Below are 56,889 nucleotides of genomic sequence, written 5' to 3'. Positions count from 1 at the left end.
ATTGAGCTTGTCTTGCATATAGCCTTTGAGCACGCCGTTTTCGATCAGGGTGGTGCACTCGGTCGCAGTACCCTCGTCGTCCACGCTCAGCGAACCACGACGACCGGCCAGGGTGCCGTCATCGACGATGGTGCACAGCTTGGAGGCGACCCTTTCACCCATGCGGCCGCTGTAGGCCGAACTGCCCTTGCGGTTGAAATCACCTTCCAGACCGTGGCCCACAGCTTCGTGCAGCAACACACCAGACCAACCCGAGCCCAAGACCACGGGCATGGTACCGGCCGGTGCTGGCACCGCTTCAAGGTTGACCAATGCCTGACGCAACGCCTCACGGGCATAGCCCATCGCACGGTCGTCACTCAGAAAATAACGGTAATCGGTACGCCCACCGCCGCCATGCCCGCCCCGCTCGCGGCGGCCATTTTGCTCAACGATCACGCTGACATTGAAGCGCACCAGAGGCCGCACATCAGCGGCCAACCCGCCATCAGTGGACGCTACCAGAATGCGCTCCCACACCCCGGCCATGCTCACGGTCACTTGCTGGATACGCGGATCAAGCGCGCGAGTGGCGGCATCGACACGCTTGAGCAGCTCGACCTTTTCGGCGCGGCTGATGACTTCCAGCGGGTTGTCTGGCGCGTACAGTTGCGCCACGTCTTGCGTGGTGAAGGCTTGCACGGTGCCGTTTTGACCAGCGCGCGAGATTGAGCGGGCAGCACGGGCGGCCAACCCCAACGCCTCAAGGGTGATGGCGTTGCTGTAGGCAAAACCGGTTTTCTCACCCGACTGGGCACGCACCCCTACGCCTTGGTCCAGGTTAAAACTGCCTTCTTTGACGATGCCGTCTTCGAGGGCCCAGGATTCAGAAATCTGGCCCTGAAAGTACAGGTCGGCGGCATCGATGCCCGGCCCGGCCAGGTCGCCCAATACGCTTTGCAGGCTTTCAATGGTGACACCGCCCGGTGCCAACAGGTGTTCGCTGACTGAGGTCAACAACTCGCTCATAGTTACTCCGTCTTGACCCCTGCTTCAGCCGCTGTGAGGGCTGAACGCACGGGCCTGAATTAGCCTTGCGTGGCAGGTCGCTGGGCGCCCTGCGAAAAAAATCGCCGGTGGTCTGTCACCGGCATGCGTGCCCTGATGGCCGCTTGTTCAACACTGTCGCGTTCGGCGATCAGCACCCCTTCGCCCTGTGCCTGCTCAGCCAGCACTCGCCCCCAGGGGTCGATGATGGCCGCGTGGCCGAAGGTCTCACGCGGCCCCGGATGCACACCACCCTGAGCGGCCGCCAACACGTAACATTGGGTTTCAATGGCCCGGGCACGGATCAGAATCTCCCAGTGCGCCGCCCCCGTGACGGCGGTAAACGCTGACGGTGCGCTGATCAACTCTGCGCCCGCAGCGCGTAACTCGCTGTACAACTCCGCAAAGCGCAGGTCATAACACACGCTCAAACCCAATTTACCCACCGGCGTGTCCGCCACCACCACGCGCTCACCTTGAGCATAGTCATCGGATTCACGGTAGCGCCCACGATTGTCAGACACGTCAACGTCAAACAAGTGCAGCTTGTCGTAACGCGCCACCTGCTCGCCGTCGGCATTGATCAACAGGGAACAGGCGTTGGCCTTGGCATCCGGTTGACCCGCAGGGGGCAATGGCAACGTGCCTGCAACTACCCATAACGTGAGGTCGCGGGTGACCTGTTTCAACCATGGCAGGATTGGACCTTCGCCCAATGCCTCGGCCCGGCCCAAGGCGGCGACATCACGGCGGCCCATCGCGGCGAAGTTTTCCGGAAGTACGGCCAGTCGCGCCCCACCTTCGGCCGCTTTTTCAAGCAAACGACGCGCCTGTGCCAAATTGGCCAGCACATCGCTCTGGCTGACCATTTGAATGACTGCTAGCGACATGACGTGTTCCTCAATAGCCCGCCATTATTTCTTTTCAAATGGCTTGTCGAACGTGATTTTCGGGTCTTGCCACGGCCCTTTGATGCTGTATTGCACGCTGGCAAAACGCGACACCTGATCACCAATCAGCTTGTTGATCAAGAACAGCGCACCGCCCACTGCCGGAGCACCGACCAGCAATGCCGCTATCGGCAAGTTATTGGTCACGGGCAAAGTGACCAGCAGCCGGGCGTCGACCTGATCGGTGACCATGTTCAAGGTGCCACTCAATTCAAGGTTGCTCGACGGGCCGGTCATGGTGATGGGTTTATTGGCGCTGTACACCCCGCGATCAGCCTGCAACAAGCCTTTGACCCGGTCGTAACTCAAGCCTTTGCCGAACAGGTCGGAGAAGTCCAGACGCAAACGCCGGCCAATGGAGTTGAAGTTCAGCAGGCCAAAAATACGCAGGACCTGGGCACTGCCATCAACTTCGACAAACTGGCCTTTGTTCAATGACGCATCCAATGTGCCACTGAAGCGTTTGAGGCCAATCCACGCCGGTGAACCTGGCCACTTACCCTCCACGTCCAGGCGGAAATTATCGCTGGTCACACTGGGCGCAAAGCCCCAGTTCTTCAATACGTCCGCCAGATTACGGCCGCCCAGACGGCCCTTGTACCAACTGTTGCTGGCGCCGGCAAAACCTTCCCAGCCGCCCGCACCCTCTAGCAGCAAGCCTTTGAGCCCCAAGTTGAGGTTGTTGAGCAAAATGCCACGGCTGGTGGGGCGTATGTTGAGCGACCAGGCGCCAATCAGGTCCGGCCCCTGATAGAGCTGGCGAATGATGATGTCCAGCGCAGGAATGTTGCGCGGGTCAACCGAGGCCAACGGATCAGGCGCGTTGTCGTCCGCCACAGCCTTGGGATCAGCAGCGGGCAAGCGCACGATCTGCATCGTGATGGTGATCGGGGCGTTTTTCGCGTCCGGCAACGTGGCCGAGCCAACCGCTTGTTTGCTGTCGATTTTCAGCCCCCAGGACGCGGGGTAACGGTTCATCTGCAAGCGGACCTGATCGAGTTGCGTGCCCATCGCCGTCAGTTTGCCAATCTTGAAATCGGCGCTGCTGAGCAGTTGCTGCGCGCTGCCCCCTGCATCCTTGCCCGCGTAACGCTCGACCAATGCCTGCCAAGGTGCAACATCCAGCTCGGACAGCACGCCGCGCACACGCAGGCCCTTGGTGGTGGGTAACGTGGCCGCGCCTGCGCCGAGGAACAATTCACCGCGCCCGGCCTCAAGCTTGCCGTCCGGGGCGGCGAAGGTCAGGCTCGCCAGGTTGGCGTAATCAAACCAGTAGCGCTTCTCGGCGCCCTGCAAGGTCATGCGGAACACGCTGTCGCGGCTTTCATTGGCCGCAAGCCCAAACGGTGCCGGCAGATCAATCACCGCACCTTTAAGGCTGGAGTTGACACGTAACTGACTGTCGGCGCCGTCCAGCGTCAATTGCAGCTGGTAAGGCAAATCGCCCGAGACCGGGATCGGTTGATTGAATTTCAGCCAGTCCGTGAGTTTCTTGACCCCGACCTGACCATTAGCCACCACCCGGGTGCTGATCCTGCCGGGCCTGCCATCGGCAAAAATCTGCGCGTTGATCGGCCGGTCAAAAGCGCGGGCGGTGATGCTTTTGCCGCTTAATCCTTTTGCACTGTCAAAACGGAAGTCGCCTTTGAGCTGTGTCAGCTCGAACTCGGGTTCGCTGATTTTCAAGCGTGCTTTATCGGTTTTGAAATCCACCACGATTTTCGGTTCGACGCTGTGTTCCAGCGGGATATCGAGGTCTACCCGACCATTGAGCGAGCCTTCACCCTGCCAGCCGGCGAAGGTTTGAGCTGTGCCAATCGGCGCGTCTTGAAGGATCTTCAACCCATCACCCAGACCGCCCGCAAAGTTGCCCTGCAGTAACAGATGGCTGACTTTACCGCTCGGCACATGGGGGATGCTCACCGCAACGTCACGCACCTGGGTGTCGAGTAACTGCCCCTTACTGGCCATGATTCGCACACCGCTGTCTTCGATAAACACATCGCCAGACACATTGCGCACATGGGGCCAGCCCGGCTGAAAGTCCAACTCTGCGCCATGCACCTTAAAGAACAGGCTGATATTGCGAGCCGCCGCGACAGCGTCATGGCTCAGCGAGCCTTGGTACTGGAAGAATCCTTCTTCAACATCGCCCTTGATAATCGCGGTACTGAGCCATTCGGTCAGCGCCGGACTCAAGACTTCTGGCAGATATTTGGGGGTAAAGCGGCCATCGCCATCGGTCAGACCGACCCGCAAGTCCATGTAGTCTTCCTGGGCGTGGTCCATGTGGATACGGATCAGAAAGTCGGCCGCGATCTTGCCCTCCTCGCCCAACACCTTGATGTAAGGCGCGATCAGGGTGAAGGTGTCCTTGCTCAGCGTCCACGTGAGCAAGGCATTGGCCTGCTGGTACTGCCACGGCTTGGCGAAAATAGGGTCCAGGTGCAGCATGAAGTCCTTGCTGTCCAGACGCAGTTCGCCTTTACCCAGATCACCACTGATCAAACCGCTGACATTGCGCGCAGCGGGCGCGCCGTGGGTGGCGTTAAAACCGACCTGTTGCAGGTTGGCGGCGAAGCTGAGCTTTTGATCGTCTGTGGCGTGCGGGCGAAAGTCGGCCAGCACATTGCGCAGCGTACCCGTGACGTTGAGCTGGTCGATGACGCTGGCCACGCTGTCGGACCAGGGTGCGAGTGAGTCCAGCAGGGGCGTAATCGGCGTCAGGTTCAGGTGGTCGGCCTGAAAATGCCAACGTTGCGGGTCGGTATCGGTGGCCTTGAATTGCTGCACCTGCGCGCGCGTCTCCCAGCGCAGGTCGCCAATACTCATGGCCAGCGAGTCCAGCACCACGTTCACGCCTTGATCACCCCGTTCAAGCCAGGCATGCAGGGCGACATTTTCAAGCGTGCTGGGTTTGCGCTGTGCATAAGCGCCGCGAAACTTCGGTGCATTCAAACGCGCCGTCGCGCTTTGTACGGTGCCGTTGCCCCAGTTGAACCAAAGTTCACCGCCAGCCTTTAACTCGGTAATGTTCCAGCCTTGGGTGAGGTTGGAGGGTAGCCACTTGGCCCAGTCGCTTTGCGGCAGGCTGACATAGGCTTGCGCCGCGCCATCGCGCCAGCGGCTGGCTTGAATCTGGCTTTTGACACTCAACGCAACCGGCTGACCATCAGGCAACGTCAAGCGCGCATCAAGGCGCTGATCAGAGGCGCCGACATCAAGGCTCAGGCCAACATAGGTCAGGGTCATCGGAGCGGCTTTATACGGCTCAAGTGTGAGCTGGCTGTCGAGCACCGACAAACGCTCGACCCGTTGCAACTGATTCAGTAACTGCTCGGGGTCCAACGGCTTGTCATCCTGGACCGGCAAACCTTCGAGGGTCCAGTGACCGTCTTTGTCCTGACGCGCACTCAGTTGCAAGCCATCGAGCTGCACGTGGCCGATGCGCACTTCACGGGCCAACACGCTGCCCCATAGATCGGGCACCACTTGTACTTCGTCCAGGCGCAAGGCGCTGTTGCCTTCACCCACCATCACATCATGCGCCAGCAGCACCGGCGCCATGCCGCTCCAGCGGCCTTCAAGACGGCCAATGCTCAGCGGCATGCCCAAGGCTTCACGCGCCTTGCTCTGCACTTCGGCGCGATATTCAGCAATCAGTGGCGTGAGTTCGCGTCCCAGGCTGACGTACAACGCCGTCAGCACCAGCAGCAACGCACAAAGACTTAATCCCCAGCGGGTCAGCGCGGCAAAAAAGCGTGTCAGACGCTCCATGTCAGGTGGCCCCTTCAGTAATGATCGAAGGGGCTGGATTCAACCCCTTTGGTATATCCGTAAAGCGTGTGGTGCTTCAGAGCAGCACCACGTCGTATTGTTCCTGGGAGTACATGGTTTCTACTTGAAAACGAATCGTACGCCCGATAAAGCCTTCAAGCTCTGCCACATTGCCCGACTCTTCATCAAGCAAGCGGTCTACCACGCGCTGACTGGCTAACACGCGATACCCTTCGGCTTGATACGCACGCGCCTCACGCAAGATTTCGCGGAAGATTTCGTAACAGATGGTCTCAGGAGTCTTCAACTTGCCACGCCCCTGACAGCACACGCACGGCTCGCACAGCACTTGCTCAAGGCTTTCGCGGGTGCGCTTGCGGGTCATTTGCACCAGTCCCAACTCGGTAATCCCGATGATGTTGGTTTTGGCGTGGTCGCGTTCGAGCTGTTTTTCGAGGGTGCGCAGCACTTGGCGCTGATGCTCTTCGTCTTCCATGTCGATGAAGTCGATGATGATGATGCCGCCCAGATTACGCAGGCGCAGCTGGCGCGCGATGGCGGTGGCCGCTTCGAGGTTGGTCTTGAAGATGGTCTCTTCAAGATTGCGATGCCCTACGAACGCGCCGGTGTTGACGTCAATGGTGGTCATGGCCTCGGCCGGGTCCACCACCAGATAGCCGCCGGACTTGAGTGGCACCTTGCGATCGAGGGCTTTCTGGATTTCACCTTCTACGCCATACAGGTCAAAAATCGGCCGCTCGCCGGGGTAATGCTCCAGACGATCCGCGATTTCCGGCATCAGTTCGGCCACAAACTGCGTGGTTTTCTGGAAGGTTTCACGTGAGTCGATGCGGATTTTTTCGATCTTGGGGCTGACCAGATCGCGCAGTGTGCGCAAGGCCAGGCCCAGGTCTTCATAAATAACGGTCGGCGCACCCACGGTTTTGATTTGTGCACCGATCTGGTCCCACAGGCGACGCAGATAACGAATGTCCATCAGGATTTCATCCGCCCCGGCACCTTCGGCCGCCGTACGCAGGATAAAACCACCGGCTTCCTTGATGCCTTCCTGAGCCACGCAGTCGCTGACCACCTGCTTGAGGCGCTCACGCTCGGCTTCGTCTTCGATCTTCAGGGAAATACCGACATGCGCGGTGCGCGGCATGTACACCAGATAACGCGAAGGGATCGACAACTGCGTGGTCAGGCGCGCGCCCTTGGAGGCAATCGGGTCTTTGGTGACTTGCACCACCAGGCTCTGACCTTCATGGACCAAGGCGCTGATGCTTTCAACGGCCTGGCCTTCACGCAGGGAGATTTCGGAGGCGTGGATAAAAGCTGCGCGGTCCAGGCCGATATCAACAAAGGCGGCCTGCATGCCGGGTAATACGCGAACGATCTTGCCTTTATAGATGTTGCCAACAATGCCTCGGCGCTGGGTGCGCTCGACATGCACCTCTTGCAAAACACCGTTCTCTACCACCGCCACGCGCGATTCCATCGGCGTGATGTTGATCAGGATCTCTTCACTCATGGCTGGGTCTCGTTCAGGCGTCATCACATTAGTGCCACGTCTCGTAGGTGCGGTATTTAACGCACGGTAAGGTTTTGCCAACAGGGTATGCCGAAATGCGCCAGCACTTCTGCGGTTTCGCACACAGGCAAGCCGACGACAGCCGAATAACTGCCATTGAGCCCGGACACAAACACCGCAGCCAAGCCTTGAATAGCGTAGCCACCGGCTTTGTCCTGAGGTTCACCACTGGCCCAGTACCGCGCAGCTTCTTGTGTGCTGATGTGTCTGAAATGAACCGTGCTGCGTACAACGCGTGTCTCACAACGCTCAGCGTCCAACACGGCAACGGCGGTCAACACCTCATGCTCACGACCCGATAACGCCATGAGCATAGCCAAGGCATCGGCCTCGTCGACGGGTTTACCCAGAATTTGCCCGTCCAGCACCACGGCGGTATCGGCGCCCAGCACGCAAAAGGCGGCGTCAGGGACAGATGTGCGCAAATGCTCACGCCCGGCGCGTGCTTTTTCACACGCAAGGCGCTCGACATAGGCCGCAGGGGATTCATGGGCAAGAGGGGTTTCATCAATGCCAGCACTGACGGTGCTGAAAGGCACGCCGATTTGAGTCAGTAACTCGCGTCGGCGGGGTGAGCCTGAAGCCAGATAAAGCGAAGTCATCACGACATCTCCCTGTCAATGTGCACAAACCAGGAAATGGCTCGCGATCCGGTCAATTAATTTTGAAGCGTCGGGTCAATCCACGGAGTCCATAACTAACCCAGGGCCACAGCAACGCGCTGACCAAGGCTGGCAGCACCAGCGCCAGCGTGGGCTGGCGGTTGCCGGTCAAGGCACTGAGCCACAACTGCGCCAACTGCGCCAGGCCGAAGATCACCAACAGCACCAGGCTTTGCTGCCACATCGGGAACATGCGCAACCGCTGTTGCAGGGACAGCACCAAGAATGTGATGAGGGTCAGAATCAATGCGTTCTGCCCCAGCAACGTGCCGTACAGCACGTCTTCGGTCAGGCCCAGACACCATGCGGTGACCATGCCCACCTTGTGCGGCATGTACAGCGCCCAAAAAGCCAGTAGCAAGGCCAGCCACAGCGGGCGAAAGACTTCCATGAACTGCGGCATCGGCGAAACGCTGAGCAGCAGGCCAATGGCAAACGTCAGCCAGATCATCCAGCCATTGTGCGAACGGATACCCGCCATTATTGCCTCTCCCGAGTGGTGGCCGGCGCAGCGGCTGGCGGCGTGGCGGCGGCAGGGGTTACAACTGGAGCCGGTTTTTTAACCGCGCCGCTAGCGGGCGTTGGCGCCACAGGCTGGGTTGCCGTAGGCGCTGGTGTCACCGTTGGGGCAACAGCAGGCACAGCAACCGGTTTGGGCACGGTGGCGGGAATGATGGGTAGCGGTTCGCCGTTTTTCTCGGCCTCTTGCGCTTGAGCCGCGTCATTGGCCCGCTCTTCAGGGCTGCGGCTGTCACTGAACACCAACAACAGATAGCGGCTGCGGTTCAACGCCGCCGTCGGCACCGCACGCACGATGGCAAACGGCTGACCGGAGTCGTGAATCACTTCCTTGACGGTTGCCACCGGGTAACCGGCCGGGAATCGCTGGCCCAAACCCGAACTGACCAGCAGATCGCCTTCTTTGATGTCGGCGGTGTCTGCCACATGGCGCAACTCCAGACGCTCGGGGTTACCCGTGCCGCTGGCTATTGCCCGCAAGCCATTGCGGTTGACCTGCACTGGAATGCTGTGGGTGGTGTCGGTCAGCAACAGTACCCGCGAGGTGTAGGGCATCAACTCGACCACTTGCCCCATCAGCCCACGCGCATCGAGCACTGGCTGACCGAGCACCACCCCGTCGCGCTCACCCTTGTTGATGATGATGCGATGGGTAAAGGGATTAGGGTCCATGCCAATCAACTCGGCCACTTCCACCTTTTCGTTGACCAGTGCCGAGGAGTTCAACAACTCGCGCAGGCGAACGTTCTGCTCGGTCAAGGCGGCCAGTTTTTGCATGCGGCCTTGCAGCAGAAGGTTTTCGGTTTTTAGTTTCTCGTTTTCAGCGACCAGTTCCGTACGGCTGCCAAACTGACTCGCGACACCCTGAAACAGGCGCTGCGGCAAGTCGGTAATCCAGTAGGTCTGCATCAGCACCAGTGACATTTGACTGCGCACCGGCTTGAGCAACGTGAAACGGGCATCGACCACCATCAGTGCGACCGATAGCACGACCAACACCAATAGGCGTACGCCCAAAGAGGGGCCTTTGGAAAAGAGCGGTTTAATAAGCCGCTCCTCCGGGGCAAGTGTTCAATGTATTCATACGGCTTCAAGCGGCCTGGATGAAGATTGACAAAAGATAAACGCCAAAAGGCAGCACTGCAAAGTGCTACCTTCTGGTGATAACCATCGAACTGCGACCACCGATCTTATTCGCTGGAGAGCAGGTCCATCGTGTGTTTATCCATCATTTCCAGCGCACGGCCACCGCCACGCGCAACACAGGTCAACGGGTCTTCGGCAACAATTACCGGCAGACCGGTTTCCTGCGCCAGCAACTTGTCGAGGTCACGCAGCAAGGCGCCACCACCGGTCAGCACCAGACCGCGCTCGGCGATGTCTGAAGCCAGCTCTGGCGGGGACTGCTCCAGCGCGCTCTTCACGGCCTGAACGATGGTGGCCAGCGACTCTTGCAGCGCCTCCAGCACTTCATTGGAGTTCAGGGTGAAAGCACGAGGTACGCCTTCAGCCAGGTTACGGCCGCGTACGTCAACCTCACGCACTTCTCCGCCCGGATAGGCTGTGCCGATTTCCTGCTTGATGCGCTCAGCCGTCGATTCACCGATCAGGCTGCCGTAGTTACGGCGCACGTAGGTGATGATCGCTTCGTCGAAGCGGTCGCCGCCAACCCGTACGGACTCGGCGTAAACCACGCCGTTCAGGGAGATCAGCGCGATTTCAGTGGTACCACCACCGATATCGACGACCATCGAACCGCGCGCTTCCTCTACCGGCAAGCCGGCACCGATGGCGGCGGCCATTGGCTCTTCAATCAGGAAGACTTCACGGGCGCCGGCACCCAGTGCCGACTCACGAATGGCGCGACGCTCAACCTGAGTCGATTTGCACGGTACGCAAATCAGTACCCGAGGGCTTGGTTGCAGAAAGCTGTTTTCGTGAACCTTGTTGATAAAGTACTGCAGCATTTTTTCGCACACGCTGAAATCGGCAATAACGCCGTCTTTCATCGGACGAATGGCTGCAATGTTGCCCGGTGTACGGCCCAGCATGCGCTTGGCCTCGGTGCCGACGGCAACGACACTTTTCTGGTTACCGTGTGTCCGAATAGCCACAACCGATGGCTCATTCAGGACAATACCGCGCTCGCGCACGTAAATAAGGGTGTTGGCAGTGCCCAGGTCGATGGAAAGATCGCTGGAAAACATGCCACGCAGTTTCTTGAACATGGGAAAGGGACCCTAGGCAACGCGTGGGTAAAAAAGTGCGGCAAACTCTAACAACGACAGGGATTTTGGGCAAGGCGCCAATATGTTAAATTGGCCGCTTTTCCGAGCACCAGCCCCCACAATCGCGGCCATATGACCGTAGAAATGCGGTAGTGTTCCGACAATCTAACACACGGATAGCATCCGTCTTGTTTTCCACTGGAGAATCCCATGGCGCTTGAACGCTCCGACGTGGAAAAAATCGCTCATTTGGCCCGCCTGGGTTTGAATGATGCCGATCTGCCACGCACCACCGAAGCCCTTAATAGCATTCTGGGGCTGATTGACCAGATGCAGGCTGTCGACACCACCGGTATCGAGCCGCTGGCCCACCCACTGGAAGCCAGCCAGCGCCTGCGTGCAGACGTCGTGACTGAAACCAATCACCGCGAGGCTTACCAAGCCATCGCGCCAGCGGTCGAGAACGGCCTCTATCTGGTTCCCAAGGTCATCGAGTAAAAGGAAGAGCCTGCATGCATCAATTGACTCTGGCCGAGATCGCCCGCGGACTCGCCGATAAAAAGTTTTCGTCTGAAGAGCTGACCAAAACCCTGCTGGCGCGTATCGCCCAGCTCGATCCTCAGCTCAACAGCTTCATCACCCTCACCGAAGACCTCGCTGTAGAGCAGGCCAAGGCCGCCGACGCACGTCGCGCCAACGGTGAAACCGGCGCCCTGCTGGGTGCGCCAATTGGTCACAAGGACTTGTTCTGCACCTTGGGTGTACGCACCAGCTGCGGCTCCAGGATGCTCGACAACTTCAAGGCCCCGTACGATGCCACCGTGGTGTCGAAACTGGCCGCTGCGGGCGCTGTGAGCCTGGGCAAGACCAACATGGACGAGTTCGCGATGGGCTCGGCCAACGAGTCGAGCTACTACGGCCCGGTCAAAAACCCGTGGAACCTTGATCACGTGCCCGGCGGTTCGTCGGGTGGCTCGGCCGCAGCCGTTGCCGCTCGTCTGTTACCGGCTGCCACTGGCACCGACACCGGCGGCTCGATTCGCCAGCCCGCCGCACTGACCAACCTCACCGGCCTGAAACCGACCTACGGTCGTGTGTCGCGCTGGGGCATGATTGCTTACGCGTCCAGCCTCGATCAGGGTGGCCCGCTTGCGCGCACCGCCGAAGACTGCGCCATCCTGCTGCAAGGCATGGCCGGTTTCGACCCGCAAGACTCCACCAGCATCGACGAACCCGTGCCGGACTACAGCGCCAACCTCAATGGTTCGCTGCAAGGCCTGCGCATCGGCGTGCCAAAAGAGTTCTTCAGCGAAGGCCTCGATCCACGTATCGCCGAGCTGATCCACACCAGCATCAAAGAACTTGAAAAGCTCGGTGCCGTGATCAAGCCCATCAGCCTGCCCAACATGCAGCACGCGATTCCTGCGTACTACGTGATCGCGCCAGCAGAAGCCTCCTCCAACCTGTCGCGTTTTGACGGTGTGCGCTTCGGTCATCGCTGCGAAGACCCCAAAGACCTCACCGACCTGTACAAGCGCTCGCGCGCCGAAGGTTTTGGCCCGGAAGTACAACGCCGGATTCTGGTCGGCGCCTACGCACTGTCGGCGGGTTACTACGACGCGTATTACCTGCAGGCGCAAAAAATCCGTCGCCTGATCAAAAACGACTTCATGACGGCGTTCAATGAAGTCGACATCATCCTCGGCCCAACCACGCCTAACCCGGCCTGGAAAATCGGCGCTAAAAACAGCGACCCGGTTTCTGCCTATCTGGAAGACGTGTACACCATCACCGCCAACCTCGCGGGCCTGCCGGGCCTGTCGATGCCAGCCGGTTTTGTCGATGGCCTGCCTGTAGGCGTGCAGCTGCTGGCTCCGTACTTCCAGGAAGGTCGCCTGCTCAACGTTGCTCACCAGTATCAGCTCAACACTGACTGGCACACGCGCTCACCTGCCGGCTTCTGAGGAGAAACATATGCAATGGGAAGTTGTGATCGGGCTGGAAATTCACTCCCAGCTCGCCACCCAATCGAAGATTTTCTCCGGTAGCGCCACCACCTTTGGCTCGCAGCCGAACACTCAGGCCAGCCTGGTTGACCTGGGCATGCCGGGCGTGTTGCCGGTACTCAACGAAGAAGCCGTGCGCATGGCCGTGATGTTCGGCCTGGCCGTTGATGCCGAGATCGTTCAGCACAACGTCTTTGCGCGCAAAAACTACTTCTACCCGGACCTGCCCAAGGGTTACCAGATCAGCCAGATGGAGTTGCCGATTGTCGGCAAGGGCCACCTGGACATCACCCTTGAAGACGGCACGGTCAAACGCGTCGGCATTACCCGCGCACACTTGGAAGAAGACGCAGGCAAAAGCCTGCACGAAGATTTCAGCGGCGCCACCGGCATCGACCTGAACCGTGCGGGCACGCCGTTGCTGGAAATCGTCTCCGAGCCGGACATGCGCAGCGCCAAAGAAGCCGTGGCCTACGTAAAAGCCATGCACGCCCTCGTGCGCTACCTGGGCATTTGCGACGGCAACATGGCCGAAGGTTCGCTGCGTTGCGACTGCAACGTGTCGATTCGCAGATTTGGTGAGGCTGAATTCGGCACCCGCTGCGAGATCAAGAACGTCAACTCGTTCCGCTTCATCGAAAAAGCGATCAACAGCGAAGTTCAGCGCCAGATCGAACTGATCGAAGACGGCGGCAAGGTCATTCAACAGACCCGCCTGTACGACCCGAACAAAGACGAAACCCGCGCCATGCGCAGCAAAGAGGAAGCCAACGACTACCGTTACTTCCCCGACCCGGACCTGCTGCCCGTCGTCATCGAAGACACGTTCATCGAAGACGTGCGCGCGACCCTGCCCGAACTGCCACCGCAAAAGCGCGAGCGTTTCCAGTCACAGTTCGGCCTGTCCGCCTACGACGCCAGCGTGCTGGCTTCGAGCCGCGAGCAAGCGGACTACTTTGAAAAAGTGGTCAGCATCAGCGGCGACGCCAAGCTGGCGGCCAACTGGGTCATGGTTGAGCTGGGCAGCCTGCTCAACAAGCAGGGCCTGGACATCGACCAGTCACCCGTCACCGCCGAGCAACTGGGCGGCATGTTGCAGCGCATCAAGGACAACACCATTTCCGGCAAAATTGCCAAAGTGGTGCTTGAAGCCATGGCCAATGGCGAAGGCAGCGCTGACGAGGTCATCGAAAAACGCGGCCTCAAGCAGGTGACTGACAGCGGCGCGATTGAAAAAGTGCTGGATGAAGTGCTGGCCGCCAACGCCGAGCAAGTTGAGCAGTACCGCGCGGCTGACGAAGCCAAGCGCGGCAAAATGTTCGGCTTCTTTGTCGGCCAGGCAATGAAAGCCTCCAAAGGCAAAGCCAACCCGCAACAGGTCAACGAACTGCTCAAAAGCAAGCTCGAAGGCTAGGTTTCAGGCGAACCCCGTAGCCGCTGCCTGCGGCTGCGGGGCGTTTTTCTGAGTTCTATAAGGATCCCCCATGAAGCGGCTACTCGGCGCTTGCGCCCTGCTCAGCTTGCTCGCTGGCTGCGCCAGCCACGACATAGACCCACGCGGCTATGACGAAACCGGCGTCGCCTCTTATTACGGCGCTCGTCACCACGGTAAACGCACCGCCAGTGGCGAACCCTTCGACCAGCACGCCCTCAGCGCCGCCCATCGCCAACTGGCCTTCGGCAGCCGGGTTTTGGTCACCAATCTAAGTAACAACCAGAGCGTTGTGGTGCGCATCAATGATCGCGGCCCGCACACCCGTGGGCGCCTGATCGATCTTTCACGCCAAGCGGCCCAACAGTTGGGTATGCTGCGCAGCGGCACCGCAAAAGTCCGCATCCAGGGCTTGAGCGACTAAATCAGGGAGCGGCTGCAATCTTGGGCTTGAACGCGTTATCGACATGGAACCTGCTGCAATTGCTCTGCGGCCTCGGGCTGCTAATCGCAGGTGCCGAACTGTTGGTGCGCTGCGCGGTGAGCATGGCGGCAAAAATGAAAGTTCGCCCCTTGCTGATCGGTTTGACCGTGGTCGCACTCGGCAGCAGCGCGCCGCAAATGACCGTCAGCCTGCAAGCGGCCTTCAATGACACTTCAGACATTGCCGTGGGCAGCGTGATCGGTAGCAACATCTTTAACGTTCTGGTCACCCTCGGGCTGTCTGCCCTGATCATCCCGCTGCGCGTATCCCGCCAGTTGGTGCGCCTCGATATTCCGCTGATGATCCTCGCCAGCGCACTGGTCTACGGGCTGGCCTTGAGCAAGGATCTCGACCGACTGGACGGCGTTGTGTTGCTCTGTGCCCTGGCGGTCTATCTGGGCATGCTGCTGCGCCAGTCACGCCACAGCAACCACCATCACGCCAGCCACGACCAGCCGCAACACACGTGGCCACGCAATGTACTGATGATGCTCTGCGCCTTGCTCCTGCTCGGCCTGGCCGGTCATCTTTTGCTGGCTGCCGCCGTCGACGTCGCGACCCAGCTAGGGCTGTCGGAACGCATCATTGGTCTGACCATCATTGCGGTGAGCACCTCCCTGCCCGAGCTGGCCACCTCGCTGATCGCCGCTTTTCGCGGCCAACGTGAGATTGCAGTGGGCAACGTGATCGGCAGCAACGTCTTCAACCTGCTCGGTGTGCTGGGTTTCACCGCTTTGCTGGCACCCGCGCCGCTGTCCGTCTCGCCCAATGCCCTGGCGTTCGACCTGCCGGTGATGCTGGGCGTTGCCGTACTGTGCCTGCCCGTGTTCTACACCGGCTACCGCGTGACACGGGTTGAAGGGCTGCTGTTTCTGGGGTTGTATCTGGCGTATGGCCTGCACGTAGTGTCGTTCACCACCGGTATGCCACTGGCCGGCAAGCTCGAACACCTGATGCTGTTTTACCTCTTGCCGGCACTGTTGGTGTTTCTGCTGTTCAGCACTCTGCGCGCCTGGCGTCGACAACACTGAGGGGCCGTGCGAGGCGCACTCCATACCAAAACGTGCGCAGGGTTTTACACGCCCCAGGCTTAAATCCAGCCACCCCACTGCAACACAAAGATCCCGATATTGGTGGTGATGGCGGCCATCAGTGTGGTGATCACGATAATCGCGGCGGCCAATTCATGATTGCCATTGGCGGCGCGGGCCATCACAAAACTGGCGGCGGCGGTCGGGCTGGCAAAGTACAGAAACAGCGTGCCCAGCTCAGGCCCACGAAAGCCGCACAACCATGCGCCCAACGTGGTGATGATCGGCAAGCTGATCATTTTGACCAGACTCGCACTGAGGGCCAGATCGCCACTTTTGCGTAAGGCGGCCAATGACAGGGTGCCGCCGATGCAGATCAACGCCAATGGCAACGTCATCGCCGCCAGGTATTCGCCACTGGCTTGCAGCCAGGTGGGCAGCGCAATCTTGAACGCTGCAAACGGCACCGCGGCCAGCACGCTGATAATCAGCGGGTTTTTGAACACACTTTTACAGATACTCCACGGATCGGACTTGATCACCGGGCTGTACACCGCCAGTACGATGGTCGACAACGTGTTGTAAAGCAGGATGACCAGCGCCGCGAGCACAGCCCCCAAAGAGATGCCGTAGTCGCCGTACATGCTGGCAGCCAGTGCCAGGCCAATGACCGCGTTGTTACCGCGAAACGCGCCCTGGGTATAGATGCCACGGTCTTCACGCGGGCAGCGCCAGATCGACCATGTCCACGCCAGTGAAAAGCTGAGCAAGGTGGCCGCGCTAAAGTACCCCAGGACTTTGGGTTGTAATGCGGTGCTCAAATCCGCATGCAAAATACCCAGAAACAACAACGCCGGCATGGTGACGTTAAACACCAGAGCCGACGCCGTGTGGATAAAACTGTCGTTGATCCAGCCAACGCGCTTAAGCACGACGCCCAGAAACAACATGGCAAATACTGGAGCGGTGATGGTGAGCGTCTGAAGGAAAATAGCCAGCATGCCAAGCAATTCCGATTGCAATCGTTAGGCGGCTAATCTTATGTCAGCCACTGAGCCACTGCCTAGCCACTGAACACGCGCTGTCGTCGCTGGCGAAGGCCGCGATTTGTAGCGCCCGATTCAAGGGGCTCGCCGCTTGCGGCAGCAACGACAGGCAATGATCAAGCAAACTGCGCGCGCATCCAGCTGTGGTACTCGGCCACGCCGGGATCGCCTTCACGCGGTGCCCAATGGGCCAGTTCGCCCTCACCCACAGGCCGATAAGGCCCTGCTTTGCATTCGAACATCAAACTGTCGGCTTCAAGCACCACCAAACCATGAAACACCCCCGGTGGCAGGTCGACCCCAAGGCATTCGCCTCCCGCCACCAGCACCCGTTTGTCGAGCAACTGACCGTCCTGATCAAATATCAGCACGCCCAACTTACCCTTGAGCACCAACAAGGTTTCAGCCTTGTCACCGCTCAAGTGCCGGTGCGGCGGCACGTAGGTGTCAGGTTGCAGCCCCACCACCATGCGATGGCACGGCTCCTCCATCTGATGCAGGTTGTGGTGCTGACGACCACGGGGGTTACCGGCCGCTTTCTCAGCCAGTTCGTTAAACAACGTTTGATCGAGAAAGCTTGGGGTAATCATGGTTTCAACGTCCTTGTTTACATACCTTTAACGGCATAAATGCCGGCGGCGTTACGCCAGTAGCCTTTGTAGTCCATGCCATAACCGAAGACATAACGGTCCACGCACGGCAGGCCCTCATAGTTGGCTTTCAGGCCGGGACTGGCTTTGCGGTCATGGTCTTTATCTATCAGCACGGCAGTGTGCACTTGACGCGCGCCCGCATGGTGACAGAAATCAACGATAGCGCTCAGGGTGTGACCTTCATCCAGAATGTCGTCGATGATCAATACATGACGGTCCATGAACGACACTTCAGGCTTGGCCTTCCAGAACAGATCGCCACCGCTGGTTTGGTTGCGATAACGCGTGGCGTGCAAGTAAGACGACTCAAGCGGGAATTTCAGATGGGTGAGCAGCTTACCGGCAAAAATCAGCCCGCCGTTCATCACACAAAAAACCACTGGATTCATCTCGGCCATATCGGCCGTGATTTGCGCGCCAACGCGGGCAATGGCCGCCTCGACTTCAGCTTCGGTGTACAGGCAGTCAGCCTCTCGCATGATTTGACGGATATGCTCGAGATCAGCAGACATGACGCTCTCCAGGGGGGGTTGCTCAAGAAAAGCGGGCAAAGGTACGCATCCGCATGGCTCAGATCAAGCGTTTATGGACTAACGTGCACTAATGTCTGTAGGACATCACCCCGGATTAGATTAATCTAGGCCGGTTTTTTTGCCTGCCCCCGGAGTTTTCCCCTATGCCCATCCGTGAGATCCGACATCCACTGATCCGTCACAAACTTGGCCTGATGCGCCGCGCCGACATTAGCACGAAGAACTTCCGCGAGCTTGCTCAGGAAGTAGGCGCGTTACTGACCTATGAAGCCACCAGCGACCTGACCCTCGAAACCTACGAGATTGAAGGCTGGAGCGGTCCTGTACAAGTTGAAAAAATCGCCGGTAAGAAAATTACCGTGGTGCCTATCCTGCGCGCCGGTATCGGCATGCTTGAAGGCGTACTGAGCCTGATCCCGGGTGCCAAAGTCAGCGCTGTCGGCGTGGCCCGTAACGAAGAAACCTTGCAGGCGCACACCTACCTGGAAAAACTCGTACCGGAAATCGACGAACGTCTGGCGATGATCATCGACCCAATGCTGGCCACAGGCTCCTCGATGGTTGCCACCATTGACCTGTTGAAGAAAGCCGGCTGCAAAGAAATCCGCGCCATGGTGCTGGTAGCTGCCCCAGAAGGCATTGCCGCCGTTCAAGCCGCTCACCCGGACGTGACCATCTACACCGCGTCGATCGATAACCGTCTGGACGAACACGGCTACATCATTCCGGGCTTGGGCGATGCCGGCGACAAGATCTTCGGCACCAAGCAAAAGGACGCATAACATGCAGGACGAGTTCAACGACCCGCTCTGGCGCCAGATTATTTCTGGCGCGCAGATGCTCTTCGTGGCCTTTGGCGCGTTGGTGTTGATGCCTTTGATTACAGGCCTGGACCCTAACGTCGCGCTGTTCACGGCGGGTCTCGGGACTCTGCTGTTCCAGATCGTTACCCGGCGCCAGGTGCCGGTCTTTCTGGCTTCGAGTTTCGCCTTCATTACCCCGATCATTCTCGCCAAGGGCCAGTTCGGCCTCGCCGCGACCATGGGCGGCGTAATGGCAGCCGGTTTCGTGTACACCTTTCTTGGCTTCGCCGTAAAAATTAAGGGCACCGGTTTCATTGATCGCCTGCTGCCACCGGTGGTGATTGGCCCGGTGATTATTTCGATCGGTCTGGCAATGGCCCCGATTGCCGCACACATGGCAATGGGCCGGGCAGAAGACGGCACCGAACTGATCCACTACCAAACCGCCATGCTGATCTCGATGCCAGCGTTGCTGACCACACTGATCGTGGCGGTCTTCGGTAAAGGGATTTTCCGTCTGGTGCCGATCATTGCCGGCGTCTTGGTAGGTTTCGCGTTGGCGTTCTACTTTGGCGTCGTCGACACCGCCAAGATCGCTGCGGCCCCCTGGTTTGCCCTGCCGCACTTCACGGCACCGGAGTTCAACTGGCAGGCGATTCTGTTTATCGTCCCCGTGGCCCTGGCCCCGGCCATTGAACATATCGGCGGCGTTATCGCTGTAGGCAGCGTGACTGGGCGTGACTACCTGAAAAAGCCGGGGCTGCATCGCACGCTGTTCGGTGACGGCATTGCCACCACCGCCGCAGGCCTGCTGGGCGGCCCACCCAATACCACCTACGCCGAAGTGACAGGCGCCGTGATGCTGACCAAGAACTACAACCCGAAAATCATGACCTGGGCGGCGATCTTCGCTATCAGCCTGGCATTTGTCGGTAAGTTCGGCGCACTGCTGCAAAGCATCCCAGTGCCTGTCATGGGCGGGATTCTCTGCCTGCTGTTCGGCTCGATTGCCGCCGTGGGGATGAACACCCTGATTCGCCATCAGGTAGACCTGAGCGAAGCGCGCAATCTGGTGATCGTCTCGGTGACCCTGGTATTCGGGATCGGCGGCGTACTGATCGGTACGGGGATGGGGCCTGAAGACTTCGGTCTTAAAGGCATCGCACTGTGCGCCATTGTGGCGATAGCGTTGAACCTGATCCTGCCCGGCAATGACGCCTGGAAAAAGAAGAAAGGTGACGAGCCGATTCTCTAAAACCCTGTAGGCGCGAGCTTGGCGTTGCCGTTGCAGAAGGCGACGTCCGATTGCGAAGCGCTCGTAAAGCTGATGACTGCGGTGTCTGTGAGACACCGCGCTCAAGGGTTTTACGAGCGCTTCGCGCCCGGACGCAGCCTCGCGCTACTCGTCAGCGGCTACAGGTTTTGCGTGCGCTACAGCGCCAACGGCGCTCTTTCACACAACGTATTCAATGCTGCCGCCCACTGCGGGCTGTCATTGAGACACGGCACCAGCACCAACTCTTCGCCCCCCGCCTCAATAAATTGCTCACGTCCGCGATCGCCAATTTCTTCCAGCGTTTCGATGCAGTCGGCCACAAACGCCGGGCACATGACCAATATCTTCTTCACGCCCTCTTTGGCCAACGCATCCAGCCGAGCCTCGGTGTAGGGTTCGATCCATTTCGCTCGTCCCAAGCGCGACTGGAACGCTACCGACCATTTACCGTCTGGCAAGCCCATGCGCTGGGCAAACGCTTGAGCTGTGCGCAAACACTGCGCGCGATAGCAGGTGGCCAATACGGCAGGTGAGGCGTTTTGGCAGCAGTCTTCACGTTTAAAACAGTGATTGCCGGTAGGGTCGAGCTTGTGCAAATGGCGCTCGGGCAAGCCGTGAAAACTCAGCAACAGGTGATCGTAATCCTGCTCCAGGTGCGGCTTGGCACTGGCCACCAAGGCATCCAGGTACTCGGGCTGGTCGTAAAACGGCTGCACAATCGAGAACTGAATCGGTAGTTTCTTGACCTTGACCACGCGCCTGGCTTCCTCAATCACCGTGGTCACGGTGCTGTCGGCAAACTGTGGATAAAGCGGCGCCAAGGTGACCTTTTTAATGCCTTGAGCGGCCAACCGGGTAAGCACGGTTTCAATCGACGGCTCGCCATAGCGCATGGCCAGCTCCACCGGCCCCTGCGTCCACTCCTGGGTCATGGCCTGCTGCAAGCGACGGCTGAGCACCACCAAAGGCGAGCCTTCATCCCACCAGATAGACGCGTAGGCATGTGCCGATTGCTCAGGGCGCTTGATCAGGATCAGCGACACCAGCAAACGTCTGACAGGCCACGGCAAGTCGATGACGTAGGGGTCCATCAAAAATTGGTTCAGGTAACTGCGTACATCCGCTACCGAGGTAGACGCCGGCGAACCTAGGTTAACCAGCAACAGCGCGTGGTCGGTCATGCAACATCCTATTTCAGAGGCGGGCGGACACATCATCAAGTGCCGCACGCAAATCGGTGAACTGAAAAGTGAAACCGGCTTCCAGCAATCTGGCAGGTGTTGCGCGCTGGCCACCCAATAATAATTGCGACATCTCGCCCAACAGCACACGCAATACAAACGCCGGCATGGGCATAAAGGCCGGGCGATGCAGCACACGGCCCAAGGTCTTGGCGAACTCTGCGTTACGTACCGGGTGCGGCGCGCAGGCATTATAAGGACCCGTCGCGGCATTCTCATGCACAAGAAAATCAATCAGGGCAATTTGGTCATTGATATGAATCCACGGCATCCACTGCCGACCATTGCCTATTGGCCCACCCAAGCCCAGCTTGAAAGGCAGCCGTAAACGCGACAAAAAGCCGCCATCGGCCGACAACACCAAACCCGTTCGCACCAGCACCACACGGATGCCCAGAGCCTGCGCCCGTTGCGCGGTCTCTTCCCATGCGATGCACAAATGGCTGGCGAAATCTTCGTTCACCGTAGGCGAGTCCTCGGTCAACTCGCGCTCAGCGCCGTCCCCATACCATCCCACGGCAGAGCCAGAGACCAAGACCGAAGGCTTGTATTCGCGGCTTTCGAGCCAAGTCAGAAGGGTTTCTGTGAGCGTGATCCGGCTGCTCCAAAGCAACATTTTGCGTTTACGCGTCCACGGCCTGTCGGCGATGGGCGCGCCTGCCAAATTGATCACCGCATCCACCGGTTCCTGCCCAAGCGCATCGAGACGGGCGATACCTCTTACACCCGTGCCGCACAGTTCACTCACCTGCTCCGGTCGCCGGCTCCATACCGTCAAACGATGACCTTGCGCCAACCAGTGACGACACAGTTGGCGGCCTATCAAGCCCGTACCGCCTGTCAGCAATATGTGCATCAGTTCAACCTCGCAGGGAGTTTTATCGCAAGCACTGGTCTATTTTTAAACAAAGACCCATTTCATCGGTCTGCTGGCTTGCATGAAGAATAGGCCAAATGACCCCGGCGAGCACGCAGAAACCTATACTAATAAATAGATTTGTACAGGTATTATCGACAACGTCGTCTGTGCAAACAGGAATCGAGGCCAATATGACTGTACCTATCGCAATAATCGGCACCGGAATTGCCGGGCTTTCGGCTGCACATGCCCTGCACAAGGCAGGGCACGCCGTGCACCTGTTCGATAAAAGCCGCGGCAGCGGCGGGCGCATGTCGAGCACACGCAGCGAGGCCGGTGCGCTCGATCTGGGTGCGCAGTACTTCACAGCCCGCGACCGGCGTTTTGTCGATGAGGTTCAACACTGGCAAGCCAAAGGCTGGGCTAGCGAGTGGGAACCCCACCTGTATAACCACAAAAATGGCCAACTGACGCCCTCTCCCGACGAGCAAATTCGCTGGGTCGGCAGCCCGCGCATGAGCGCCATTACCCGGGGCCTGCTGGAGCACCTGACAGTGACCTTTACTTGCCGCATTACAGACTTGATTCGCGGCGAAAAACATTGGCACCTGCAAGATGCAGACGGCAAGGATCACGGACCGTTCAGCCATGTGATCGTGGCCACCCCCGCCCCCCAAGCCACGGCGCTGCTGGCCAGCGCGCCGAAACTGGCCAGCGCCGCAGCCGGGGTCAAGATGGACCCGACCTGGGCGGTGGCGCTGGCATTCGAAACCGCCCTCGACACCAAAATGGATGGCTGCTTTGTACAAGACAGCCCGCTGGACTGGCTCGCGCGAAACAGCAGTAAACCCCTGCGTGACAGCCAGCCCGACACCTGGGTGCTGCATGCCACCAGCGCCTGGAGCCGGCAAAACCTCGACCTGAGCAAAGAGGCCGTGATTGAACAGCTGCACGGCGCATTTGCCGAGCTGATGCACGTCGCGATTCCGGCGCCTATTTTCACTCAGGCCCACCGCTGGCTGTATGCCCGGCCCGCAGCAGCCCACGAATGGGGCGCTTTGGCTGACGCCGACCTGGGCCTTTATGCCTGCGGCGACTGGTGCTTGTCCGGCCGGGTCGAAGGCGCATGGCTCAGCGGCCAGGAGGCAGCACGCCGCCTACTTGAGCATTTGGAATGAATGGCCGGCGATTGAGGCCACTGCCGAGCAGTGCATGATAATACCTATACAATAAGTTTGACTTGTACAATATCAAGCCTATGATGACCTCAAGTTGTACATCAATAAAAAGATGTACAAGAAATTCTTGGAGGTTCATCCCATGGCCTGCATCGCCACTACCGGACACAAACCGAAAATAGCCATCAGCGCCTGCTTGCTGGGTGCTGAAGTGCGCTTCAACGGTGGGCACAAAGAATCGCGCCTGTGCAGCCAGGCCTTAAGTGAACATTTCGAATTTGTGCCGCTGTGCCCCGAAGTGGCCATCGGTCTGGGTATTCCGCGTCAACCCATCCGTTTGATAGGTGATCCTGCGCAGCCTCTCGCGGTAGGCAGTGTCGACAGTGCGCTGGACGTGACCCGGCCCCTGCACGATTACGGTGTGGCAATGGCGGCTTCCCACACGGATATTTGTGGCTACATCTTTATGCAAAAGTCGCCTTCGTGTGGCCTTGAGCGGGTCAAGGTGTATCAGGACGGGGGGCGACCTGCCGAGTTGAGCGGGCGCGGCATCTACGCCCATGCGTTCTGCGCGGCTCACCCCGACTTGCCGGTCGAAGAAGACGGCCGCCTGAATGACCCGGTGCTGCGCGAAAACTTCATGACCCGGGTGTACGCCTACAGCGCCTGGCAGGCCCTGCTCAAGCAGGGCATCACCCGCCGCACCCTCACCGAGTTCCACGCGCGCTACAAATACCAACTGATGGCCCATCACCCGGTGCAGTACAAAACCCTGGGCAATTTACTCGGCAGCCTCGGCAAGCAAGACCCGCGAGAGATTGCGCCGCAGTACTTCAGCGAGCTGATGAAGGCCCTTAAAAAATGCGCCACCCGCCGCACCCATACCAACGTGTTGCAGCACCTGAGCGGCTACCTAAAACAGTCGATCAGCTCCGCTGACAAACGCGAAATGCAGCACCTGATTGGCCAATACCTGCAAGGCATCGTGCCATTAGTGGTGCCGCTGACCTTACTCAAGCATCACTTTCGCCTACACCCCGACCCTTACATCTCGCGTCAGGTTTACCTGCAACCGCATCCGGAAAATCTCAGCCTGCGAAATGCTATCTGACCATGAATGATGACTTGATCATGTCCAATACCCCTCACACCGACTACAGCCAGGCACTGGTTGAAGGCTGGCTGCCCATTCGTGATGTGTCACGCATCACGGGGGTGAACGCCGTGACCTTACGCGCCTGGGAACGCCGCTATGGCCTGATCGTGCCGCAGCGCACGGCCAAGGGCCATCGCCTGTTCTCGAATGAACATATCCAGCGTATCCAGCACATATTGCTGTGGCTCAATCGCGGGGTTGCCGTCAGCCAAATCAAACCCCTGCTCGATGCCCCCGCCGCGCCTGACGACTCACTCGCAAATGACTGGCAGGTCTGGCGGCAAACCCTGATTCAAGCCATCAGCGAATTGGCAGAGCGCAAGCTGGATGACTGCTTCAACCAAGTGATGTCGCTCTACCCGGCACGCGCCTTGTGCGAGCAATTATTGATTCCGTTGCTCAAAGAGCTGGAACAACGCTGGCAAGGCCAGTTTGGCGCCCAACTGGAACGCGTGTTCTTCCACTCCTGGTTACGCAGCAAATTGGGCGCACGGATTTATCACAACAACCGCTCGCTCAGCGGCGACCCGGTGTTATTGATCAATCATTCTGATCTGGCGTTCGAACCTCATCTGTGGCTCAGCGCCTTGCTCATCAGCAACAGCCACTGCCCGGTTGAAATGTTTGATGCCCCACTGCCGGTCGGAGAACTGGGGCTGGCAGTTGAGCGCTTAAAACCACGCGCCGTGGTGCTGTACTCCAGCAAAACGCTGAACACCCACCAACTGCCAAAACTCTTGAACGGCATCGAGTGCCCCATCGTGATTGCCGGACCAACGGTATGCATCCATTACGACTTGTTGTCCGTAAGTACGACTGAGATCGCTGGACTGTGTCTGGCCAACGACCCCATTGAGGCCCACCAACGCCTCTTTCAACTCGGGCTGGTGTAGCACCGCGCTATTGCTCAAGGAACTGACATGCAACTTATCTGGCTACGAAGCGACCTGCGCCATCTCGACAACACCGCCCTGAGTGCTGCCACTCACCGCGGCCCCACCACAGCCGTGTACCTGATCAGCCCGCAACAATGGCTGGCCCATGACGACGCACCGTGCAAAGTCGATTTTTGGTTGCGTAACCTGCGCACGCTGAGTGACAGCCTGCAACAGCTCAATATCCCGCTGCTGATTCGCACCTGCCCGACGTGGGATCAAGCGCCCGCGGTGCTGCTGCAGTTATGCCAACAACTGGGCGTGCAAGCGCTGCACACCAATCAGGAATACGGCATCAACGAGACCCGACGCGATGAGGCGGTGGCTCACACCCTTGAAGCCCTGGGCATCGAGTTCCACTCTTACTTGGACCAACTGTTGTTTCAGCCGGGCAGCATCTTGACGCAATCGGGCTCCTACTTTCAGGTCTTCAGCCAGTTTCGCAAAATTTGCTACAACCGCTTGCACATGGCCATGCCACAAACCGTCGCACCGCCCAAAGCCCAGGCGCCGCTCAATATTGAGCGCGATGCCGTGCCGGACTCCGTGCAAGGTTTTGCATCACCCAGCGCATCAATTCGTGCGCTCTGGCCTGCCGGCGAAGAGGAGGCACAGCAACGTTTGGCGCGCTTTGCCGATCAACAGATTCACTATTACCAGGACGAACGCGACTTACCGGCCAAGCCCGGCACCAGCCAGCTTTCAGCTTATTTGGCCGCCGGGGTCATCTCGCCTCGCCAATGCCTGCGCGCCGCCTTGCAAAGCAATAACGGCGAGTTCGAAAGCGGCAGCCCCGGTGCGTTTACCTGGATCACCGAACTGCTGTGGCGCGAATTCTACAAACACATAGTGGTCGGTTACCCACGCGTCTCTCGCCATCGTGCCTTTCGACTTGAAACCGAGTATTTGCCGTGGCGCGACGCCCCCCAAGACTTGGCCGCCTGGAAAGAGGGCCGCACCGGCTTCCCGATCATTGATGCCGCCATTCGCCAATTGCTGGACACCGGCTGGATGCACAACCGCCTGCGCATGGTAGTGGCCATGTTCCTCACCAAAAACCTGTTGATCGACTGGCGTGAAGGCGAGCGTTTCTTTATGCAGCACCTGATCGACGGCGACCTGGCCGCCAACAACGGTGGCTGGCAATGGAGTTCGTCTACCGGCACCGATTCGGTCCCCTATTTCAGAATTTTCAATCCCCTGAGCCAGTCCGAACGCTTCGACCCCGACGGGGTTTTCATCAAACACTGGCTGCCCGAACTGGCGGATCTGAACAAAAAACAGGTGCATAACCCGGCCTCGGCAGGCGGGTTGTTTGGCGTAGCAGATTACCCGGCCCCCATCGTCAACTTGAGCCAAAGCCGCGAACGGGCCCTGAGCGCCTTCAAAAACTTACCCTCCAAACAAATGCTCGAGGTGAGCCATGGCTGACGGGCGACGGATTTGGCTCACAGGCGCCAGCAGTGGCATGGGCGTACACATGGCCGAGGAGCTGCTAAAAAGCGGCGCCCGCCTCGCATTGACCGCCCGCACACTGGCGCCGCTTAAAGCCTTGTCCGATCGCTACCCAGGCCAAGTACTCCTCGTGCCGGGAGATTTGACTGACCGCCCGCAGGTGCGTGAAATCGGCAACCGCATCACCCAACTCTGGGGCGCTCTGGACACGGTGATCCTCAACGCGGGCACCTGCGAATACGTGGACGTGCGCCATTTTGACGCCACGGTGATTGAGCGCGTGGTGCGCACCAACTTGCTGGCCACCAGTTATTGCCTTGAGAGCGCGTTGCCTTTACTGCGCGCCGGTTCGCGCCCGCATGTGGTGGGCGTGGTCAGTTCGGTCACCTATTGGGCACTGCCACGCGCCGAAGCCTATGGCGCATCCAAAGCCGGCCTGCGCTACTTGCTCCAATCCCTGCGTATCGATCTGGCCCAGGAAGGGATTGACGTCACCCTTGTCAGCCCGGGCTTTGTCGACACCCCGCTGACAGAAAAAAATGACTTTCCGATGCCCATGCGCTGGCCTGCGCACAAAGCCGCCCGGCATATTTGCCAGCGCCTGCAAAAACGCCCGCTGGAGATCGCCTTCCCGACCCTGTTCATTGCCACATTGCGACTGTTGGCGAGCCTGCCAAAACGCCTCCAAGTGGCGTTGGGCAGACGCTTGGCGCGCACCTCTGACGGAAAACCATCATGAAGATCGCGATCATTGGCAGCGGCATCTCAGGGCTGACCTGCGGTTACTTACTGCACAAAGCGCACGACATCAGTGTGTTCGAAGCCAGTGACTGGATCGGGGGGCATACGCACACCGTCGAGGTCAATGTAAACGGCCAGACCCATGCCGTGGACACCGGCTTCATTGTGTTCAATGACTGGACCTACCCCAATTTCATCACGCTGATGACGCAACTGGGCGTGCGCTCCAAGGCCACAGAAATGAGCTTTTCTGTGCACGACACCCACAGCTCGCTCGAATACAACGGCAATACCCTCAATAGTTTGTTTGCCCAGCGCAGCAACCTGTTGTCGCCCAGGTTCTGGGGCATGTTGCGCGATATCGTGCGATTCAACCGCGAAGCCATTCGCGATTTGGAGGAGCAACGTATTGCCAGTGACACCCAGCTGGGCGACTACCTGCAGCAGCGCGGCTATGGCACACGCTTTATCGAGCACTACATCGTACCGATGGGCGCCGCGATCTGGTCCATGTCACTGGACGACATGCTGCGCTTTCCGCTGCAATTCTTTGTGCGTTTTTTCAAAAATCACGGCTTGCTCAGCGTCAGCAATCGCCCGCAATGGCGTGTGATTGAAGGCGGCTCCAGTGCCTATATCAAACCGTTGAGCGCAGGTTTTGCCGACAACATCCACCTTAAGTGCCCGGTCACCCAGGTCGAACGTTACGAACAAGGTGTACTGATACACAGCGGCGCAGGCACTGAACGTTTCGACAAAGTCATTTTTGCCTGCCACAGCGATCAAGCCCTCAAGCTGCTGGCCGCCCCGTCAGCCGCCGAGCAACACATCCTCGGCGCGCTGCCCTATGCCGACAACGATGTGGTGTTGCACACCGATACCCGCCTGTTACCTGATCGAAAACTGGCGTGGGCCAGCTGGAACTATCGTTTGGGCAACGCAGGACAAAAACGTGCAGCTGTGACCTATGACATGAACATCCTGCAAGGCATCCAGAGCGAGACCACTTTTTGCGTCAGCCTCAACCAAACCTCAGCGATTGATCCGCGCAAAGTACTGGCCAGCTACACCTACGCTCACCCGCAATACAGTTTGGCTGGCGTAGCGGCTCAAGCCCGCTGGCAAGAGCTGCTGGGGCCTCAGCACAGCTATTTTTGTGGCGCCTATTGGGCCAATGGCTTCCATGAAGACGGCGTGGTCAGCGCACTGCGCGTGGCCAAAGCTTTCGGCCAAACGTTATGAACAGCGCCCTGTACAGCGGCTGGATCGCCCATCGACGCTTTACACCGCGTGGTCATGCGTTCCGCTATCGCATCGGCCTGCTGTATCTGGACCTAGATGAGCAAGACGCTGTGCTGGGGCTGTCACCGCTGGCCGGCAAAAGTCGCTTTGCGCCCTTCTCCTTTCGTGAAAGCGATTACTTAAAAACCTACACCGAAACCGGCATGCGCCTGATTGATGCAGTGCGCCAGCAAGTGGGCATAGCGTTAGGCCGCACGCCACAAGGTGCGGTTCGTTTATTGACTCAAGCCCGCAGCTGGGGGCTGTCCTTCAACCCGGTGAGTTTCTTTTACTGCTACGAAACGGATGGAAAACTGGCCGCCATCCTGTGCGAAGTGACCAACACACCGTGGCGCGAACGCTACCACTACGTACTCCCCGTCGAGGGTGACAGCTTTGCGCATGTCGCCGTGGCCAAGGCCTTTCACGTCTCGCCGTTTTTGCCCCGCGATCTGGAATACCGCATGAGTTTCAGCCCTCCAGGCGCCCGTCTTGGGGTGCACATGGCGGACTGGCAAGGTGAACTGAAGGTCTTTGATGCCACGCTCAACCTGCACCGTACAGAACTGGACCGCGCGAGTTTGCACCGCTACCTGCGCCAATTTCCGTGGATGACGGCCAAAACCTGCCTGGCCATTTACTGGCAAGCCTTACGCCTTTTTCTTAAACGTACACCGATTGTTTCTCACCAGGCCGCCGACGGCGCCTTTCGCATTGCTGCCCTGCAACCCAAGGATCAACGCCATGAAAAGCCCTAGTCTGGTGAGCAAGTCCTCGCTCTCGAGCACCCACAATCTGACCAGCGTGCTGTTAAGGCGCGGGGTGATGCACCAATTGAATCAATTGAAAAATGGCCATCTGGTCATCATCGAAAACGGTGAGCCGCATGTTTTCGGGGATCGCAGTGCGAGCATGGTCGCTGAAGTACAGATTCACGACGCCAGCGTGTGGGGCATGATCGCCAGCAACGGCTCGATTGGCGCAGGCGAAGCGTTCATACACGGCTACTGGAGTTCACCCGATCTGACCAAAGTGATTCAGGTACTGGTCAGTAACATGCAGGTACTGGATGCCCTGGAAGGCGGGCTGGCGCGACTGGGGCGGCCGTTGATTCGCGCTCTGCATTGGGTCAATCGCAATACGCGTAAAGGCTCACAAAAAAATATTGCCGCGCATTACGACTTGGGCAATGAAATGTTCGAGCAGTTTCTCGACCCCACCATGATGTATTCCGCGGCGCAGTTCCTCAGCCCCGACGACACGCTGGAGCAGGCCCAGCTCAATAAACTGGAGCGTATCTGCCAAAAACTCAACCTCAAACCCGAAGACCATTTACTGGAAATCGGTACGGGTTGGGGCAGCATGGCACTGTTCGCCGCACAGCATTACGGCTGCAAAGTGACCACCACCACCTTGTCCAAAGAACAGTTCGACTACACCCAGGCCCGCGTTGAAACCCTGGGCTTACAGGACCAAGTGACCTTGCTGCTGGAGGATTACCGCGACCTGACAGGGCAATACGACAAGCTGGTGTCGATTGAAATGATTGAGGCGGTCGGTCATCGCTTCTTGCCGAACTATTTCAAGCAATGCTCGCACTTGCTCAAACCCCACGGTTTGATGCTGCTGCAAGCCATCACCATTCGCGAACAGCGCTACGAACAGGCCAAAAGCAGTGTGGACTTTATCCAACGCTACATTTTCCCCGGTGGCGCATTGCCCAGCGTGCAAAAAATGCTGGCCATTGTGGGCAGCGATACCGACATGAACCTCATGCACATGGAAGATTTTGGCCTGCACTACGCCAAAACCCTGCGCCTGTGGCATGAGAATTTTCGTCGCGCCCACGGGCGTTTGACGGAGCTGGGTTACGACGAGTACTTCCTGCGCTTGTGGGAGTTTTACCTGTGTTACTGCGAAGGCGGCTTTTTGGAGCGCAGCATCGGCACCGCACAATTACTGTTGGCTAAACCCGCCGCCATGAACCCACCATTACTCGGCCGCTTCAATGCTTGAAAAGCAGCTGGCCAATGCCGTGCTGTTTCAGCTCGGCTGGTTTGCCTGTGTGTTGGGCGGCAACAGTGCCTGGCTCTGGCTGGCGGCTGGCGCGCTGCTGATCCACGTGGTGTGGATAAGTCGCTCATGGGCCGAACTGCGTTTGATGGTGTGCGTGTGCATGCTCGGTACGCTGGTCGACAGCCTGCTCCTCAACGCGGGCGTGTTTGCGTTCACGCAGGCCCAGTGGCTGATCCCGTTCTGGTTGATAGTGCTTTGGGCCTTACTGGCGACGACGCTGAACCATTGCCTGGCATGGACCGCACAACCTCGTTGGCGGGCCGCACTGCTGGGTGCCATCGGCGGCCCGCTGTCCTATTACGCCGGGCAACGGCTGGGAGCCGTGACGTTCCCGTTCGGTGTGTGGCCAACGCTGCTTGGACTAGGCGTGTTGTGGGCGGGATTGTTTGCAGCACTGCAATGGATAGCCGCAAAACACGTCAACACCCGTAGCCGTGAGCTTGCTCGCGATCCGACTTAACCACGGTGCGACGCCTCGGGGGTCGCGCAGTGACAGGGTTTGCGATCGCAGCCTCGCGCTGTTCGCCAGCGACTACAGAACGTAGAGGTGTGCGATTGTCAGCTGTTTTACACCTGAACGCAGCACTGCCTTACACTGCGCGCCTATGACCAACATCCCCCTGACTGAAATTACCGAACCCGCCGTCACCTGTTCGACGTGTGCCGCGTGCTGCTGCCAACTGGAAGTGATGCTGATCACCGAAACCGGTGTGCCTGAACGCTTTATCGACACCGATGACTGGGGAGGCGAAGTGATGTTGCGCCTTGACGATGGCTGGTGTGCGGCCCTGGACCGCAACACCATGATGTGCACCATTTACGAGAAGCGCCCGCTGATTTGCCGCGAGTTCGAGATGGGTGACGTTGAATGCCTCAACGAACGCCAAGGCATCGCCACCGTCTATCGTTAGGCTACAACGGCATCGTGTAATGCAGTGCGTAGCTTTCCACCCCGTCGTTGGTGCTGGAAAGTCCGGCGTTGGAGTAGTGGGTAGCGCGAATGCCCACCTCATGCCCGCCGGTAAAGCGCAAACCGAAACCAATCCGGTCCTCAAACTGAAACGCGGTCCCCAGTTTTTGCTCTTCGACTTCGGTCTTGGAAAACAGCGCCATGCCGATCCCGGCTTCGATGTAGGGCTTTACCGTTTCACCGGCAAATTCGTACACAAATACCGGGGAGAACGACAGGCTGTTGCTGCTGGATGACTTTTTGCCATCCCAATACGTGTAAGCGCCATCCCAATACCCCGTCAGACGGCCGACGTCGCTTTGTAACCAACTCTTGTCCCAGTCGGACTTAAGGCCCAAGCGATACGTCATGCTCGACTGACTGGTATGCCCTACCCCAAATTCGATACCGGCCGCTTGTGCCGTGAAACTGTGCCCCAGAACGGTTGCTGTAAGAACAGCCAAGCTAAAAAAACGCGTCATAAGAAAATCCTATTTTCGAATGCATAGGTCGTGTGTGGTGTGCCCCATCAGGCAGGCGGTATGAATCCAATCACAAGGTGAAGTTCAACCCATTTGAACAAGCACACATTTTTTTACAGGTCGAAGCTTCGCACAACGCCAGATTTATTCCACAGCACAGGTAGGATTTTTCGCATTTTTTCAGGTGAAGCGCTGGTCCAGAACTGCGTGTCTTGGGCCGGGCCACTGGCTAACAGACCACGTTCGTGGAGCAAGCGTTGCAGTTGCCGGGCCACGGCGGCACCGGTATCGATCAGGCAGATCGAGGGTGGGAGCATCTGACTGAGCAGAGGCTTGAGGAAGGGATAATGCGTACAGCCCAAAATAATCGTGTCGCAACCTGCGGCCAATAACGGCTCCACATAGCCACGCAGCAGCGTGACCAAGGCTTCGCTGTGCAGGTCGCCGGTTTCAATCAGTTCAACCAAACCGGGGCAAGGCTGGGTAATGACGCGTACATCGCTGGCAAATCGATCCAGCAAGGCGGCAAACTTGGCACTTTGTAACGTGCCGGTGGTAGCGAGTACGCCCACCACGCCACTGCGCGTGGCCGCCGCGGCCGGTTTGACGGCCGGCTCCATGCCAACAATCGGCCAGTTCCCATAGCGCTGACGCACATCTGCCACACCTGCGACGGTGGCGGTATTACAGGCCAGGACAAACGCTTTGGCGCCTTGGCGCTGGAAGAAGTCAGCCATCACTACACACCGCTGACGGATGAATTCTGGGGTTTTCTCGCCATAGGGAATATGCCCACAGTCGCCGACGTAGAGCAGCGACTCATTGGGCAGTAATGCGCGGATCTCATTGAGCACCGACAGCCCGCCTACACCGGAGTCGAACACCCCAATCGGCGCGTCACTCATGGGCAGGGCCGCACACACTGCACGCCGGGTCGCGCTTGACCCGCAACTCGCGAAACCGCGTACCCAGCGCATCAATCAATAACAAGCGCCCCACCAACGGCTCACCAAAACCTGCCAGTAGCTTGAGCGCTTCGAGGGCCTGCAAACTGCCCACCAACCCCACCAGCGGCCCGATCACCCCGGCTTCGCTGCACGTCAGGTCGTCATCGCTGCCGTGCCCGTATAAACAGTGATAGCAGGGGCTGGCAGGTTGGCGCACGTCAAACACGGACAACTGGCCTTCAAGGCGAATGGCTGCACCACTGACCAACGGTTTACGCGCCGCGACACAGGCGGCGTTGACCGCTTCGCGAGTGGCGAAGTTATCGCAGCAGTCGAGCACTAAATCCACCGCGTCCACGGCCTTGGCCAGCGAGTCGGCGTCCAGCGCGCAGCGATGGGCCAGCAAGGTGATTTCAGGGTTGATCGCGGCCAGTCGAGCCATGGCCGAGTCGACCTTGCTCTGACCGACACTGGCCGTGTCATGGATGATCTGGCGTTGCAGATTGGTCACATCGACGTGATCGAAGTCAGCCACATGCAGTTCACCCACACCCGCCGCGGCCAAATACAACGCCACTGGCGAACCCAGCCCGCCCAGACCGACGATCAGCACGCGGCTGTGCTTGAGTTTTAACTGGCCGTCGATGTCGACCTGTTGCAAGAGGATCTGTCGGCTGTAGCGCAACAGCTCCTGATCGGTCAGCACGGCAGGCGGCCCAACGTAATGCGCTCATGAGCGCCCAGGTCCTTGCGGCTTTGAACCTGGGTAAAACCGGCACCTTGCAGCAAGTCACGCACGGGCGCGCCCTGGTCGTAACCGTGTTCGAGCATCAGCCATGCCCCCGGGTTGAGGTGCTGCGGGGCTGCGGCGACAATCTCGCGAATATCGTCCAGCCCGTCGGGGCCCGCCACCAACGCACTTTCGGGTTCGAAACGCACGTCGCCTTCAGCCAGGTGAACATCACCCGCCGCAATGTAAGGCGGGTTGCTGATAATCAGGTCAAAACGATGGTCGGCCAAAGCACTGAACCAATGACTGTTGAGCACAGTGACGTTGTCCAGCGCTAAGCGCTGGCGATTACGCTCGGCCAGAGCAACGGCCTCAAGCACACGGTCAACCGCCGTCACCTGCCAGGCCGCACGTTCACTGGCCAAGGCCAGCGCAATGGCGCCGCTGCCGGTGCCCAGATCCAGCACGTTCGCCGGTGTTGCAGGCAGCAGCTGCAATGCTGTCTCAACCAGCAGTTCGGTGTCCGGGCGCGGAATCAACGTGTGTGGCGCCACTTCCAGGTCAAGATTCCAGAACCCTTGCTGACCCAAAATGTAGGCCACCGGCTCACCCGCCCGACGGCGTTGCAGGTAGTCGGCAAAGATCAGTGCCGATTCGCTGCTGACAATTTTCTCGGGCCATGTGTGCAGGTAACTGCGCGACTTGCCCAGGGCGGCGGCCAACAACAACTCGGCATCCAGTCGGGCCGTGGGCGAGTCAGGCAATTCGGCAGCCCGTAACAAGCTGGCAATAATGGTCATTTATTCACCCAACGCGGTCAGTTGATCGGCCTGGTATTCGGCTAACAACGGCTCGATCACGGCTTCTACGCCGCCTGCCAGCACTTCATCCAATGAATACAAGGTGAGATTGACGCGGTGATCGGTCACTCGTCCTTGCGCAAAATTGTAGGTCCGGATGCGCTCGGAGCGGTCTCCCGAGCCCACCAGCAACTTACGCTCGCTGGCAATGGCATTGGCCGCAGCGCTGGTTTGCTGGTCATTCAATTTAGCTGAAAGCCACGACATCGCCCGCGCACGGTTTTTATGCTGCGAACGCTCCTCCTGGCACTCCACCACGATGCCCGAAGGCAAGTGAGTGATACGGATGGCCGAGTCGGTCTTGTTGACGTGCTGACCGCCCGCGCCGGAAGAACGGTAGGTATCGACACGCAAATCGGCCGGATTGATCTCAATGGCTTCCTGCTCATCGGGTTCAGGCAACACTGCCACGGTGCAGGCAGAGGTGTGAATACGGCCCTGAGACTCGGTGGCCGGGACTCGCTGAACGCGGTGCACGCCGGACTCGAACTTCAACTTGCCGTAAACGTTGTCCCCTTCGACGCGAGCAATGACTTCTTTATAGCCGCCATGCTCACCCGGGTTTTCAGACAGGATTTCCAGCCTCCAGCCACGACGCTCAGCGTAACGGGAGTACATGCGAAACAGGTCACCGGCAAAGATCGCCGCCTCATCACCGCCCGTACCGGCACGAATTTCAAGGAATACGTTACGCCCGTCGTTCGGGTCTTTGGGCAGCAGCATGCGTTGCAGATCACCTTCGAGCTCAATCAGCCGCTCTTTGGCTTCGCGCACCTCTTCGACCGCCATTTCACGCATGTCGGGGTCGCTGTCTTTGAGTAACGCTTGTGCGCCTTCAAGGTCAGCCTGGACTTTTAGCCATTGGCTATAAGCACCAACAATAGGCTCAACTTCTGCGTACTCCTTGGAATACGCACGAAATTTGGTTTGATCCGAAATAACCTCGCCATCACCAAGCAACGCGGTCAATTCTTCAAAACGGTCCTGGAGGATGTCCAGCTTATTAAGCAGTGACGCTTTCATTACGATTTTTTATCCGCAGAGCTATCCGATGAGCCCTCACCGAGGGCAAAAAGTTCTTGGGCCATGGCCAGCGCATCGAGGCGGCCTTCGGCGGAAAGCTTTTTCAGCTGCACGCTGGGGGCGTGAAGCAATTTATTCGTCAAGCCGCGTGCCAGTTGTGCCAGCACGTCTTCAGGGTTGCCGCCATTGGCGAGCATTTTCTGGGCTTTTTGCAATTCTTCGTCACGCAGGCGCTCGCCTTGTTGACGGTAAGCCTTGAGCACATCAACCGCGGCCAATTCACGTAAACGCACCATGAATTCGTCAGCGCCAATACTGACCAGTTCTTCTGCCGCTTGCGCGGCGCCCTGACGGCTCTTGAGGTTTTCAGCCACGACCTCATGCAAGTCATCGACGGTATAGAGATAAACGTCGTCTAACTCGCCGACTTCAGGTTCGATATCGCGCGGAACAGCGATGTCGACCATAAAAATAGGTTTGTGCTTGCGCAGCTTTAAAGCGCTTTCAACCGCGCCCTTACCCAAGATCGGTAATTGGCTGGCGGTAGAGCTGATGACGATATCGCTGTGCACCAACTCTTGGGGAATGTCCGACAACAACACCGCATGTGCGCCGAACTGTTCAGCCAAAATGCTGGCGCGTTCAAGCGTACGGTTTGCCACCACGATACGTTTAACCCCCAGGTCATGCAGGTGACGGGCGACCAGCGTAATGGTTTCGCCTGCACCGATGAGCAATGCCTGACTGCGCTGCAAGTCGCTGAAAATCTGCTTCGCCAGGCTGACCGCGGCAAACGCCACCGACACCGGGTTCTCGCCAATAGCCGTTTCAGTGCGCACTTGCTTGGCCGAGTTAAAGGTGGCCTGAAACAGGCGCCCCAACAACGGACCGACAGTGCCCGCTTCACGCGCCACGGCATACGCCGACTTCAACTGACCGAGAATTTGCGGCTCACCCAATACCAGCGAGTCGAGGCCCGCCGCCACTCGCATCATGTGGCGAACCGCTGCGTCCTCTTCATGGATGTAGGCGCAGGACCTCAGCGCATCGAGGTCGAGCTTATGATAGTCAGCCAGCCATTTCAGGACCGTATCGGCTGAAAGGTGGTCTTGCTCTATATACAGCTCACTGCGATTGCAGGTTGAGAGGATCGCAGCTTCGCGACTGTCGGTGAGTCGGCAGAGCTGCTGCAAGGCCTCAACCAACTGCTCAGGGGTAAAAGCCACGCGCTCGCGCACGTCTACTGAAGCAGTCTTGTGGTTAATACCGAGTGCAAGGAAGGCCATTCAAGATCGCTGATGATGACGAGAAGCCGGCAATTGTCCTACTTCGCCAGATTGAGAACAACCATTGCTGACTATTGTCTCTATAGTTAAGGTCTGTTGACGCCCAATTAGCCATCATCCTGGCCCTTCATATCGATAGTCGCAGCTGTTAGGGTTTGCCCTGTCGCATGTGTCATGATGCCCCGACCGCAGGTAAGTCGCCCTTCTCTTATATGAATAGATCCTCCGCGTTGCTCCTTGCTCTCGTCTTCCTCAGTGGCTGCCAGGCCTTGGCTCCCACGTCGCCGAACGAATCGTCCCCGGTCGAAGACGCCACCTCCGCACCCGAAAAACCAACGGTCTACAGCTCATTCAGCGAAGACACGCTGTACAGCTTGTTAAGCGCCGAATTGGCGGGCCAGCGCAATCGACTGGACCTGGCACTGGATAACTACGTGACCCAGGCCATCAACACCCAGGACCCGGGAATTTCCGAGCGCGCCTTTCGCATTGCCGAGTACCTGGGCGCCGATCAGGCCGCACTCGACACATCGCTGATTTGGGCCAGAAACGCACCGGATGATCTGGAAGCACAACGCGCGGCCGCTATTCAGTTGGCACGCAACGGCCGGTATGACGATTCCATGGTGTACATGGAAAAAGTCCTGCAAGCCAAAGGCGATACTCACTTTGACTTTTTAGCCTTATCGGCCGCCGAAACAGACCCAGACACCCGCAGCGGATTGCTCAAAAGCTTTGATCAATTACTCGCCAGGCATCCGGACAACGGCCAGCTTATTTTCGGCAAAGCCTTGTTGATGCAGCAGGACGGTGACGCACAAGGCGCACTCAAGCTGCTGGAACGCAATCCGCCGCAAGCCGGTGAAGTCGCACCGGTGCTGCTGCGAGCGCGCATCTTGCAAGGGCTTGATCGCGGCGACGAAGCCCTGCCGCTGCTGAAAAAAAGTGTCGAACAGTACCCTGAGGACAAGCGCCTGGGCCTGACGTATGCCCGCACACTGGTTGAACAGAACCGCATGGATCAAGCCAAAGCCCAGTTCGCCAGCCTGCTCCAGCAATACCCCGAAGACGATGAACTGCGCTTTTCGCTGGCATTGGTGTGCCTTGAAGGCAAAGCCTGGAACGAGGCCGAAGGCTATCTGCAAACACTGATTGAGCGCGACAGCCACGTAGACTCCGCGCATTTAAACCTTGGCCGGATTGCCGAGGAGCGCAACGACCCGCAAGGCGCACTGATCGAATACGCCCTGGTTGGCCCCGGCAATGACTATTTGCCCGCCCAACTGCGCCAGGCTGACATTTTGATCAGCCACGGCCGGGGCGCTGAAGCATCCACCAAACTTGCCACTGCACGAGATGAGCAACCGGACTACGCGATTCAGTTGTTTTTGATCGAAGCAGAAACATTGAGTGCGAACAATCAGACAAACCGTGCCTGGAACGTCCTGCAACAAGCGCTGAAACAGTACCCGGATGATCTGAACCTGTTGTACTCACGCGCCATGCTGGCCGAAAAGCGCAATGACCTGCCGCAAATGGAAAAAGACTTGCGCGCCATCATTGCCCGCGAGCCTGACAACGCAATGGCATTGAACGCACTGGGCTACACCCTGTCAGATCGGACGACGCGCTACGCCGAAGCCAAAGCACTGATTCAGCAGGCTTACGACATCAACCCGGATGATCCGGCCGTGCTCGACAGCTTGGGCTGGGTGAATTATCGCCTTGGCAATCTGGATGAAGCCGAGCGTTTGTTGCGCCAGGCACTGGAGCGCTTCCCGGACCAAGAAGTCGCCGCGCACTTGGGCGAGGTGCTTTGGGCCAATGGCAAGCAGCGCGAAGCCAAGCAAATATGGGCCACGTTTCTTAAAGAAAACCCCGACAGCCCTCTCCTGCGCAAAACCGTTTTGCGCCTGACCGGATCCGAGACTCTTTAAATCATGTTTTATCGCCACCTGCGACACCTTATTGCCTTTGGCTTGATCGCTCTTTTGGCCGGCTGCTCGATGTTTGGCGCCCGTGAATCGGTTGAGGGTCACGGCAGCCCGGCGTTGTGGACAGAACACAAACAGCATTTGACGCAACTCGACGGCTGGCAGATCAACGGCAAGGTCGGAATTCGCGCCCCTAAAGACTCCGGCAGCGCGACCTTGTTTTGGTTGCAGCGCCAGGACTATTACGACATTCGCTTGTCAGGCCCACTGGGCCGGGGTGCCGCCCGCCTGACCGGACGGCCCGGGAATGTGAGCCTGGAAGTTGCCAATCAGGGCCGCTATGAAGCGTCCACACCAGAACAACTGCTGGGCGAACAACTGGGCTGGAGCCTGCCCGTGTCACATTTGGTCTGGTGGGTGCGCGGACTACCGGCTCCCGGCAGCAAAAGCCGGGTCACACTCAATGCAGACAGCCGCCTGGCCAATCTGGAACAGGACGGCTGGAAAATTGAATACCTGAGTTACGTCGAACAAAACGGCTTCTGGGTCCCTGAGCGCATTAAGCTGCACGGTACCGATCTGGACGTCACTCTGGTGGTGAAAGATTGGCAACCCCGTCAGTTGGGTCAATGACATGCAAAAAAATCCACTGACTTTGCCTTCACCGGCAAAACTGAATTTGATGCTGCACATCCTTGGCCGTCGCGAGGACGGCTATCACGAGCTGCAAACGTTGTTTCAATTTCTCGATTACGGCGATGAAATGACGTTTTCGGTGCGCGATGACGCAAAGATCTGCCTGCACACCGAGTTCCCCGGCGTGCCCCATGATCAGAACTTGATCGTCAGAGCAGCAAAACTACTTCAGCAACACGCCGCCTGCCCGCTGGGCATTGATATCCGGATCAAAAAAGTGCTGCCTATGGGTGGCGGCATTGGCGGGGGCAGCTCCAATGCCGCCACCACATTGCTGGCCCTCAATCATCTTTGGCAACTGGACTGGGATGAGGATCGCCTGGCCGCATTGGGTTTGAGTCTGGGGGCTGACGTACCGGTTTTCGTACGCGGCCACGCCGCTTTCGCTGAGGGCGTGGGCGAAATCCTGTCACCCGAATACCCCGAAGAGCCTTGGTATGTGGTGCTTGTACCGCAAGTCTCTGTAAGCACAGCAGAAATTTTTTCACATCCTTTGTTGACACGTAACTCTTTGCCCATTAAAGTGCGCCCCGTTCCCAAGGGAAACAGCCGAAACGACTGCGAAGCAGTAGTGACGGAGCTTTACCCAGATGTACGTAAAGCTTTGAATTTGTTAGGTAAATATACCGAGGCAAAATTAACTGGAACTGGAAGTTGTATATTTGGGGCCTTCCCAAACGAAGCAGATGCTGATAAAGTCCTGCACCTTCTTACAGAGACCCATACAGGGTTTGTAGCAAAGGGAAGCAACGTTTCGATGTTGCATCGCACACTACAAAATCTGTAAGCGGAAACGGGTACACGGTACTCGTAGCAACAGATACAGGGGCGTCGCCAAGCGGTAAGGCAGCAGGTTTTGATCCTGCCATGCGTTGGTTCGAATCCAGCCGCCCCTGCCATTTCTTATACTCATCCAGGTTACCCTCAGCCTTCAGGTACTGCGCGTGTCCAAGATGATGGTCTTTACGGGGAACGCTAACCCCGATCTGGCTCGGCGTGTCGTACGTCAGCTGCATATCCCACTCGGTGACATTTCTGTCGGTAAGTTTTCCGACGGCGAGATTACCGCTGAGATTAATGAAAATGTCCGCGGTAAAGACGTTTTCATCATTCAGCCGACTTGTGCTCCGACCAACGATAACCTGATGGAACTCGTCGTGATGGCTGATGCCTTCCGCCGCTCCTCAGCGACTCGTATTACTGCTGTTATTCCTTACTTTGGTTATGCCCGTCAGGATCGCCGTCCGCGCTCCGCACGTGTGGCTATCAGCGCAAAAGTTGTTGCTGACATGCTTACCGTAGTCGGCATCGATCGTGTTCTCACGGTTGATTTGCATGCTGACCAAATTCAGGGCTTCTTCGATATTCCTGTAGATAACATCTATGGCTCCCCAGTTTTGGTGGATGACATCGAAGATCAGCGCTTTGAGAACCTTATGATTGTGTCCCCGGATATCGGCGGCGTCGTGCGTGCACGTGCTGTTGCAAAATCCCTGGGCGTTGATCTGGGTATCATCGACAAACGCCGTGAGAAAGCCAATCACTCGGAAGTGATGCATATCATTGGTGATGTCGAAGGGCGTACCTGCATTCTGGTTGATGACATGGTCGATACCGCCGGCACTCTGTGCCATGCGGCTAAAGCCTTGAAAGAGCATGGCGCATCCAAAGTGTTCGCCTACTGCACACACCCTGTGCTGTCGGGTCGGGCAATCGAGAATATCGAAAATTCCATGCTGGATGAGCTGGTGGTGACTAACACCATTCCGCTGTCCGCTGCCGCACAAGCCTGTTCGCGTATCCGCCAGTTGGATATCGCACCGGTTGTGGCTGAAGCGGTTCGCCGCATCAGCAACGAAGAATCGATCAGCGCGATGTTCCGATAAGGGCCCTGCCCTTCTCGGATATCACGTTGACGAAAAGCGCCCCGCCCCAACAGCCTGTTGGGGCGGGGCTTTTTTGCCCATACCGTCCATAGCGCTGGTCGCAAACGCTAGGCCGGATGTGGTTATTTTGGAGATACAACATGAACGATTTTACTCTGAATGCTGAAGTGCGTTCCGACCTGGGGAAAGGTGCGAGCCGCCGCCTGCGTCGTCTCGCAAGCCTGGTTCCAGCTGTAGTTTACGGTGGCGAAAAAGCCCCTGAATCCATCAGCATGCTGGCCAAAGAAGTTGCCAAACTGCTCGAAAACGAAGCGGCTTACAGCCACGTTATCGAACTGACTGTTGGCGGCGTTAAGCAAAACGTGATCATCAAAGCTCTGCAACGTCACCCGGCTAAAGGCCACGTGATGCACGCTGACTTCGTTCGCGTTGTTGCCGGTCAAAAGCTGACTGCAATCGTTCCAGTTCACTTTGTTGGTGAAGCTGCTCCGATCAAGAAAGGCGGCGAGATCTCGCACGTTGTTGCTGAAATCGAAGTTTCCTGCCTGCCAAAAGACCTGCCTGAATTCATCGAAGTTGACCTGGCTAACGCTGAAGTCGGCTCGATCATTCACCTGTCGGACATCACCGCTCCTAAAGGCGTTGAGTTCGTAGCTCTGGCACACGGTAACGACCTGGCAGTAGCCAACGTTCACGCTCCACGTGTTGCACCAGAAGCAGACGCAGAGTAATTCATTACTCTGTTGTTGGAGTTTTGAGAAACATCGCGAGCTAACACGCAGCGAGTAAAGCGGACAAGATCGCGAAGTTTACTCATGTAAACCCGTATTTTTGTCCGTTTTCGCCGCTGCTGTCAGCGGTGATGTTATTCACAACGCCATAGAAGGGCCCTTGTCGTGACCGCCATAAAACTGATCGTTGGCCTGGGAAATCCAGGCACCGAATACGAACAGACCCGGCATAACGCAGGGGCCCTTTTTGTTGAGCGTCTAGCGTCAGCAAACGGGGTCAATCTCGTTGCGGATCGCAAGTATTTTGGCCTGACCGGGCGTTTCAGCCACCAAGGTCAGGATGTTCGCCTGTTGATTCCCACCACCTATATGAACCGAAGCGGCCAGGCCGTAGCGGCACTTGCCGGTTTCTACCGCATTGAACCGCAGTCCATATTGGTGGCCCACGACGAACTGGATCTCCCTCCCGGCGTTGCCAAGCTCAAGCTGGGCGGCGGCCACGGAGGTCACAACGGGCTGCGCGACATCATCGCGCAACTGGGGAACAACAATAATTTCTACCGTCTGCGGCTCGGCATTGGCCACCCAGGCGTCGCCAGCATGGTGTCCAACTTTGTCCTGGGTCGTGCGCCACGCGCCGAACAGGAAAAACTGGACGCCAGCATCGATTTTGCCCTCGGCGTGCTGCCGGATATCCTCGCCGGGGAATGGAACCGTGCGATGAAAAACCTGCACAGCCAGAAGGCCTGACTCTACTCCTCGGGGAAAACACCATGGGATTCAACTGCGGCATCGTCGGCCTGCCTAACGTCGGCAAGTCCACCCTGTTCAACGCCCTGACCAAATCCGGTATTGCGGCTGAGAACTTCCCCTTCTGCACGATCGAGCCGAACACCGGCATCGTGCCGATGCCCGACCCACGTCTTGACGCGCTGGCTGCCATCGTCAAGCCTCAGCGCATCTTGCCTACCACTATGGAGTTCGTCGATATCGCAGGCCTGGTGGCTGGCGCATCGAAAGGCGAAGGGCTGGGCAACAAGTTCTTGGCCAACATCCGTGAGACCGATGCCATTGCTCACGTGGTCCGCTGCTTTGAAGACGAAAACGTGATTCACGTTTCCAACAGCGTTGACCCGAAACGCGATATCGAGATCATCGACATTGAGCTGATCTTCGCCGACCTCGACAGCTGCGAAAAGCAATTGCAGAAAGTCGCGCGTAACGCCAAAGGCGGTGACAAAGACGCGGTGGCTCAAAAAGCCTTGCTGGAGCAACTGATTGCCCACTTCACCTTGGGCAAGCCGGCACGCAGCCTGATCAAGAACATGGACGCTGATGAGAAACACATCATCAAAGGCTTCCACCTGCTGACGACCAAGCCGGTGATGTACATCGCCAACGTGGCCGAAGACGGCTTCGAAAACAATCCGTTGCTTGACGTGGTGATGGCGATTGCGGCAGAAGAAGGCGCCATCGTGGTGCCGGTCTGCAACAAGATTGAAGCCGAAATTGCCGAGCTGGACGACGGCGAAGAAAAAGACATGTTCCTGGAGGCTCTGGGCCTTGAAGAGCCAGGCCTGAACCGCGTGATTCGCGCAGGTTACGAAATGCTCAACCTGCAAACCTACTTCACCGCTGGCGTTCAAGAAGTTCGCGCCTGGACCGTGAAAGTCGGTGCTACGGCGCCACAAGCCGCCGGTGTGATCCACACCGACTTCGAAAAAGGCTTTATCCGCGCTGAAGTAATTGCCTACGACGATTTCATCAAATTCAACGGCGAAGCGGGTGCAAAAGAAGCTGGTAAATGGCGTCTGGAAGGCAAGGAATACATCGTTAAAGACGGTGACGTTCTGCACTTCCGCTTCAACGTGTAAACACAACACGAAAAAAACCGCGCTCAGGCGCGGTTTTTTTTGGCCTGTTTTTTTAACTTTGCTATCAATGCCTCTTGTTTTTGGTGCTTATTCCCTACCAAGCGTAAGAAGAATCCTTTGATCTTGAAGAAAATTCACTACATCCCAAATGTGTCTTGTGAGTCTAGGTTCGACGCGGCAAGCTCTTGACGTGACGTAACATCTTTCCTACATAAATGGATGCAGCTATGAGTGCGCGCATTGCACTCTACACATCCGATGTAGCCCTCACCGATTCTGGAAAGGAACGGCTAGCGCTTTGCGCAGAGCCAAACCCAGAAACAAAGGATCTATAGTCAGTTACTACGCCCATTGACGGGCCGATCGGGGGGTTCAATGTTCGCCAAGCTGTTCTTCAATCGCTTCACTAATCCCCTGATTGAACGGGTGGTGTCTCGCTGGTCATCCGCTTGGCGAGATGCACTGGCTTCAGCTATTGCGGCCGCGTTGGCATGGATCCTTGCCCAGCATTTTTTCGGTCATGCGCACCCAGTCTTTGCAGCGATCAGTGCGGTTGTGTGCCTCGCGCCAGGCCTCCCTAGTCACGGCAAGCAAGCGATAGGCTTGATGGTAGGTGTTGCAACCGGAATTCTGGTGGGCGAAGCCGCTCTGTGGCTCCCCGACTCTTATCCATTATTACGAATTGGCTTTGCAACATTCGCGGCCATTGCCATTGCAGCCCTATATGGCCTGGCTCCTGTAGTTCCGATTCAGGCAGGAGTCTCGGCTGTATTGATGCTGGCAGTAGGTCCTGAGAGCGCAGGTGCTGTACGCATGCTGGATGTGATCATGGGAGCGGGAGTTGGATTGGTCTTCAGCCAAATACTGATGACCCCCAACCCCATTGGTATTATCGATAGTTCAGCAAAAGAGCTCTTGGAAAAGCTCGCTTCAGGATTTGAAAAAAGCCTTGAGGCTCTCGAAAATAATGACGCGTCCAAAGCGCACAATGCAGTACAGATTTTTTCTTCAGCTCACGACAGCCTCATTACATTGGAAAACGGCATCGCCATGGCACGAAATACTGCTCGGTGGACGTTACGCGGACGTTTTGCTTCACGTGAGGTCAAAGAGATTGCCAGTCGTTACGAACGCCACGCCGTTCGACTTTACGCCAGCGCCTTGCTGTTCTCTGAAGCGTTTGCCAATGCCTTGCGCAAAGAGCAAGGCACACCGCCCCCCTCACTGCATGAACGCTTGAGCTGCGTGGCTACCCGTTGCTTAGCCCTTGCCAGGGAAGACAACAACACGCCCCCTACCCCAAACACCCCTTACGACGTAGCAGATATTAGCGCTGCACCTTGGCAACTTTGCTTAGAACACTTACAAACGGTTGAGAGTGCATTATTCACATTCAGACTCACTACACATAGAGATACTGAAAAATGAAAAACGAGCACGCTTGATATCTAAAGGAGAAAGCAAAACATATCCTTATGTCTCTCGACAGTTTCAGACACCCGAAGCTCACTGACTTCCTTAATTAAAACAGAGAACACATACCGCTATAATCACCCAGTTTTATATATGGACCCACCCCACTGCCAATCATTGTGTAACAACATACAAACCTCACAAAAAATGATTAATGAATGACACTTACCCATCAAACCAAAGAACTTTCCTACTGCAATCAAAGAACATAGGCACTCAACCCATGCCTCGACCACTCTAAAATCAAAACCTAAGGAGCATGGGAGTTCTCAACATACCTTTCACTCTAAGCACACCGAGCATACTGTGCGCCCTTTATTTTTCACACCCAGGTGGCTGGCCCACAGGAGGGGGTGGTACCGAAATAATTTATATTAAATGAAAATACCTTTTACCTCGATCTTCAGAATAGTGCCCCGCGTGCAAGATCAGTTGAAAAAATGATTATTGGAGTAGAAATATGGTGTCTCCACATAAAAAAAATAATGTTCACGACACATTTCAACTTGAAGATCCCGCGCTAGACGAAATCGTCAACAATATCGCCACACTCAACATTGATATCTTGTTACATGGTGAGACAGGTACAGGCAAAGATACATTGGCAGAACGAATTCATTGCTTGTCAGGCCGACGAGGCAGTTTTATCGCCATCAATTGCGCTGCCATTCCTGAAACGCTTGCCGAGAGCCAACTCTTTGGTGTGACGCACGGAGCATTTACGGGAACAGTGCAGTCGCGCGCAGGTTTTATTGAAGCCTCAAATATGGGTACCCTGTATCTCGATGAAATAGACAGTATGCCCCTGACCTTGCAGGCCAAATTATTACGGGTACTTGAAACCCGTGGTGTTGAACGCTTGGGGTCTACAAAACTTATAGCGCTGGACATGCGCGTTATCGCCTCAGCCCAAACCTCGTTGATAGACATGGTTGAACAAGGTCTGTTCAGGCGCGATCTTTATTTCCGTCTTAATGTCGTTAGCCTCAATTTGCCGCCTTTGCGTGAAAAGCGGGAGCAAATCATTCCTTTATTCATGAGCCTTATCCAGCAAGAAGCAGAGCATTTCAAATCACTAGCTCCCATTCCCGACAGCTCGCTGCTGCAACAAATGGTGTGCCATGACTGGCCGGGCAATGTCAGGGAATTACGATCCACTGCCAAACGACTGGTACTTGGGCTACTGCCCATTTCATCAGGCGCCAGAGAGGATGCGGACGCCGACATGAGTTTGAAGTTCCGCTTACAACAAATAGAAAAACTTTTGATACAAGACTCACTGCGACGCCACCTGCACAGCATCGATGCCGTTGCCCTTGAGTTAGGGATCGCGAAACGCACGCTGTACCACCGAATGAAACAATTAGACATTTCATAATCAATATTTAATGGAACACTCTTAAAAAAAATAACACTCATTGCAGGAATACAACACGTTTTTTCATAAATCAGTTATCCCTGGAGGTAACAATATGCTTCCCTTACTCGCTATGCTAGTGCCACTTGTTGCGCCAGTTGTGCAGGCTGTGGCGCCCATTGTGCAATCAGTCGTTGAAACAGCCGGCAGTATCGCCAAGGACGTTGTTAAGTTCGGGCTGGACAATATTTCCAAGGGCATCGATAAGCACTTGGAAAGTATCAAGGCTCCTGATTCACAAACCAAGGAACCTATTTCGTACTGACAACGCGCTCATGCAGTTATTTAAACACCCACGGCAATAACCACACAGGAAATACACTATGATCGGAAATAATAGCGGTATATTTAACAGCGTCATTGGGGGCAGTGCCGGTTTTGTAGGCAGCGGAGAAAACAACAAATCGGAAGAAGCTTCTAAAAAAGCGATGAAGCTACAAGATGAAGCGCAAGCACGCATGACTGAAATGCAATCTAAAGCGGCTCTGAGCAAGATCGTCACTGACGGCATTAATGCCATCATGGCCGGCGCTATTGATTCCGGTAATAAAGCGTCCAACACTCTCAGCAGCTCCGCAAAACAAGTTCAATATTAACCAGTCAGGTTCAGCCCTAGCATTTCGACAGGACTGTTTATCCCCCGCTCTCACAGCGGGGGAACCTTTAACTACGGCACGTGGGCTGTTATCTCTGCCAAGCCCTCTTATCGACCAGAGCGTCTTTATGAATATAAATATCCAGGACGTACAAACACCTTCTTTATCCGCTTATACGAAGACATCTACATCGGCACCCGAGCAACTTGACGTGGGCTGGTTTAATACTGTTTTAAAAAATAACGACCCCGCATCAGTCAACAGCGTGTCGCTAGACAACAAGGCAGGTCAATCATTGACACAGCGCTCCGACTTCCTGCAGGGGCTATCAAATCAGGCTGCACGCGCGCTGCAAAAAGTAGGCCGTCATACGGATCCTATGAACATGGTCAAATCAACCCGCGCCATGTCAGCCTTTCATCTTGAGACTCAACTAACAGCCAAAATGATCAGCAAAACGTCACAAGCTATCGAAAAACTGACCAACCTCTCTTAGGTAAAAAACATGGTGCGTGATCTCTTCAAAGGCCTGTTCTTTATCACCATGTTAAGCATGGCGGGGTGTGGCGAACATGTGGAGCTTCACCGTGAGCTTTCCGAACAGGAGGCTAATGAAGTTATCGCTGAGCTGGCTAACAAGCAGATCAATGCCCAAAAAATTCCTGCTAAAAGCGGTGTGTCCGTACGTATCCGCGCTAGCGATATAAGCCGCGCCGTCAATGTGCTGGAAGCAGCAGGACTACCACGCGCCCAACGCACTAATCTTGGGGACATTTTTCGTAAGGAAGGGGTCATTTCAACCCCCCTGGAAGAACGTGCGCGCTATATCTATGCGCTTTCACAAGAGCTCGAGGCCACGCTGTCAAAGATTGACGGCGTCATTGTGGCTCGCGTGCATGTCGTGTTGCCTGAGCGAGTAGCCCCTGGAGAGCCGGTACAACCTGCGTCTGCATCAGTTTTTATCAAGCACGATACAAAACTGGACCCGGACAGTATTCAGGCACGCGTACGAAGACTGGTTGCCAGCAGCATTCCCGGTATGGCTTCAGCCATTGAAACTCCCAATAAAATAACCACGGTGTTCGTCCCCTCCACCGCTTATCTGGAAAAACAATCACTGGTCTTTCTGGGGCCTTTTCTTATTCCCGAGCAGAACCAGGGATTTTGGAAAAAACTCTTCGTGGCCCTTATTTCCGCTCCGCCGCTGGTGATCATTGCGATTCTGATTTGGTTAAAAAAACCTTCGCGTCGACCTAAACCTGAAGACCCTGCAGCGGCGTTGCCTGACAACGAGCCTCACATCACGGGTGCACCATGAGCGAGGGTGAGTTATGGGCACGGTGGTGGGCGATGGCCTGGAAGCAGGCTCACCCCGATTGGTATGACGCCGAACTCGAGGCGTTGCCCATTGAACAGGCACGCACGTTAACCCGTAGCCAGCACGCTCGCACAGGCAGGGCTTTTGCTATTACGCCTTGCCTGCCTGTCGAACCTGATCGCGCCCTACTCCATTTCATATTGGCGCCAGCTACGCACCAGGCATTCGTTTTGACGCTGGTCGACTGTATCTGTCGCCCCCAGCTGCCCAACTCGTTGTGCACGACTCAGCAACTCTGGTGCCAACGTTTATCCAAGGTCTTGCGCCCCACTGACTGGCTAGCGACGAGCGATGACACTCTACAGCTGTTAAGGGCCTGGGTAACGCCAGCCGTTTGGCAACGCCTGCGTTTGAGCTTTGCTCGCTCCAGAGTCAGTGCGCTTGAACTCATAACACCTCACGCCATTGCAGCACTAAAGCTTCAATCACTATGGCAAGCGGTGCTGTGGAAAAGCATCAAGTTCAACGAAGCAGCCGCAACCTCTCTTTTAGATGAACAGGAGCTTGAGGATGTTGTTACGACGCAAGATTGAACTGCGAGCAGATTTGCCAGGGCTGCCGTCACTACTGATGCCCCATCAAACACTCCTCGACTGCGGCCAGGCTCAACAGATGCTGACGCAGGCACATAGCAAAGTGGATGCATTGCTCAGGGCCGCACACACCGCTTCAGAAGCAGCATGTGAAAAGGCCCGGTCTGAGTTTTGGGGTATGGCCAATGCACAACTGGCGCAGTGGGCAACCCAACACTCAGCCCAGTGCCAGGCGCTGGAGTCAAACGCCACTCAAGTGGTAAATCAAGCCTTGCTTCGTTTACTTGATGAGGTGCCGCACACATCGCGTATCACAGCGCTACTTGCACAACTGCTACGCGTTCAATGCCCTTCACTTAGCACCGTTTTGCGCTGTCATCCGGACGCCCAAGAAGACATCCAGCAATGGTTATCTACCCACGTAGACAATGTTTGGCAGTTGGAGCCTGATGAATCTCTCCCCCCTTTGTCCCTCGTGCTGGTATCAGAACATGGCGATCTGCATATCGATTGGTTCACAACGCGGGATGCCTTATTGCTACCTGACCCGCCTGATGGAACCGATTCAAAACTCAATACCACACAGTAGTCAGTTCATCACTAGGAGAGAACTACATGCCATCATTCGAAAGCATCCAGCGACGAATTGACAACCGTTTTGAACAGGCGCAAAAAAATATCGACTCTATTGCGATGAGCAATCAGGGCAGTCAACAAGACATGATCAGTTTCCTGAGCGCGTCACAAAGAATGGCCTCTGCCACGTTCTCAATGACTGAGCAAACCCGCTTTAAACACAGCCTGACCAAATCCATCATTGATGCAGTGCAATAAATCACCTGCCCTTTGCACGACAACTCGAAGAGCGGTGAATTAAACGTCACCTCGATAAAAGTCGCATCTTGTAACGGTGCAATAAATAGAGTGCTTTCCATGCCTAATACCTCCCCAGGCCCAACCGGCTTGAATCTTTTCCTGCGCGCTTCACTCAGACGCGCGGGCGGTTTAGCATTATTACTGTTCCTTCATATGCACACTCCGCAGGCCATGGCCGCAGTGCCAGAAGAGTGGAAGAAAACACCTTACGCGTATGATGCTGTCAACAGGACACTGCGCGACTTTCTGGAAGACTTGGCTCATTCAGCAGGGCTTCAACTTCAAATTGAGGGCGAGTTAGAAGGCGCCGTGCATGGGAAAATCCGGTCCAATACATTGTTCAATTTAATGGAGCGGTTGGCACTGGAGCATCGCTTCCAATGGTTCGTCTATAACAATACGCTCTACATCAGCTCATTGAGTCAGCAAACCTCTGAACGGCTTGAGGTCGCTGAAGAGGCCGTGTCTGATTTAAAACAAGCCCTTATTCATATCGGCCTGCTGGACGATCGTTTTGGTTGGGGAGAGCTGCCTGAAATCGGCCAGGTCTTGGTGTCGGGCCCAAAACGCTATGTAGAGCAGATCAAATCATTTACGCGCAAAGACTCCGATCTGGCCGAAAAACAGGATGTTTTGACCTTCTCCTTGCAGTTTGCAAATGCGGCGGATCGTCAGATCGACTACCGCGGAGAGAAACTGATAGTTCCTGGAATTGCCAGCTTATTGCGCGGGCTTCTCGATCCTGCCTCGGCAAACAAAACCGGTGTTTTGCCCTCTTCTCAAATGATGTCCAAACTGCCCAACTTGCCGGCCTCTACGCCTTACGACTCCACACTGACGGACATAATCCCGCCGGGCCTGTCTAAAGTTCGGGTCGAAGCCGACGTACGCAATAACAGCGTGTTGATCTATGACTTGCCGCAACGCAATGCGTTGTATCAAACCTTGATCGCCAAACTCGATGTTGCCCGCAAGCTGGTTGAGATTGATGCTGTCATTCTTGATATCAACCGCACCCAACTCAAAGAGCTAGGGGTCAACTGGGGGTTTCAAAACAGCCGTTTCGGGACTGGCATGCAAAACCTCGCAGCAGGCTCTTCGTCAACCTTATCCATTACCAACAGAAGCCGCTTCGCTGCCGACATCAGAGCATTGGAGGAGCGCGGTTTAGCCACTGTCATCTCTAACCCGTCCATCATGACACTGGAAAATCAACCGGCGATTATCGACTTCAACCGTACGCAATACATCAAAGCGGTTGGTGATGGCGTAGCGAATATCATGCCTGTCACAGTGGGCACCAGTTTCCAGGTAATCCCACGCGTTATTAACACCAATGGGGGCAGTCAGATTCATCTGATCGTGGATATCGAGGATGGTAATTTCTCTGAAGTCGCTGGCGGAGATATCGCCTATGACACCCCAGACGTCCGCAAGGCCAGGGTCAGTACTCAAGCGGTGATCGCCGAAAAGCAATCACTGGTGATTGGTGGCTTTCATGTGGCTGAAGAAGTTGACCGCGTTAACAGTGTTCCGTTATTGAGCCGAACCCCGTTGATAGGCAAAGCCCTGTTCTCTTCAACAATAACTAGTAACAACCGACGTGAACGTCTTTTCATATTGACCCCTCGATTGGTTGGCGACCAGGTCAATCCTGTGCGCTATCTGCCACAGTCGGATCAAGATCATCTGAGCGCAGCGTTCGCGCCATTGGCGCGGCGCAGGGCTGAACATCTTCCCATTGTGAAACGCGCAGATGTCGCCGAAACACTCGCCAATCTCGTCACCGGACAAGTGCCCAAGAAGTTCAAGGCGGGACCGATGCCCACTGGCGCAGGGGTTGTCTGTAAAACGCCTAGCCCCTTAAGCCCTGTCCCTGGGGCAAGTCAATGGTACTCAGGCGCGCTTTACAACGTGGCAGTACTGGTCCTGCACAACAAGGGCGATCGCTACGTGCGCATTGATGAAAGTGAATGCAGTAATGAGCATACCTTGGCGGTCAGTATCTGGCCTCAAGCCTGGCTGGCGCCAGGTGAGAAAGCTGAAGTGTTCATTGCCACGCGCACGCGCAATAAAAATGAAAGTACCGCCGTCACACGCCCTTCACTACTAGCCCCTGCGGCGAGGAGCACTCCTAAATGACCCGATTTATACGCATTGGCCTCGCTGCCGGCATCTTGTTCATACTTCAAGGCTGTACTCCCCAATGTCGCGGTGACTCTTGTGAACGTCCGGAGTCGAAGACTGAATCGCTGGTGATTTGGTGGCCTGCAGACATGCGGGTTGAAACAGGGCATAGCACAGAACAGGCAGACCATCAGGCCGTATCGCTAAAACGCTAAGCCTTAATAGGCGCTCAGGCCAATTCGCTTGCAGCGCCTGACTTCATAGCTGACCTGGCGTGTATTCACAATCCCTCAGGAACCTGGCATGCATAAAAATAGCCCTGCGCCGCACCAACTGGTGGCGGCGCTTAGTCAGTACCTCAAGGTTAATTTGCAACTGGAGAATGGGGTGTGCGCTCTGTTCGACAAGCAACAACTGGAAATGTGCATCATCGAGCTTTTACCCATGAGCACGACGGCTATATTGCACTGTGCGATGGGTACTCGCAGCCATGCGCCTGACAGGCACAGCCAGTTGCTCAAGTTGAATCTGCAACCCGATAAGCTCAACGGTTGCTGGTTGGCACTGGATGAAACAGGGGAAGAGCGTTTATGCGCACAGTGCCCGATGGTTTTTTTAACGGAAGAATCATTTTGCCAATGGGTCACAGGCTTTATTGAACAAGTCGGCGAAACCCGCGCACTTCTCAGTCAAACCGCCTAAGCCTTCGCCACATTGGCGTTACGTTGCATCGTTCGATACAACGTAACGCCAACCCCGCCTTACACCTCTGTTCTGAGCTGATCGCGAATCTTCTGCTCCCTCAACGCCGGGTTTGAATCCGTACGCTCGGGGGCCGCCATCGCATCCTTGAATTTCATTCTCAGGGGCGTGTTCTGATCCTTACCGTATTCAAACTCCGCACTAAGCAATTTATGTGCATGGCTGATTCCAGCAGCACTCGAGATTGAAAGCAGTGGTAAAGGCAGTGGAAACACCCGACGATCCGAGCGGCTGGCGCTGTAACTGACGCCAAAACTTTTCACCCGCACGTTATCGACATTTTGCAAGGCCCGCTCGATTTCACCGTCGCCATCCTGTCCTTTCATCAGCGTGTCTTCAAGTGCGCGTAACACACTCGGCTTCAATTCCAGGCCGATGCTCACAGACGTGCCCTCGCTGCTCTCCAGTGACTTAACCGTTCGAGCCAACTCTGGCTGATTCTCGAGTAACTGAATGATTGCGGCCTTGTTGGCAGGTGACGCATCGTTCAGCCAAGAGTGACGTGAATCACCATTCAAGCCCACATAGGAAACCGTGCGAGCCACTGAGCTTAAGGCTCGCCCGTTCTGTGCATGCTGCTGATGCTGGCGTTGAAGGCCGTCGAGTTGATCTTTGAGCGCATGTTGTTGCTCACGCTTATGCACCGGAACCGACGCTGTATCTAATAAGCGCTTAACCGTTTGCAGTTGCTCACCGATGTCTTGTGTCGCCGTCAAAGGTATGGCCTGAAGTGCTGATCTGTATTCAGGGAACACTTGTGCGACGGCATCACACACTTTTGCGAGTGCTTCAGGCTTTACAGCGTCAGGCCGTGTGAACGTAAAGTTAAAGCTGTTCGCCACACTGCGATCGAAACTCACCGCGAAAGACACAGTGGGTGAAGCATAGCTGGCCAACTTTGCACCATTGGGCTCAACTTGTGCCATTCCCAACGTGGCTCCCAGAAAATTACCGGCCGAAACGCCACCCCGACTAAGAAGTTGGGTATCCGATCCATGACTCTCACTGATATCCAAATCCCCCTGCGTAACGGAATGGCTATTGCCCCAGTGGGCAAGATTAAGACTGGCCGACCCCCCGATGGCTGCGCGCATCACACCACTGAGTGTTCCTGAACTTTCTTGACCAATCACATTGGCGCGGGCTTGTGCATAGACATTAACTGTGAGGTCCGCACCTGTTTTCGCTGTTGTACCCGATTTGTGGTCCGCACCCAAACTCAGTAAGCCGTCTAAGTCCCCCCCAAAAAGGCTTTCTAGCATGTTAGGAAGATCAGCCTCCTTGACATCAAAATCAATCGCACTCCCTCTGCCATGCGACACTGTCAATTCAAGTTCAGTGCCCAATCGCACATTCCCCACCAACACCCCGCTTCCTGTTGATAATGGCGACACCCCGGCACCTATCGAACCTGACAAGGAGTGTGCGGTATTCATGCCGATCTTTACATTGGCCCCGGTGTCTGTTCGGCTAATGCTCACACTGTTGGATTTCTCTCTCGAGGCGCCGACAAAAAACTCAATGATAGGCACAGGTTGAATATCAAACGCTATCAGGCCGACGCTCTTCTTTTTGTCTCTGCTTGAGGTCAGAGATTGCCCGCTGGAAGACTGCAAGATGTCTTGTAACAGCGCTTCTTTGAGACCCTTGCCTTCGGCAACACCCAGCAGGCGGGAAATATGGAAACTCAATGCACCGCCTGGCGTGCCAAGGTCTTTGGATAACAATTTGAAGTTTTTATACAGCGCTTCGGCTTGCGCGAAGTTATTGATGTTTTGCGAGGATTTTTTATGCACAGGACTGTCGTGATAGTCCTGCATGATGCCTTTGAGTTCACCCCCAAGCTTTACCAGGTCCGGCGCTTCGCCCTCCAGTGCCGTGACTAAGTGACTTAACCGAGAAAGTGTTAGCGCATGATGAATCAAACCGCCTTCAACCAACGCGGTCGGGTTTTTCACGTCCCGAGTGACATCAGCTGACCACTTCGATAACGCAACACCCTGCCCCTCATAACTGCGTAGCAAAGCAGCCGTGGCGTTGGTCTGCGAGGGCGACAACCGCTCAAAAGCCTGTCGCATCTGATTAAGGCTTGAGTCGGAAGACGGAGGCTTTTTGGCTGTGACTCCATTGTGCTCAGGGGTGACTGTTGCCCCATGCATCTCACCCAAACGGGTCGCCAGAGGAGCACTTTTACCTTCGACCAGAACCAGCGCGCTTTTGAGCTCATCGGCGAGCGGTTGAGTCGATGTCTTCAGGCTCAACTGCTCTAGGCGTGTGGTCATGTCTGTCGTAGCAGGCTGGGCATTCGCAAGGTTTTTAAGCTCAGTGCGCAACGCCTTGTCATTCGCGTATAAACCCTGCAGCCCCACCCGCCCTTTAAAGTGATGCTGAATATCGCGCCCGACTTCTTTAAAACTTTCTACAGGCTTGAAATGAGTTCCAAAACCCTTGAAGTACCCACCGCTCTCAGTGACACCTTCTTGAGTTTGACCCAAGACCGTTGACGAAGCGCCCCACGCGGTAGTGGCGTTGATGTGCCCTTTCATTTGTCCCTGCATCAGGACCGAACTTATCGGCGATGCATCTTTGTTGCTCGATGAAGTAACCGGCCCCCATTGCAGCGCTCCCTGCGCCGAGATATCCAGTCGCCGGTTTTTCTCGCCCCAACGCTTCTCCTGAGGATTATTTTCACCCCAACTGGCGATTAAATGCTGGTCAGCGCCCATGCGTAATGATTTAAGCGGCTGGTTGTCCGGCAATTGAACACGCGTCCAGGCGAGGTCCGATACGTCCGGGGATTGCCAATCTGCTTTGTCCAGCCTGACTAAGCCATCCGTTTGGGTTTGCCCATAAAGGTTGCCCAGGTGATCCAGCGCCAGGGCCTTCAAAGGGCTGGGAGTGGTAAACGTTAAGGTTTTTTCCTTCCCATCAATGTGCGCGTGCAACTGATTTTTATCATCGAGGCTCACAAAGCGTTTGCCGTTTTCAACTGCAAAGCCGGTGATCATCCGCTCCTCATCGCCAGCCATGACCTCAGTAAGAGTGACGTGTGTCTGTGCACGGGCGGGAGGGGCCAAGTCATAACTGCCGCCCATATGGACCGGCTCTCGGCTTTTGAGTGTTGCCAGTTCTTTCAACTGGCCTGCTTGCAGCGCATAAGCACGACCATCCAGACCGCGCGCCAGATGATCCACATCCACATGCTGGGTCTTGTCCCAACTCTGTGCTGCCGAGTCCCAAGACATCAGCGTGCCACCCTCGAGCGCAACTTTACCCCGCTGCCCAAGATCAATACTGCCCGCCAATGCTTTCAACTCAAGGTCTGGCACCCCTCTGTCGACGACTTTGAGCATCACGTCAGTAAGGTTCCACTCCGGTAACAATCGG

The 56,889-nt window shown here is 56.6% G+C and carries 56 protein-coding genes and 1 tRNA gene (2 of these 57 running past the window's edge); 37 read left to right on the top strand and 20 right to left on the bottom strand.

From position 1 onward, the window contains the following. The 8 genes from tldD to mreB form a co-directional block, all read right to left on the bottom strand. Window positions 1–1,008: the 5' portion of a metalloprotease TldD gene (tldD, locus tag AP059_RS06835; RefSeq protein ID WP_059762479.1), read on the bottom strand. It extends 435 nt beyond the left edge of the window; the window shows 1,008 of its 1,443 coding nt (coding positions 1–1,008); the start codon lies at window positions 1,006–1,008; its stop codon lies beyond the left edge, outside the window. A gap of 59 nt (window positions 1,009–1,067) precedes the next feature. Beyond that, window positions 1,068–1,916 (bottom strand): carbon-nitrogen hydrolase family protein, encoded by an 849-nt coding sequence (locus AP059_RS06830; RefSeq protein WP_059762477.1) that lies wholly within the window; start codon window positions 1,914–1,916, stop codon window positions 1,068–1,070. A 24-nt stretch (window positions 1,917–1,940) separates the two neighbouring features. Then, on the bottom strand, window positions 1,941–5,753 hold the full coding sequence (locus AP059_RS06825) for a YhdP family protein (RefSeq protein ID WP_059762474.1): 3,813 nt from the start codon (window positions 5,751–5,753) through the stop codon (window positions 1,941–1,943). Between the two features lie 76 nt (window positions 5,754–5,829). Then, on the bottom strand, window positions 5,830–7,287 hold the full coding sequence (gene rng / locus AP059_RS06820; protein ID WP_048363139.1) for a ribonuclease G: 1,458 nt from the start codon (window positions 7,285–7,287) through the stop codon (window positions 5,830–5,832). Window positions 7,288–7,343: 56 nt separating this feature from the next. After that, window positions 7,344–7,949, bottom strand: coding sequence for a Maf family protein (locus AP059_RS06815; protein WP_059762471.1), 606 nt, complete (start codon window positions 7,947–7,949; stop codon window positions 7,344–7,346). 52 nt (window positions 7,950–8,001) lie between these two features. Continuing rightward, entirely contained in the window at window positions 8,002–8,490 is a 489-nt protein-coding gene (gene mreD / locus AP059_RS06810; RefSeq protein ID WP_048363137.1) for a rod shape-determining protein MreD, read from the bottom strand. Further along, a complete protein-coding gene (gene mreC / locus AP059_RS06805; protein WP_059762469.1) occupies window positions 8,490–9,545 on the bottom strand; it encodes a rod shape-determining protein MreC in 1,056 nt (351 codons plus the stop codon). Before mreC ends, mreD begins: the two co-directional genes overlap by 1 nt. 173 nt (window positions 9,546–9,718) lie before the next feature. Next, a complete protein-coding gene (mreB, locus tag AP059_RS06800) occupies window positions 9,719–10,756 on the bottom strand; it encodes a rod shape-determining protein MreB (protein WP_002555108.1) in 1,038 nt (345 codons plus the stop codon). A gap of 210 nt (window positions 10,757–10,966) precedes the next feature. Between mreB and gatC the strand changes: the two genes are divergently transcribed. The 5 genes from gatC (at window position 10,967) to AP059_RS06775 (ending at window position 15,709) form a co-directional block, all read left to right on the top strand. Continuing rightward, the gene (gatC, locus tag AP059_RS06795) at window positions 10,967–11,254 is read left to right on the top strand and encodes an Asp-tRNA(Asn)/Glu-tRNA(Gln) amidotransferase subunit GatC (protein ID WP_048363135.1); all 288 of its coding nucleotides are present in this window, start codon (window positions 10,967–10,969) and stop codon (window positions 11,252–11,254) included. A gap of 14 nt (window positions 11,255–11,268) precedes the next feature. Then, the gene (gene gatA / locus AP059_RS06790; RefSeq protein ID WP_048363134.1) at window positions 11,269–12,720 is read left to right on the top strand and encodes an Asp-tRNA(Asn)/Glu-tRNA(Gln) amidotransferase subunit GatA; all 1,452 of its coding nucleotides are present in this window, start codon (window positions 11,269–11,271) and stop codon (window positions 12,718–12,720) included. A gap of 10 nt (window positions 12,721–12,730) precedes the next feature. Continuing rightward, on the top strand, window positions 12,731–14,176 hold the full coding sequence (gene gatB / locus AP059_RS06785; protein ID WP_048400247.1) for an Asp-tRNA(Asn)/Glu-tRNA(Gln) amidotransferase subunit GatB: 1,446 nt from the start codon (window positions 12,731–12,733) through the stop codon (window positions 14,174–14,176). 70 nt (window positions 14,177–14,246) lie between these two features. After that, window positions 14,247–14,618, top strand: coding sequence for a septal ring lytic transglycosylase RlpA family protein (locus tag AP059_RS06780; RefSeq protein WP_059762467.1), 372 nt, complete (start codon window positions 14,247–14,249; stop codon window positions 14,616–14,618). A 50-nt stretch (window positions 14,619–14,668) separates the two neighbouring features. Continuing rightward, the gene (locus tag AP059_RS06775) at window positions 14,669–15,709 is read left to right on the top strand and encodes a calcium/sodium antiporter (protein WP_059762516.1); all 1,041 of its coding nucleotides are present in this window, start codon (window positions 14,669–14,671) and stop codon (window positions 15,707–15,709) included. Between the two features lie 59 nt (window positions 15,710–15,768). Here AP059_RS06775 and AP059_RS06770 read toward each other — a convergent pair whose 3' ends face one another. From AP059_RS06770 to AP059_RS06760, 3 genes are all read right to left on the bottom strand, one after another. Further along, window positions 15,769–16,710 carry an AEC family transporter gene (locus AP059_RS06770; protein ID WP_059762465.1) on the bottom strand — a complete coding sequence of 314 codons (942 nt, stop codon included), beginning with the start codon at window positions 16,708–16,710 and terminating at the stop codon, window positions 15,769–15,771. 161 nt (window positions 16,711–16,871) lie between these two features. After that, a complete protein-coding gene (locus AP059_RS06765) occupies window positions 16,872–17,345 on the bottom strand; it encodes a WbuC family cupin fold metalloprotein (RefSeq protein ID WP_059762462.1) in 474 nt (157 codons plus the stop codon). A gap of 17 nt (window positions 17,346–17,362) precedes the next feature. Next, entirely contained in the window at window positions 17,363–17,920 is a 558-nt protein-coding gene (locus AP059_RS06760) for a hypoxanthine-guanine phosphoribosyltransferase (RefSeq protein ID WP_048363129.1), read from the bottom strand. Between the two features lie 164 nt (window positions 17,921–18,084). Here AP059_RS06760 and upp point away from each other — a divergent pair, with 164 nt between their 5' ends. Continuing rightward, the gene (upp, locus tag AP059_RS06755; RefSeq protein WP_048363128.1) at window positions 18,085–18,723 is read left to right on the top strand and encodes a uracil phosphoribosyltransferase; all 639 of its coding nucleotides are present in this window, start codon (window positions 18,085–18,087) and stop codon (window positions 18,721–18,723) included. Between the two features lies 1 nt (window position 18,724). Then, the gene (locus tag AP059_RS06750; RefSeq protein WP_048400254.1) at window positions 18,725–19,999 is read left to right on the top strand and encodes a uracil-xanthine permease family protein; all 1,275 of its coding nucleotides are present in this window, start codon (window positions 18,725–18,727) and stop codon (window positions 19,997–19,999) included. Between the two features lie 176 nt (window positions 20,000–20,175). Here AP059_RS06750 and hemH read toward each other — a convergent pair whose 3' ends face one another. After that, a complete protein-coding gene (gene hemH / locus AP059_RS06745) occupies window positions 20,176–21,201 on the bottom strand; it encodes a ferrochelatase (RefSeq protein WP_059762460.1) in 1,026 nt (341 codons plus the stop codon). 13 nt (window positions 21,202–21,214) lie between these two features. Then, complete coding sequence (locus AP059_RS06740; protein ID WP_059762459.1) at window positions 21,215–22,117, bottom strand: TIGR01777 family oxidoreductase; 903 nt, start codon at window positions 22,115–22,117, stop codon at window positions 21,215–21,217. 194 nt (window positions 22,118–22,311) lie between these two features. Here AP059_RS06740 and AP059_RS06735 point away from each other — a divergent pair, with 194 nt between their 5' ends. The 10 genes from AP059_RS06735 (at window position 22,312) to AP059_RS06690 (ending at window position 31,853) form a co-directional block, all read left to right on the top strand. Then, window positions 22,312–23,298 (top strand): NAD(P)/FAD-dependent oxidoreductase, encoded by a 987-nt coding sequence (locus AP059_RS06735; protein WP_059762456.1) that lies wholly within the window; start codon window positions 22,312–22,314, stop codon window positions 23,296–23,298. Window positions 23,299–23,440: 142 nt separating this feature from the next. After that, window positions 23,441–24,409 carry a YbgA family protein gene (locus AP059_RS06730; protein WP_059762454.1) on the top strand — a complete coding sequence of 323 codons (969 nt, stop codon included), beginning with the start codon at window positions 23,441–23,443 and terminating at the stop codon, window positions 24,407–24,409. Window positions 24,410–24,411: 2 nt separating this feature from the next. Further along, window positions 24,412–25,347, top strand: coding sequence for a MerR family transcriptional regulator (locus AP059_RS06725; protein ID WP_059762452.1), 936 nt, complete (start codon window positions 24,412–24,414; stop codon window positions 25,345–25,347). A 27-nt stretch (window positions 25,348–25,374) separates the two neighbouring features. Further along, window positions 25,375–26,820, top strand: coding sequence for a deoxyribodipyrimidine photo-lyase (phrB, locus tag AP059_RS06720; protein WP_059762451.1), 1,446 nt, complete (start codon window positions 25,375–25,377; stop codon window positions 26,818–26,820). Further along, window positions 26,813–27,583 (top strand): SDR family NAD(P)-dependent oxidoreductase, encoded by a 771-nt coding sequence (locus tag AP059_RS06715; RefSeq protein ID WP_059762449.1) that lies wholly within the window; start codon window positions 26,813–26,815, stop codon window positions 27,581–27,583. The genes phrB and AP059_RS06715 overlap by 8 nt, the downstream gene beginning before the upstream one ends. Further along, window positions 27,580–28,827 carry an NAD(P)/FAD-dependent oxidoreductase gene (locus tag AP059_RS06710; RefSeq protein ID WP_059762447.1) on the top strand — a complete coding sequence of 416 codons (1,248 nt, stop codon included), beginning with the start codon at window positions 27,580–27,582 and terminating at the stop codon, window positions 28,825–28,827. Before AP059_RS06715 ends, AP059_RS06710 begins: the two co-directional genes overlap by 4 nt. Beyond that, complete coding sequence (locus AP059_RS06705) at window positions 28,824–29,624, top strand: DUF1365 domain-containing protein (RefSeq protein WP_059762445.1); 801 nt, start codon at window positions 28,824–28,826, stop codon at window positions 29,622–29,624. The genes AP059_RS06710 and AP059_RS06705 overlap by 4 nt, the downstream gene beginning before the upstream one ends. Beyond that, window positions 29,611–30,882 carry an SAM-dependent methyltransferase gene (locus tag AP059_RS06700; protein ID WP_059762441.1) on the top strand — a complete coding sequence of 424 codons (1,272 nt, stop codon included), beginning with the start codon at window positions 29,611–29,613 and terminating at the stop codon, window positions 30,880–30,882. Before AP059_RS06705 ends, AP059_RS06700 begins: the two co-directional genes overlap by 14 nt. Continuing rightward, window positions 30,875–31,402, top strand: a complete 528-nt coding sequence (locus AP059_RS06695) for a DUF2878 domain-containing protein (protein WP_059762439.1) — start codon at window positions 30,875–30,877, stop codon at window positions 31,400–31,402. The genes AP059_RS06700 and AP059_RS06695 overlap by 8 nt, the downstream gene beginning before the upstream one ends. A gap of 145 nt (window positions 31,403–31,547) precedes the next feature. Further along, on the top strand, window positions 31,548–31,853 hold the full coding sequence (locus tag AP059_RS06690) for a YkgJ family cysteine cluster protein (protein ID WP_048363115.1): 306 nt from the start codon (window positions 31,548–31,550) through the stop codon (window positions 31,851–31,853). Between the two features lies 1 nt (window position 31,854). Here the strand turns inward: AP059_RS06690 and AP059_RS06685 are convergent, their stop codons facing one another. The 6 genes from AP059_RS06685 to hemA all read right to left on the bottom strand — a co-directional run bounded on the left by AP059_RS06685 (window position 31,855) and on the right by hemA (window position 37,219). Next, complete coding sequence (locus AP059_RS06685) at window positions 31,855–32,373, bottom strand: acyloxyacyl hydrolase (protein ID WP_048363114.1); 519 nt, start codon at window positions 32,371–32,373, stop codon at window positions 31,855–31,857. A gap of 113 nt (window positions 32,374–32,486) precedes the next feature. Next, a complete protein-coding gene (murI, locus tag AP059_RS06680; RefSeq protein WP_059762438.1) occupies window positions 32,487–33,278 on the bottom strand; it encodes a glutamate racemase in 792 nt (263 codons plus the stop codon). Next, window positions 33,271–34,026 carry a molybdopterin-synthase adenylyltransferase MoeB gene (locus AP059_RS06675; protein WP_059762437.1) on the bottom strand — a complete coding sequence of 252 codons (756 nt, stop codon included), beginning with the start codon at window positions 34,024–34,026 and terminating at the stop codon, window positions 33,271–33,273. Before AP059_RS06675 ends, murI begins: the two co-directional genes overlap by 8 nt. Then, on the bottom strand, window positions 34,020–34,850 hold the full coding sequence (gene prmC / locus AP059_RS06670; RefSeq protein ID WP_059762436.1) for a peptide chain release factor N(5)-glutamine methyltransferase: 831 nt from the start codon (window positions 34,848–34,850) through the stop codon (window positions 34,020–34,022). Before prmC ends, AP059_RS06675 begins: the two co-directional genes overlap by 7 nt. After that, the gene (gene prfA / locus AP059_RS06665) at window positions 34,851–35,933 is read right to left on the bottom strand and encodes a peptide chain release factor 1 (protein WP_048363110.1); all 1,083 of its coding nucleotides are present in this window, start codon (window positions 35,931–35,933) and stop codon (window positions 34,851–34,853) included. Further along, window positions 35,933–37,219: a glutamyl-tRNA reductase gene (hemA, locus tag AP059_RS06660; RefSeq protein ID WP_048363109.1), complete on the bottom strand. Its 1,287-nt coding sequence runs from the start codon at window positions 37,217–37,219 to the stop codon at window positions 35,933–35,935. The genes prfA and hemA overlap by 1 nt, the downstream gene beginning before the upstream one ends. Before the next feature lie 212 nt (window positions 37,220–37,431). Between hemA and AP059_RS06655 the strand changes: the two genes are divergently transcribed. The 20 genes from AP059_RS06655 to AP059_RS06565 all read left to right on the top strand — a co-directional run bounded on the left by AP059_RS06655 (window position 37,432) and on the right by AP059_RS06565 (window position 53,442). After that, the gene (locus tag AP059_RS06655; RefSeq protein ID WP_059762435.1) at window positions 37,432–39,156 is read left to right on the top strand and encodes a tetratricopeptide repeat protein; all 1,725 of its coding nucleotides are present in this window, start codon (window positions 37,432–37,434) and stop codon (window positions 39,154–39,156) included. 3 nt (window positions 39,157–39,159) lie between these two features. Beyond that, window positions 39,160–39,786 carry a lipoprotein insertase outer membrane protein LolB gene (gene lolB / locus AP059_RS06650; protein WP_059762434.1) on the top strand — a complete coding sequence of 209 codons (627 nt, stop codon included), beginning with the start codon at window positions 39,160–39,162 and terminating at the stop codon, window positions 39,784–39,786. A 1-nt stretch (window position 39,787) separates the two neighbouring features. Continuing rightward, a complete protein-coding gene (gene ispE, locus AP059_RS06645; protein ID WP_059762433.1) occupies window positions 39,788–40,636 on the top strand; it encodes a 4-(cytidine 5'-diphospho)-2-C-methyl-D-erythritol kinase in 849 nt (282 codons plus the stop codon). Window positions 40,637–40,673: 37 nt separating this feature from the next. Further along, a tRNA-Gln gene (locus tag AP059_RS06640) sits at window positions 40,674–40,748 on the top strand. 45 nt (window positions 40,749–40,793) lie between these two features. Further along, on the top strand, window positions 40,794–41,735 hold the full coding sequence (locus AP059_RS06635) for a ribose-phosphate pyrophosphokinase (RefSeq protein WP_019825119.1): 942 nt from the start codon (window positions 40,794–40,796) through the stop codon (window positions 41,733–41,735). A gap of 140 nt (window positions 41,736–41,875) precedes the next feature. Continuing rightward, window positions 41,876–42,466: a 50S ribosomal protein L25/general stress protein Ctc gene (locus AP059_RS06630; protein WP_059762432.1), complete on the top strand. Its 591-nt coding sequence runs from the start codon at window positions 41,876–41,878 to the stop codon at window positions 42,464–42,466. A gap of 165 nt (window positions 42,467–42,631) precedes the next feature. Continuing rightward, on the top strand, window positions 42,632–43,216 hold the full coding sequence (pth, locus tag AP059_RS06625; RefSeq protein WP_048363104.1) for an aminoacyl-tRNA hydrolase: 585 nt from the start codon (window positions 42,632–42,634) through the stop codon (window positions 43,214–43,216). 23 nt (window positions 43,217–43,239) lie between these two features. After that, the gene (ychF, locus tag AP059_RS06620; RefSeq protein WP_059762431.1) at window positions 43,240–44,340 is read left to right on the top strand and encodes a redox-regulated ATPase YchF; all 1,101 of its coding nucleotides are present in this window, start codon (window positions 43,240–43,242) and stop codon (window positions 44,338–44,340) included. A gap of 375 nt (window positions 44,341–44,715) precedes the next feature. After that, the gene (locus AP059_RS06615) at window positions 44,716–45,768 is read left to right on the top strand and encodes an FUSC family protein (protein WP_059762430.1); all 1,053 of its coding nucleotides are present in this window, start codon (window positions 44,716–44,718) and stop codon (window positions 45,766–45,768) included. Between the two features lie 505 nt (window positions 45,769–46,273). Beyond that, window positions 46,274–47,191 (top strand): sigma 54-interacting transcriptional regulator, encoded by a 918-nt coding sequence (locus AP059_RS06610; protein ID WP_059762429.1) that lies wholly within the window; start codon window positions 46,274–46,276, stop codon window positions 47,189–47,191. Window positions 47,192–47,285: 94 nt separating this feature from the next. Then, window positions 47,286–47,495, top strand: coding sequence for a hypothetical protein (locus AP059_RS06605; protein ID WP_059762428.1), 210 nt, complete (start codon window positions 47,286–47,288; stop codon window positions 47,493–47,495). A 58-nt stretch (window positions 47,496–47,553) separates the two neighbouring features. Further along, window positions 47,554–47,826, top strand: coding sequence for a hypothetical protein (locus AP059_RS22250; RefSeq protein ID WP_059762427.1), 273 nt, complete (start codon window positions 47,554–47,556; stop codon window positions 47,824–47,826). A 127-nt stretch (window positions 47,827–47,953) separates the two neighbouring features. Beyond that, window positions 47,954–48,322, top strand: a complete 369-nt coding sequence (sctI, locus tag AP059_RS22440; RefSeq protein ID WP_059762426.1) for a type III secretion system inner rod subunit SctI — start codon at window positions 47,954–47,956, stop codon at window positions 48,320–48,322. A 9-nt stretch (window positions 48,323–48,331) separates the two neighbouring features. After that, window positions 48,332–49,144 (top strand): type III secretion system inner membrane ring lipoprotein SctJ, encoded by an 813-nt coding sequence (sctJ, locus tag AP059_RS06590; RefSeq protein WP_059762425.1) that lies wholly within the window; start codon window positions 48,332–48,334, stop codon window positions 49,142–49,144. Between the two features lie 32 nt (window positions 49,145–49,176). Continuing rightward, window positions 49,177–49,737, top strand: a complete 561-nt coding sequence (locus tag AP059_RS06585) for a type III secretion protein (RefSeq protein WP_177332358.1) — start codon at window positions 49,177–49,179, stop codon at window positions 49,735–49,737. Next, the gene (gene sctL, locus AP059_RS06580) at window positions 49,715–50,326 is read left to right on the top strand and encodes a type III secretion system stator protein SctL (RefSeq protein WP_059762423.1); all 612 of its coding nucleotides are present in this window, start codon (window positions 49,715–49,717) and stop codon (window positions 50,324–50,326) included. Before AP059_RS06585 ends, sctL begins: the two co-directional genes overlap by 23 nt. Before the next feature lie 26 nt (window positions 50,327–50,352). Beyond that, window positions 50,353–50,571, top strand: a complete 219-nt coding sequence (locus AP059_RS06575) for a type III secretion protein HrpF (RefSeq protein WP_059762422.1) — start codon at window positions 50,353–50,355, stop codon at window positions 50,569–50,571. A 195-nt stretch (window positions 50,572–50,766) separates the two neighbouring features. Further along, complete coding sequence (gene sctC / locus AP059_RS06570) at window positions 50,767–52,755, top strand: type III secretion system outer membrane ring subunit SctC (protein ID WP_256209745.1); 1,989 nt, start codon at window positions 50,767–50,769, stop codon at window positions 52,753–52,755. Continuing rightward, window positions 52,752–52,955 (top strand): HrpT family type III secretion system protein, encoded by a 204-nt coding sequence (hrpT, locus tag AP059_RS22675; protein ID WP_082706766.1) that lies wholly within the window; start codon window positions 52,752–52,754, stop codon window positions 52,953–52,955. Before sctC ends, hrpT begins: the two co-directional genes overlap by 4 nt. Window positions 52,956–53,043: 88 nt before the next feature. Beyond that, window positions 53,044–53,442: a type III secretion system chaperone gene (locus AP059_RS06565; protein WP_048363091.1), complete on the top strand. Its 399-nt coding sequence runs from the start codon at window positions 53,044–53,046 to the stop codon at window positions 53,440–53,442. Between the two features lie 59 nt (window positions 53,443–53,501). Here the strand turns inward: AP059_RS06565 and AP059_RS06560 are convergent, their stop codons facing one another. Further along, a protein-coding gene (locus AP059_RS06560) for an AvrE-family type 3 secretion system effector (protein WP_059762420.1) crosses the window boundary here: on the bottom strand, window positions 53,502–56,889 show its 3' portion. 827 nt of this gene lie beyond the right edge of the window; only the last 3,388 of its 4,215 coding nucleotides appear in the window; its start codon lies beyond the right edge, outside the window; it ends in the stop codon at window positions 53,502–53,504.

The sequence above is a fragment of the Pseudomonas sp. TAA207 genome (assembly GCF_001529285.1).
GTDB lineage: Bacteria > Pseudomonadota > Gammaproteobacteria > Pseudomonadales > Pseudomonadaceae > Aquipseudomonas > Aquipseudomonas weihenstephanensis.
Note: the sequence above shows the minus strand (reverse complement) of the source record. Positions and strands in the feature narration are given on the sequence as shown.

Bases quoted from the DNA above. Each gene is read 5' to 3' on its own strand.
- prfA (WP_048363110.1), bottom strand. From the start codon at position 35,933: ATGAAAGCGTCACTGCTTAATAAGCTGGACATCCTCCAGGACCGTTTT.
- AP059_RS06705 (WP_059762445.1), top strand. From the start codon at position 28,824: ATGAACAGCGCCCTGTACAGCGGCTGGATCGCCCATCGACGCTTTACA.
- AP059_RS06690 (WP_048363115.1), top strand. From the start codon at position 31,548: ATGACCAACATCCCCCTGACTGAAATTACCGAACCCGCCGTCACCTGT.
- hemA (WP_048363109.1), bottom strand. From the start codon at position 37,219: ATGGCCTTCCTTGCACTCGGTATTAACCACAAGACTGCTTCAGTAGAC.
- AP059_RS06575 (WP_059762422.1), top strand. From the start codon at position 50,353: ATGCCATCATTCGAAAGCATCCAGCGACGAATTGACAACCGTTTTGAA.
- murI (WP_059762438.1), bottom strand. From the start codon at position 33,278: ATGAGTGACGCGCCGATTGGGGTGTTCGACTCCGGTGTAGGCGGGCTG.
- AP059_RS06585 (WP_177332358.1), top strand. From the start codon at position 49,177: ATGGCCTGGAAGCAGGCTCACCCCGATTGGTATGACGCCGAACTCGAG.
- sctJ (WP_059762425.1), top strand. From the start codon at position 48,332: ATGGTGCGTGATCTCTTCAAAGGCCTGTTCTTTATCACCATGTTAAGC.
- AP059_RS06715 (WP_059762449.1), top strand. From the start codon at position 26,813: ATGGCTGACGGGCGACGGATTTGGCTCACAGGCGCCAGCAGTGGCATG.
- AP059_RS06655 (WP_059762435.1), top strand. From the start codon at position 37,432: ATGAATAGATCCTCCGCGTTGCTCCTTGCTCTCGTCTTCCTCAGTGGC.
- upp (WP_048363128.1), top strand. From the start codon at position 18,085: ATGCCCATCCGTGAGATCCGACATCCACTGATCCGTCACAAACTTGGC.
- AP059_RS06700 (WP_059762441.1), top strand. From the start codon at position 29,611: ATGAAAAGCCCTAGTCTGGTGAGCAAGTCCTCGCTCTCGAGCACCCAC.
- lolB (WP_059762434.1), top strand. From the start codon at position 39,160: ATGTTTTATCGCCACCTGCGACACCTTATTGCCTTTGGCTTGATCGCT.
- AP059_RS06780 (WP_059762467.1), top strand. From the start codon at position 14,247: ATGAAGCGGCTACTCGGCGCTTGCGCCCTGCTCAGCTTGCTCGCTGGC.
- AP059_RS06740 (WP_059762459.1), bottom strand. From the start codon at position 22,117: ATGCACATATTGCTGACAGGCGGTACGGGCTTGATAGGCCGCCAACTG.
- ychF (WP_059762431.1), top strand. From the start codon at position 43,240: ATGGGATTCAACTGCGGCATCGTCGGCCTGCCTAACGTCGGCAAGTCC.
- AP059_RS06710 (WP_059762447.1), top strand. From the start codon at position 27,580: ATGAAGATCGCGATCATTGGCAGCGGCATCTCAGGGCTGACCTGCGGT.
- AP059_RS06610 (WP_059762429.1), top strand. From the start codon at position 46,274: ATGGTGTCTCCACATAAAAAAAATAATGTTCACGACACATTTCAACTT.
- AP059_RS06735 (WP_059762456.1), top strand. From the start codon at position 22,312: ATGACTGTACCTATCGCAATAATCGGCACCGGAATTGCCGGGCTTTCG.
- gatA (WP_048363134.1), top strand. From the start codon at position 11,269: ATGCATCAATTGACTCTGGCCGAGATCGCCCGCGGACTCGCCGATAAA.
- AP059_RS06730 (WP_059762454.1), top strand. From the start codon at position 23,441: ATGGCCTGCATCGCCACTACCGGACACAAACCGAAAATAGCCATCAGC.
- phrB (WP_059762451.1), top strand. From the start codon at position 25,375: ATGCAACTTATCTGGCTACGAAGCGACCTGCGCCATCTCGACAACACC.
- AP059_RS06605 (WP_059762428.1), top strand. From the start codon at position 47,286: ATGCTTCCCTTACTCGCTATGCTAGTGCCACTTGTTGCGCCAGTTGTG.
- mreD (WP_048363137.1), bottom strand. From the start codon at position 8,490: ATGGCGGGTATCCGTTCGCACAATGGCTGGATGATCTGGCTGACGTTT.
- ispE (WP_059762433.1), top strand. From the start codon at position 39,788: ATGCAAAAAAATCCACTGACTTTGCCTTCACCGGCAAAACTGAATTTG.
- AP059_RS06685 (WP_048363114.1), bottom strand. From the start codon at position 32,373: ATGACGCGTTTTTTTAGCTTGGCTGTTCTTACAGCAACCGTTCTGGGG.
- AP059_RS06815 (WP_059762471.1), bottom strand. From the start codon at position 7,949: ATGACTTCGCTTTATCTGGCTTCAGGCTCACCCCGCCGACGCGAGTTA.
- sctL (WP_059762423.1), top strand. From the start codon at position 49,715: ATGTTGTTACGACGCAAGATTGAACTGCGAGCAGATTTGCCAGGGCTG.
- AP059_RS06765 (WP_059762462.1), bottom strand. From the start codon at position 17,345: ATGATTACCCCAAGCTTTCTCGATCAAACGTTGTTTAACGAACTGGCT.
- mreB (WP_002555108.1), bottom strand. From the start codon at position 10,756: ATGTTCAAGAAACTGCGTGGCATGTTTTCCAGCGATCTTTCCATCGAC.
- AP059_RS06695 (WP_059762439.1), top strand. From the start codon at position 30,875: ATGCTTGAAAAGCAGCTGGCCAATGCCGTGCTGTTTCAGCTCGGCTGG.
- prmC (WP_059762436.1), bottom strand. From the start codon at position 34,850: ATGACCATTATTGCCAGCTTGTTACGGGCTGCCGAATTGCCTGACTCG.
- gatC (WP_048363135.1), top strand. From the start codon at position 10,967: ATGGCGCTTGAACGCTCCGACGTGGAAAAAATCGCTCATTTGGCCCGC.
- AP059_RS22250 (WP_059762427.1), top strand. From the start codon at position 47,554: ATGATCGGAAATAATAGCGGTATATTTAACAGCGTCATTGGGGGCAGT.
- AP059_RS06760 (WP_048363129.1), bottom strand. From the start codon at position 17,920: ATGTCTGCTGATCTCGAGCATATCCGTCAAATCATGCGAGAGGCTGAC.
- AP059_RS06615 (WP_059762430.1), top strand. From the start codon at position 44,716: ATGTTCGCCAAGCTGTTCTTCAATCGCTTCACTAATCCCCTGATTGAA.
- AP059_RS06830 (WP_059762477.1), bottom strand. From the start codon at position 1,916: ATGTCGCTAGCAGTCATTCAAATGGTCAGCCAGAGCGATGTGCTGGCC.
- AP059_RS06565 (WP_048363091.1), top strand. From the start codon at position 53,044: ATGCATAAAAATAGCCCTGCGCCGCACCAACTGGTGGCGGCGCTTAGT.
- AP059_RS06725 (WP_059762452.1), top strand. From the start codon at position 24,412: ATGAATGATGACTTGATCATGTCCAATACCCCTCACACCGACTACAGC.
- gatB (WP_048400247.1), top strand. From the start codon at position 12,731: ATGCAATGGGAAGTTGTGATCGGGCTGGAAATTCACTCCCAGCTCGCC.
- AP059_RS06825 (WP_059762474.1), bottom strand. From the start codon at position 5,753: ATGGAGCGTCTGACACGCTTTTTTGCCGCGCTGACCCGCTGGGGATTA.
- sctI (WP_059762426.1), top strand. From the start codon at position 47,954: ATGAATATAAATATCCAGGACGTACAAACACCTTCTTTATCCGCTTAT.
- hrpT (WP_082706766.1), top strand. From the start codon at position 52,752: ATGACCCGATTTATACGCATTGGCCTCGCTGCCGGCATCTTGTTCATA.
- AP059_RS06630 (WP_059762432.1), top strand. From the start codon at position 41,876: ATGAACGATTTTACTCTGAATGCTGAAGTGCGTTCCGACCTGGGGAAA.
- hemH (WP_059762460.1), bottom strand. From the start codon at position 21,201: ATGACCGACCACGCGCTGTTGCTGGTTAACCTAGGTTCGCCGGCGTCT.
- rng (WP_048363139.1), bottom strand. From the start codon at position 7,287: ATGAGTGAAGAGATCCTGATCAACATCACGCCGATGGAATCGCGCGTG.
- sctC (WP_256209745.1), top strand. From the start codon at position 50,767: ATGCACACTCCGCAGGCCATGGCCGCAGTGCCAGAAGAGTGGAAGAAA.
- AP059_RS06770 (WP_059762465.1), bottom strand. From the start codon at position 16,710: ATGCTGGCTATTTTCCTTCAGACGCTCACCATCACCGCTCCAGTATTT.
- AP059_RS06750 (WP_048400254.1), top strand. From the start codon at position 18,725: ATGCAGGACGAGTTCAACGACCCGCTCTGGCGCCAGATTATTTCTGGC.